Annotated in this window: 50 protein-coding genes and 4 pseudogenes (2 of these 54 only partly in view); 28 read left to right on the top strand and 26 right to left on the bottom strand. The window is 72.5% G+C overall.

Translation table 11 applies throughout. From position 1 onward, the window contains the following. A protein-coding gene (locus ACH4TL_RS16280) for a TerD family protein (RefSeq protein ID WP_398314530.1) crosses the window boundary here: on the top strand, positions 1–283 show its 3' end. 299 nt of this gene lie to the left of the window's left edge; 283 of the gene's 582 nt are visible here — the last part of the coding sequence; the start codon falls outside the window, past its left edge; the stop codon is at positions 281–283. A gap of 21 nt (positions 284–304) precedes the next feature. On the opposite strand, the gene ACH4TL_RS16275 is transcribed toward ACH4TL_RS16280, so the two are convergent. The 3 genes from ACH4TL_RS16275 to ACH4TL_RS16265 all read right to left on the bottom strand — a co-directional run bounded on the left by ACH4TL_RS16275 (position 305) and on the right by ACH4TL_RS16265 (position 2,321). After that, complete coding sequence (locus ACH4TL_RS16275) at positions 305–1,030, bottom strand: DUF899 domain-containing protein (protein WP_398314528.1); 726 nt, start codon at positions 1,028–1,030, stop codon at positions 305–307. A 157-nt stretch (positions 1,031–1,187) separates the two neighbouring features. Further along, positions 1,188–1,748: a DUF4232 domain-containing protein gene (locus tag ACH4TL_RS16270; protein ID WP_398314526.1), complete on the bottom strand. Its 561-nt coding sequence runs from the start codon at positions 1,746–1,748 to the stop codon at positions 1,188–1,190. 96 nt (positions 1,749–1,844) lie between these two features. Then, the gene (locus tag ACH4TL_RS16265; RefSeq protein WP_398314524.1) at positions 1,845–2,321 is read right to left on the bottom strand and encodes a hypothetical protein; all 477 of its coding nucleotides are present in this window, start codon (positions 2,319–2,321) and stop codon (positions 1,845–1,847) included. Between the two features lie 117 nt (positions 2,322–2,438). Between ACH4TL_RS16265 and ACH4TL_RS16260 the strand changes: the two genes are divergently transcribed. From ACH4TL_RS16260 to ACH4TL_RS16235, 6 genes and pseudogenes are all read left to right on the top strand, one after another. Next, positions 2,439–4,628 (top strand): protein kinase, encoded by a 2,190-nt coding sequence (locus tag ACH4TL_RS16260; protein ID WP_398314522.1) that lies wholly within the window; start codon positions 2,439–2,441, stop codon positions 4,626–4,628. A gap of 125 nt (positions 4,629–4,753) precedes the next feature. Continuing rightward, positions 4,754–6,181: a DUF1996 domain-containing protein gene (locus ACH4TL_RS16255; protein WP_398314520.1), complete on the top strand. Its 1,428-nt coding sequence runs from the start codon at positions 4,754–4,756 to the stop codon at positions 6,179–6,181. Positions 6,182–6,353: 172 nt separating this feature from the next. Continuing rightward, positions 6,354–6,644 carry an FAD-dependent oxidoreductase gene (locus ACH4TL_RS16250; RefSeq protein ID WP_398314518.1) on the top strand — a complete coding sequence of 97 codons (291 nt, stop codon included), beginning with the start codon at positions 6,354–6,356 and terminating at the stop codon, positions 6,642–6,644. After that, positions 6,542–6,793: pseudogene (locus tag ACH4TL_RS16245) on the top strand (GMC family oxidoreductase N-terminal domain-containing protein); the annotation flags it as partial. The gene ACH4TL_RS16250 and the pseudogene ACH4TL_RS16245, both read left to right, overlap by 103 nt. A 79-nt stretch (positions 6,794–6,872) precedes the next feature. Next, a pseudogene (locus tag ACH4TL_RS16240) lies at positions 6,873–7,004 on the top strand (GMC family oxidoreductase N-terminal domain-containing protein); the annotation flags it as partial. Positions 7,005–7,172: 168 nt separating this feature from the next. Further along, positions 7,173–7,646: a GMC family oxidoreductase gene (locus ACH4TL_RS16235; RefSeq protein ID WP_398314917.1), complete on the top strand. Its 474-nt coding sequence runs from the start codon at positions 7,173–7,175 to the stop codon at positions 7,644–7,646. Positions 7,647–7,681: 35 nt separating this feature from the next. Here the strand turns inward: ACH4TL_RS16235 and ACH4TL_RS16230 are convergent, their stop codons facing one another. Then, entirely contained in the window at positions 7,682–8,353 is a 672-nt protein-coding gene (locus tag ACH4TL_RS16230) for a toxin glutamine deamidase domain-containing protein (protein ID WP_398314516.1), read from the bottom strand. A 131-nt stretch (positions 8,354–8,484) separates the two neighbouring features. Here ACH4TL_RS16230 and ACH4TL_RS16225 point away from each other — a divergent pair, with 131 nt between their 5' ends. Together ACH4TL_RS16225 and ACH4TL_RS16220 are read left to right on the top strand one after the other, a co-directional pair. Beyond that, positions 8,485–10,578 carry a restriction endonuclease gene (locus ACH4TL_RS16225; protein WP_398314514.1) on the top strand — a complete coding sequence of 698 codons (2,094 nt, stop codon included), beginning with the start codon at positions 8,485–8,487 and terminating at the stop codon, positions 10,576–10,578. Between the two features lie 70 nt (positions 10,579–10,648). Beyond that, positions 10,649–11,272 (top strand): hypothetical protein, encoded by a 624-nt coding sequence (locus ACH4TL_RS16220; RefSeq protein WP_398314512.1) that lies wholly within the window; start codon positions 10,649–10,651, stop codon positions 11,270–11,272. Between the two features lie 17 nt (positions 11,273–11,289). Here ACH4TL_RS16220 and ACH4TL_RS16215 read toward each other — a convergent pair whose 3' ends face one another. Together ACH4TL_RS16215 and ACH4TL_RS16210 are read right to left on the bottom strand one after the other, a co-directional pair. Then, positions 11,290–11,787: a hypothetical protein gene (locus ACH4TL_RS16215; protein WP_398314510.1), complete on the bottom strand. Its 498-nt coding sequence runs from the start codon at positions 11,785–11,787 to the stop codon at positions 11,290–11,292. Then, complete coding sequence (locus tag ACH4TL_RS16210) at positions 11,787–12,005, bottom strand: hypothetical protein (protein WP_398314508.1); 219 nt, start codon at positions 12,003–12,005, stop codon at positions 11,787–11,789. The genes ACH4TL_RS16215 and ACH4TL_RS16210 overlap by 1 nt, the downstream gene beginning before the upstream one ends. 190 nt (positions 12,006–12,195) lie before the next feature. Between ACH4TL_RS16210 and ACH4TL_RS16205 the strand changes: the two genes are divergently transcribed. From ACH4TL_RS16205 to ACH4TL_RS16195, 3 genes are all read left to right on the top strand, one after another. After that, positions 12,196–12,447, top strand: a complete 252-nt coding sequence (locus ACH4TL_RS16205; protein WP_398314506.1) for a hypothetical protein — start codon at positions 12,196–12,198, stop codon at positions 12,445–12,447. A gap of 12 nt (positions 12,448–12,459) precedes the next feature. Then, a complete protein-coding gene (locus ACH4TL_RS16200) occupies positions 12,460–13,614 on the top strand; it encodes an SPFH domain-containing protein (protein ID WP_398314504.1) in 1,155 nt (384 codons plus the stop codon). 82 nt (positions 13,615–13,696) lie between these two features. Next, a complete protein-coding gene (locus ACH4TL_RS16195) occupies positions 13,697–14,128 on the top strand; it encodes an NUDIX hydrolase (RefSeq protein WP_398314502.1) in 432 nt (143 codons plus the stop codon). 4 nt (positions 14,129–14,132) lie between these two features. On the opposite strand, the gene ACH4TL_RS16190 is transcribed toward ACH4TL_RS16195, so the two are convergent. Then, positions 14,133–15,029 carry a LysR family transcriptional regulator gene (locus tag ACH4TL_RS16190; RefSeq protein ID WP_398314500.1) on the bottom strand — a complete coding sequence of 299 codons (897 nt, stop codon included), beginning with the start codon at positions 15,027–15,029 and terminating at the stop codon, positions 14,133–14,135. 84 nt (positions 15,030–15,113) lie between these two features. Here ACH4TL_RS16190 and ACH4TL_RS16185 point away from each other — a divergent pair, with 84 nt between their 5' ends. Together ACH4TL_RS16185 and ACH4TL_RS16180 are read left to right on the top strand one after the other, a co-directional pair. Then, the gene (locus ACH4TL_RS16185; RefSeq protein WP_398314498.1) at positions 15,114–15,962 is read left to right on the top strand and encodes a PhzF family phenazine biosynthesis protein; all 849 of its coding nucleotides are present in this window, start codon (positions 15,114–15,116) and stop codon (positions 15,960–15,962) included. Beyond that, entirely contained in the window at positions 15,959–16,984 is a 1,026-nt protein-coding gene (locus ACH4TL_RS16180; protein ID WP_398314496.1) for an NAD(P)-dependent alcohol dehydrogenase, read from the top strand. Before ACH4TL_RS16185 ends, ACH4TL_RS16180 begins: the two co-directional genes overlap by 4 nt. Before the next feature lie 13 nt (positions 16,985–16,997). On the opposite strand, the gene ACH4TL_RS16175 is transcribed toward ACH4TL_RS16180, so the two are convergent. The 4 genes and pseudogenes from ACH4TL_RS16175 to ACH4TL_RS16160 form a co-directional block, all read right to left on the bottom strand. Then, the gene (locus tag ACH4TL_RS16175; protein WP_398314494.1) at positions 16,998–17,753 is read right to left on the bottom strand and encodes a hypothetical protein; all 756 of its coding nucleotides are present in this window, start codon (positions 17,751–17,753) and stop codon (positions 16,998–17,000) included. 53 nt (positions 17,754–17,806) lie between these two features. After that, positions 17,807–22,006, bottom strand: a complete 4,200-nt coding sequence (locus ACH4TL_RS16170) for a molybdopterin-dependent oxidoreductase (protein WP_398314916.1) — start codon at positions 22,004–22,006, stop codon at positions 17,807–17,809. 167 nt (positions 22,007–22,173) lie between these two features. Then, positions 22,174–22,299, bottom strand: coding sequence for a hypothetical protein (locus ACH4TL_RS16165; RefSeq protein ID WP_398314957.1), 126 nt, complete (start codon positions 22,297–22,299; stop codon positions 22,174–22,176). A 226-nt stretch (positions 22,300–22,525) separates the two neighbouring features. Then, positions 22,526–22,829 (bottom strand): annotated as a pseudogene (locus tag ACH4TL_RS16160) (TerD family protein); the annotation flags it as partial. A 359-nt stretch (positions 22,830–23,188) separates the two neighbouring features. On the opposite strand from ACH4TL_RS16160, the gene ACH4TL_RS16155 reads away from it, so the two are divergent. Continuing rightward, positions 23,189–24,907, top strand: a complete 1,719-nt coding sequence (locus ACH4TL_RS16155) for a cellulose binding domain-containing protein (protein ID WP_398314492.1) — start codon at positions 23,189–23,191, stop codon at positions 24,905–24,907. A 65-nt stretch (positions 24,908–24,972) separates the two neighbouring features. Here the strand turns inward: ACH4TL_RS16155 and ACH4TL_RS16150 are convergent, their stop codons facing one another. Then, the gene (locus ACH4TL_RS16150) at positions 24,973–25,683 is read right to left on the bottom strand and encodes a hypothetical protein (RefSeq protein WP_398314490.1); all 711 of its coding nucleotides are present in this window, start codon (positions 25,681–25,683) and stop codon (positions 24,973–24,975) included. A gap of 304 nt (positions 25,684–25,987) precedes the next feature. On the opposite strand from ACH4TL_RS16150, the gene ACH4TL_RS16145 reads away from it, so the two are divergent. After that, on the top strand, positions 25,988–26,332 hold the full coding sequence (locus ACH4TL_RS16145) for a hypothetical protein (RefSeq protein WP_179935572.1): 345 nt from the start codon (positions 25,988–25,990) through the stop codon (positions 26,330–26,332). Positions 26,333–26,347: 15 nt separating this feature from the next. Here ACH4TL_RS16145 and ACH4TL_RS16140 read toward each other — a convergent pair whose 3' ends face one another. Then, complete coding sequence (locus ACH4TL_RS16140; protein ID WP_398314488.1) at positions 26,348–27,379, bottom strand: cation diffusion facilitator family transporter; 1,032 nt, start codon at positions 27,377–27,379, stop codon at positions 26,348–26,350. Positions 27,380–27,603: 224 nt separating this feature from the next. Between ACH4TL_RS16140 and ACH4TL_RS16135 the strand changes: the two genes are divergently transcribed. The 3 genes from ACH4TL_RS16135 to ACH4TL_RS16125 all read left to right on the top strand — a co-directional run bounded on the left by ACH4TL_RS16135 (position 27,604) and on the right by ACH4TL_RS16125 (position 29,464). Continuing rightward, a complete protein-coding gene (locus ACH4TL_RS16135; protein WP_398314486.1) occupies positions 27,604–28,029 on the top strand; it encodes a hypothetical protein in 426 nt (141 codons plus the stop codon). A 74-nt stretch (positions 28,030–28,103) separates the two neighbouring features. Then, positions 28,104–28,769, top strand: coding sequence for a DUF3105 domain-containing protein (locus ACH4TL_RS16130; protein WP_398314484.1), 666 nt, complete (start codon positions 28,104–28,106; stop codon positions 28,767–28,769). Continuing rightward, positions 28,766–29,464 carry a DUF305 domain-containing protein gene (locus tag ACH4TL_RS16125; RefSeq protein WP_398314482.1) on the top strand — a complete coding sequence of 233 codons (699 nt, stop codon included), beginning with the start codon at positions 28,766–28,768 and terminating at the stop codon, positions 29,462–29,464. Before ACH4TL_RS16130 ends, ACH4TL_RS16125 begins: the two co-directional genes overlap by 4 nt. Before the next feature lie 51 nt (positions 29,465–29,515). Here the strand turns inward: ACH4TL_RS16125 and ACH4TL_RS16120 are convergent, their stop codons facing one another. From ACH4TL_RS16120 to ACH4TL_RS16095, 6 genes are all read right to left on the bottom strand, one after another. Then, on the bottom strand, positions 29,516–30,136 hold the full coding sequence (locus ACH4TL_RS16120) for a TetR-like C-terminal domain-containing protein (RefSeq protein ID WP_398314480.1): 621 nt from the start codon (positions 30,134–30,136) through the stop codon (positions 29,516–29,518). 395 nt (positions 30,137–30,531) lie between these two features. After that, positions 30,532–31,803: a cytochrome P450 gene (locus tag ACH4TL_RS16115; RefSeq protein WP_398314478.1), complete on the bottom strand. Its 1,272-nt coding sequence runs from the start codon at positions 31,801–31,803 to the stop codon at positions 30,532–30,534. Then, the gene (locus ACH4TL_RS16110; RefSeq protein ID WP_398314476.1) at positions 31,800–32,420 is read right to left on the bottom strand and encodes a GTP-binding protein; all 621 of its coding nucleotides are present in this window, start codon (positions 32,418–32,420) and stop codon (positions 31,800–31,802) included. Before ACH4TL_RS16110 ends, ACH4TL_RS16115 begins: the two co-directional genes overlap by 4 nt. Then, positions 32,401–32,763: a DUF742 domain-containing protein gene (locus tag ACH4TL_RS16105; protein ID WP_009716375.1), complete on the bottom strand. Its 363-nt coding sequence runs from the start codon at positions 32,761–32,763 to the stop codon at positions 32,401–32,403. Before ACH4TL_RS16105 ends, ACH4TL_RS16110 begins: the two co-directional genes overlap by 20 nt. After that, the gene (locus ACH4TL_RS16100; RefSeq protein WP_398314474.1) at positions 32,760–33,191 is read right to left on the bottom strand and encodes a roadblock/LC7 domain-containing protein; all 432 of its coding nucleotides are present in this window, start codon (positions 33,189–33,191) and stop codon (positions 32,760–32,762) included. Before ACH4TL_RS16100 ends, ACH4TL_RS16105 begins: the two co-directional genes overlap by 4 nt. Positions 33,192–33,205: 14 nt before the next feature. After that, positions 33,206–34,867 carry a sensor histidine kinase gene (locus ACH4TL_RS16095; protein ID WP_398314472.1) on the bottom strand — a complete coding sequence of 554 codons (1,662 nt, stop codon included), beginning with the start codon at positions 34,865–34,867 and terminating at the stop codon, positions 33,206–33,208. Positions 34,868–35,153: 286 nt separating this feature from the next. On the opposite strand from ACH4TL_RS16095, the gene ACH4TL_RS16090 reads away from it, so the two are divergent. Next, entirely contained in the window at positions 35,154–35,759 is a 606-nt protein-coding gene (locus ACH4TL_RS16090; protein ID WP_398314471.1) for a TetR/AcrR family transcriptional regulator, read from the top strand. Here the strand turns inward: ACH4TL_RS16090 and ACH4TL_RS16085 are convergent. Further along, complete coding sequence (locus ACH4TL_RS16085) at positions 35,720–38,623, bottom strand: SpoIIE family protein phosphatase (RefSeq protein ID WP_398314469.1); 2,904 nt, start codon at positions 38,621–38,623, stop codon at positions 35,720–35,722. The two genes, ACH4TL_RS16090 and ACH4TL_RS16085, sit on opposite strands and share 40 nt — an antisense overlap. Positions 38,624–38,852: 229 nt before the next feature. Between ACH4TL_RS16085 and ACH4TL_RS16080 the strand changes: the two genes are divergently transcribed. From ACH4TL_RS16080 to ACH4TL_RS16070, 3 genes are all read left to right on the top strand, one after another. Next, positions 38,853–39,434 (top strand): hypothetical protein, encoded by a 582-nt coding sequence (locus ACH4TL_RS16080; RefSeq protein ID WP_398314467.1) that lies wholly within the window; start codon positions 38,853–38,855, stop codon positions 39,432–39,434. Positions 39,435–39,485: 51 nt separating this feature from the next. Further along, positions 39,486–41,024 (top strand): ATP-dependent DNA ligase, encoded by a 1,539-nt coding sequence (locus ACH4TL_RS16075; RefSeq protein ID WP_398314465.1) that lies wholly within the window; start codon positions 39,486–39,488, stop codon positions 41,022–41,024. Between the two features lie 110 nt (positions 41,025–41,134). Then, positions 41,135–42,337 carry a UDP-N-acetylglucosamine--N-acetylmuramyl-(pentapeptide) pyrophosphoryl-undecaprenol N-acetylglucosamine transferase gene (locus ACH4TL_RS16070; RefSeq protein ID WP_398314914.1) on the top strand — a complete coding sequence of 401 codons (1,203 nt, stop codon included), beginning with the start codon at positions 41,135–41,137 and terminating at the stop codon, positions 42,335–42,337. A gap of 17 nt (positions 42,338–42,354) precedes the next feature. Here the strand turns inward: ACH4TL_RS16070 and ACH4TL_RS16065 are convergent, their stop codons facing one another. Further along, entirely contained in the window at positions 42,355–42,846 is a 492-nt protein-coding gene (locus ACH4TL_RS16065; RefSeq protein WP_398314463.1) for a low molecular weight phosphotyrosine protein phosphatase, read from the bottom strand. On the opposite strand from ACH4TL_RS16065, the pseudogene ACH4TL_RS16060 reads away from it, so the two are divergent. Further along, positions 42,728–43,159: pseudogene (locus tag ACH4TL_RS16060) on the top strand (endonuclease/exonuclease/phosphatase family protein); the annotation flags it as partial. The gene ACH4TL_RS16065 and the pseudogene ACH4TL_RS16060 sit on opposite strands and share 119 nt — an antisense overlap. On the opposite strand, the gene ACH4TL_RS16055 reads toward ACH4TL_RS16060, so the two are convergent. Further along, the gene (locus ACH4TL_RS16055) at positions 43,156–44,256 is read right to left on the bottom strand and encodes a LysR family transcriptional regulator (protein WP_398314462.1); all 1,101 of its coding nucleotides are present in this window, start codon (positions 44,254–44,256) and stop codon (positions 43,156–43,158) included. The pseudogene ACH4TL_RS16060 and the gene ACH4TL_RS16055 sit on opposite strands and share 4 nt — an antisense overlap. A gap of 93 nt (positions 44,257–44,349) precedes the next feature. On the opposite strand from ACH4TL_RS16055, the gene ligD reads away from it, so the two are divergent. Beyond that, positions 44,350–45,267 carry a non-homologous end-joining DNA ligase gene (ligD, locus tag ACH4TL_RS16050; protein ID WP_398314460.1) on the top strand — a complete coding sequence of 306 codons (918 nt, stop codon included), beginning with the start codon at positions 44,350–44,352 and terminating at the stop codon, positions 45,265–45,267. 13 nt (positions 45,268–45,280) lie between these two features. Here the strand turns inward: ligD and ACH4TL_RS16045 are convergent, their stop codons facing one another. Next, positions 45,281–47,353 (bottom strand): PhoX family protein, encoded by a 2,073-nt coding sequence (locus tag ACH4TL_RS16045; RefSeq protein ID WP_398314458.1) that lies wholly within the window; start codon positions 47,351–47,353, stop codon positions 45,281–45,283. A 290-nt stretch (positions 47,354–47,643) separates the two neighbouring features. On the opposite strand from ACH4TL_RS16045, the gene ACH4TL_RS16040 reads away from it, so the two are divergent. From ACH4TL_RS16040 to ACH4TL_RS16030, 3 genes are all read left to right on the top strand, one after another. After that, a complete protein-coding gene (locus ACH4TL_RS16040; protein WP_398314457.1) occupies positions 47,644–49,464 on the top strand; it encodes a VWA domain-containing protein in 1,821 nt (606 codons plus the stop codon). Positions 49,465–49,618: 154 nt separating this feature from the next. Further along, on the top strand, positions 49,619–51,373 hold the full coding sequence (gene metG / locus ACH4TL_RS16035; protein WP_398314455.1) for a methionine--tRNA ligase: 1,755 nt from the start codon (positions 49,619–49,621) through the stop codon (positions 51,371–51,373). 98 nt (positions 51,374–51,471) lie between these two features. After that, a complete protein-coding gene (locus ACH4TL_RS16030) occupies positions 51,472–51,861 on the top strand; it encodes a DNA-binding response regulator (protein WP_398314453.1) in 390 nt (129 codons plus the stop codon). 69 nt (positions 51,862–51,930) lie between these two features. On the opposite strand, the gene ACH4TL_RS16025 is transcribed toward ACH4TL_RS16030, so the two are convergent. The 3 genes from ACH4TL_RS16025 to aspS form a co-directional block, all read right to left on the bottom strand. After that, positions 51,931–52,848: an intradiol ring-cleavage dioxygenase gene (locus tag ACH4TL_RS16025; RefSeq protein ID WP_398314451.1), complete on the bottom strand. Its 918-nt coding sequence runs from the start codon at positions 52,846–52,848 to the stop codon at positions 51,931–51,933. 116 nt (positions 52,849–52,964) lie between these two features. Further along, positions 52,965–53,810 carry a L,D-transpeptidase family protein gene (locus tag ACH4TL_RS16020; protein WP_398314449.1) on the bottom strand — a complete coding sequence of 282 codons (846 nt, stop codon included), beginning with the start codon at positions 53,808–53,810 and terminating at the stop codon, positions 52,965–52,967. A 56-nt stretch (positions 53,811–53,866) separates the two neighbouring features. Next, positions 53,867–54,810, bottom strand: the 3' portion of a protein-coding gene (aspS, locus tag ACH4TL_RS16015) for an aspartate--tRNA ligase (RefSeq protein WP_398314912.1). The gene runs 874 nt beyond the window's last position; only the last 944 of its 1,818 coding nucleotides appear in the window; its start codon lies off the right edge, out of view; its stop codon occupies positions 53,867–53,869.

Here is a 54,810-nt window from a genome sequence, read left to right as displayed (position 1 = left end):
CCTGGAGCGGGTTCCGGCCCACGTCGATCAGATCGTCTTCACCGTGAACTCCTTCACCGGCCAGACCTTCGAGCAGGTGGAGAACGCGTTCTGCCGCCTGGTCGACGAGACCAACGGCCAGGAGATGGCCCGCTACACCCTCAGCGGCGGCGGCGACTACACCGCCCAGATCATGGCCAAGGTCCACCGCGTGAACGGCGCCTGGCAGATGTCGGCCATCGGCGCCCCCGCCACCGGTCAGACCTTCCAGGACCTGATGCCCGCCATCGCCCTGCACCTCTGACCGGGGCTGACAGCGCGCCTCTCAGTCGGGCAGGTGGCGGGGGCCGCGGCGGGTCTGTTCCAGCCATTCGGGGGCCGGTTCGGCGGCGTCGTAGGCGTCGTGCCAGTTCCACCAGTCGTACGGCGGGGTCTGGGGATAGCCCTCGGGGGAGTTCTCCCAGTTCTCCTGCCGTCCGAGGGCGGTCATGTCGAGGTAGCTCCAGGTGCTGCCGAGCGCCTCGTCGCCGCGGGCGTTGATGAAGTAGGTGCGGAACACGTGGTCGCCGTCGCGGATGAAGGCGTTCGTGCCGTGCCACTCGTTCACGTCGAAGTCGGCGTCGAAGTCGTCGGTGATCGTGTACCAGGGCATCGTCCAGCCCATCCGGGCCTTCAGGGCCTCGATGCTCTGCTGCGGCGCGCGCGAGGCGAAGACCAGGGTGGTGTCGCGGGCGTGCAGATGGGCGAGGTCGCCGACGTGGTCGGCCACCATGGAGCAGCCGCGGCAGGCGTGGTCGGGCCAGCCGAAGACGCCGGGCTCGAAGAAGGCGCGGTAGACGATCAGCTGACGGCGCCCCGCGAAGAGGCCGGGCAGGCCGACCGTGCCCTCGGGGCCCTCGAACGCGTACCTCTTCTCCACCGCCACCCACGGCATACGGCGGCGCTTGGCGGCCAGTGCGTCATGGGCGTGGGTCAGCTGCTTCTCCTCGACCAGCAGCTGCTGGCGTGCGTCCTCCCACTCCTGCGGCGAAACGATCGGGGGTGTCCTCATGGCGATCGTCCCCTTCCAGTCCGGAACGCGCTCCCTGCGTCCAGGGTCGGTCGCCGGGGGCGCGGGCGCACGCCGATGAGGGGAGAGCATCGCTCACTTGTTTGATTTACAGCGAAAAGCCCCAGGCCAGTGACTGGGGCTGTGCTTCGCGCGAAGGCTACTTGCCGCTGCCGACCGGGTCGACCTTGATGGCCGAATCGGTGCCGTCGGAGGCGGGGAGGTTGATGCTGGCGGGGACGGAGTGGGAGTGGGTCTCTCCGGGCGGGGTGACGAGGAGGCTGGTGAACGTCGCGCCGGTGCCGCCGGAGGTGTTCGGCGGGTAGGAGAGGGTGAAGCGGGTCTCCTCGCCGGACTTCACGCTGACCTTCTCCGGGGTGAGGTCGCTGCGGTCGGCACTGATCGAGCCGTCCTTGCCCTTGAGGTCGACGCCGGGGAAGCCCTGGAGGGTGCAGGTGGCGGACCCGTTGTTCTTGAGGTTGACGATGAGGGTGCCCTCGCCCATGCCGTGGGAGGTGCTGAAGCCGAGCTGCGAGGTCTTGCAGGCGCCGGAGCCGCCGCCACTCGCGCCGGTGCCGCCGGAGCCGGTGTCGGACTTCGCGTCGGCGGATGCGCTGCTGTCGCCCGAGCCCTTGGAGGAGGAGTCGCCCCCCTGGCAGGCGCTGAGCGAAAGCCCGGCCGCGACGGCCAGGGCGAGGAGGGAAAGCTTCTGAACGCGCATTATTTCTCTTTCAGGGCGGGGCTGTCCCGGAGCGCGCAGGGCACGTTCCGTTCAACGAACCCCCGTTGCATGGCTGTTGCACGCGTCCGGGCATGATCACCTTATCCCGGCCCCACCACCGATGATCAGGTCCTCCCGCATCCGTCTGCGCAGCTCGGCCAGCGTGTCGTCGTATCGGCCGCGCCCGTCCAGATAGACCTGATCCGTGGCGAGTACGCCCTCCATCACCCGGTCCCGGAGATCGCGCAGACGGCGGAAGGCGTCCTCCGACGCCTCCACCACGGGGCCGGGCGCCGTGATGGTGATCTGGTAGCGCAAGCCGATGCACGGCCCGAACGCCTCCCGCGCCGTGGTCCTGCGTGTCGCGGAGTCCATGTCCGGGTCCCGGGCCACGTTGCCGCACGCGTGGCGGGCCTCGGAGAGACACGCCAGGTAGTCGCCGTACAGGGTGCGCCGCGTCTCCAACTCCCGGTCCAGCCGCTCGCGCTGCCAGCGGCGCCGGTCCAGCAGCATCGCGGAGCCCGTGGCGATTCCGGCGCCGACCACCGTACTGGCCAGAGTGATCCACTCCATGGGCCGACCGTATCCGGCGGGGCGCGCCCGGGGGCGTGGGCGTCGGGGCTCGGAGGATGGGCGGCCTAATGTAGGGGGCGGTCAAGGGGCCGTTGGGGAAGGGGAAGGGGATCCGCGATGCCGCTCAGCACCGATGATCCGTCGTCCATAGGCGGCTACGCCCTGCTCGACCGGCTCGGATCGGGTGGGATGGGGGTCGTCTACCTGGGGCGGTCGGCCTCGGGGCGGCAGGTCGCGGTCAAGCTCGTGCACGCGCAGTACGCGCAGGACGAGGAGTTCCGGACCCGCTTCCGGCAGGAGATCACGGCGGCGCGCCGGGTGAGCGGGGCCTTCACCGCTCCGGTGGTGGACGCCGATCCGGAGGCCGACCGGCCGTGGATGGCCACGCAGTACGTACCCGGGCAGACCCTCTCGGAAGTGGTGCGGGCGGGCGGGCCGCTGGGCGGGCGGGAGTTGCGGACGCTGGGGCTCGGGCTCGTCGAGGCGCTGCGGGACATCCACCGGGCCGGGGTGGTGCACCGGGACCTGAAACCGGCCAACATCCTGATGGCCGAGGACGGGCCGCGCGTCATCGACTTCGGCATCTCGCGGGCCGCCGACAACCAGACGCTCACCGTCACCGCCGGGCGGGTGCTCGGTACGCCGCGCTTCACCTCGCCGGAGCAGCTGCGCAGCCCGCGGGAGGTGACCGCGGCCTCGGACGTGTTCTCGCTGGGGGCGCTGCTGGTGTACGCGGCCAGCGGGATCGGGCCGTTCGACGCGGAGAGCCCGTATCTGTCCGGGTACCAGGTGATGTACGAGCCGCCGACGCTGGCCGGGGTCCCGGAACCGCTCATCGGGCTCGCCGAGCGGTGCCTGGCGAAGGAACCGGAGGCGCGGCCCGGCCTGGACGAGCTGCACCGTCTGCTCGGCGCGCTGCCGGATTTCGCCGCCGCGGCTCCGCAGGAAGGGCCCCCCGCCCGGCCGGAGCCCACGGCTCCGCGGCAGGAGGCGACGGCTCCGCGGCAGGAGGCCACGCAGGCGGGGCGGACCGGTCGTGGGCGGTGGCGGCGTTGGCGGCCGGCCCTCATCGGGGCCGGCGTCCTGGTCGTCGGCGGGCTGGTCGCGCAGGGGCTGTACGCCGCGTCCGTTCCCCCGCCGCCGTACGACCCCTCCGCGTCCGCCACCACGGACACGCGGCCGGTGTCCCTGCCCGAGGGCTGGCACCCGTGGCGGACGACGCTGCGGTACGACGCCCCGCAGCCGCCGCTCACGTACCAGGAAGCCGGCTGCGTGGCGGGCAACGACGCCGAAGTGTACTGCGGCGGCAACGGCTTCACCGTCGCCAAGGTCGACGCCGCCACCGGCCACGTCCGGTGGCGCAGCGGCACCCGGCCGCAGGACGCGCGGCCCATCGGGGTGCGGGACGAGACCGTCTACGCCTACTCCGAGCCGGAGAACGAGGAACGCCGGGTGATCGCCCTGGACACCGGCACCAAGAAGCTGCGCTGGGAACGGAAGATCAGCGGATCGGCGTCGGCGCGCCTGTTCCGCGGCGGGCTGCTGACGCTGTCGGCCGACAGCCGCCAGCTCGTCGCCTACGGGCCGTCGGGGCGGCCGCTGTGGCAGTCGCCCGTGAAGGAGGGGCAGTTCTGCGAACCGGCGACACCGGTCGCGTCCGGCGTGCCGTACGCGCTGTGCTCGCCCCTCACCTCGTCCGGGCTGAGCGCCGAAGGTCCGTACACCCTGCTGCGGTTCGACCCCGCCGACGGTACGCAGCGCACCCTCGCGACCCTCCCCCGCAAGGCGCTGCACCTCGGCTCCGTCGACGGGGCGCCGCTCTTCCTCGCGCCGCAGACCGCGAAGGAGGTGTACGACGCCGGGTACGAGCGCCCGTACAACGCGCTGATCCGGGTCGATCCGCGCACCGGCGACACCAAGCGGATCCCGCTGCGCCACCACGTACAGGGCTCGGCCACCCTGCTGGGCGGGGTCGTCTACGCCGTCCGGACCAACGGAACGGTCACCGCGGTGTCGGCGCACAGCGGCAAGCAGCTGTGGCAGCGGGCGACGGAGACGGAGAGCCTGTCCGCGCCCGTGGAATCCGAGCGGCACGGCAAGCTCTACTTCTCCAACCGCTTCGGCCGGCTGCTCGCGCTGGACGCCGACACCGGGACGGAGGCGTGGCGCACCTCGGCGCTGAGCGACCCCGGGGACACCGCGCAGGACCAGCCGCCGTCCGTGCTGCTCGTCAAGGACGCGATCGTGGCGATGGCCGGGGACACGGTGTTCTCCGTACGCCCGGACCGGCCCACGACGCCGAAGTGAGCGCCCGGCACCGTACCGCCGCCGCGCCTGTCTCGTAGGGATCGCTTCTCGCCACACCTTCCTCCACTACGCCCGCCGATGAGCGGAACCGCCCTGGTTTTCGTATCGCAGTACGACAACTACCAATGAGGGGCGTAGTGGTGAGAAACAAGAAGAGACACAAGCGGTCCCGGCTGCTGGTCGTGTCCGCCGTCGGCGTCACGGCTCTGGCGGTCGGCGGCGGGGCGCTGCTGATGACCGACAACAACGCCTCGGCCGGGCAGTCCGCCAACCGGACCGAGTCCGCCGCCCGGCAGTCCTCGGCGACCATCCAGTGTCCCGACGTCGCGACGAAGCTGTCGAACGTGCCGCAGAAGGCGCGGCCCGCGGTCGACAAGGAACTCGCGCAGATGGACACCCAGGTCGCCGACGCCTACAAGCAGCTCGCCGCGCAGGGCGCCAAGGCCGCCGACCAGGAGTGGGTGCGCACCCGCGTCCTGGAGCCGCTGTCGTCCCAGCGCCGCAGCGCGCTGAACCGCATCTCCACGCGGATGGGCGGCTCGCAGCAGGCGTCCGGGCTGAGCTCGATGGCGTCCTGCACGGTCAAGCAGGGCGAGGCGAACGCCGTCGCGGCCGCCCCGGCGGCGAAGGCGGGCGGGGCGCAGGGTGGGGCGCAGGCGGGTGCGCAGGCATCCGGCCCCCAGAAGTCCGACTTCGTGGACATCCGGAAGGTCCAGCCCAACGTCAAGAACCCGCGCAAGCTGGCGGGCGCCTCCAAGGGCACCTTCTCCTCGCGCTGCGGGCGCAACGAGAACAAGAAGTTCAACTCCGACAACGTCATCGTCGCCCCCGGCGTGAGCAACGGCGCCCACCACATGCACGACTACGTGGGCAACCAGAAGAACGACGCCTTCGCCACCGACCAGATCCTCGCCACCGCGACCACGTCCTGCACCAACGGCGACCGCTCCACCCACTACTGGCCGGTGCTGCGCCTGCGCGACGGCAAGAACGAGAAGGACGCGGGCGCCCCCGGCGGCGGCACCGAGGGCAACATCGGCACCATCCTCCAGCCCACCTCCGTCCAGCTCAGCTTCCGCGGCAGTGCGGTCGGCAAGGTCGTGGCGATGCCGAAGTTCCTGCGCATCATCACCGGCGACGCCAAGGCCTTCACCAACGGCACGGCCAACGCCAACGCCTCCTGGAGCTGCACCGGCTTCGAGAACCGCCAGCTCAAGGACAAGTACCCGCTCTGCCCCAAGGGCAGCAACGTGGTGCGCACGTTCAAGTTCCAGAGCTGCTGGGACGGCCGCAACTCCGACAGCGCCAACCACCGCACGCATGTGGCCTTCGCCGGTGCCAACGGCGCGTGCGGCAAGGGCTTCAAGGCCATCCCGGCCCTGACCCAGCGCATCACCTACAAGATCGCGCCGAACTCGGTCTTCGCGGTGGACAGCTTCCCCGAGCAGCTGCACAAGCCGGTCACCGACCACGGTGACTTCATCAACGTCATGTCCGACTCGCTGATGAAGCAGGCCGTGAAGTGCATCAACAGCGGCCGTAAGTGCGGCTGACGACGCACGGAAGCGCGCGCGACGCGACCGCGCCGACCGGGCCCGGCCCGGCAGGATGGCTGCCCCCATCCTGCCGGGCCGTTTCTCACAGGTCGGCGGCCGTGCCGTCGATGGCGGGGCCGCAGCCTTACGGTTTTGATGTTGTGACAGCAAGTCGAGGGGGCAGAACGCCATGAGCCGGACACCGGGCGCGGAGCACGACTTCGTCATCGTCGGGGCGGGGTCGTCCGGGAGTGTGATCGCCCGGCGGCTGCTGGACCGGGGGCATTCGGTCCATGTCGTCGAGGCGGGACCGGCCGATGACGACGAGCGGGTGCACAGCCCGCAGGGGTGGCCGCAGTTGTTCCAGTCCGAGCTGGACTGGGCGGCGGCGACGGGCCGCTGCCGGTCAGCCGGATCGCCGAACCGCACCCCACGGCGGCCGCGTTCGTCGACGCGGCGGTGGCGCTCGGGCATCCGCTGACCGAGGACTTCAACGGCGAGCGGATGGTCGGCGCCGGGTTCAACCACACCACCACCCGCGACGGGCGCCGCATGAGCGCCTGGCAGAGCTTCATGGCGCCCGTCCTGGACCATCCGCGGCTGACCGTCACCACCGGGGCCCGGGTGCACCGGGTGCTGCTGGAGGGCGGCCGCGCGACCGGCGTGGAGTACGCGGTGGACGGCGCCCTGCACCGGGCGCGCCGCCTCCGAGGTGGTGCTGAGCGGCGGCGTCATCGGCTCGGCCGCGCTGCTGCTGCTCTCCGGGATCGGCCCGGCCGCGCATCTGCGCGACGTCGGCGTCGAGGTGGCCGTGGACCTGCCGGGGGTCGGCGAGAACCTGCACGACCACCCGCTGGTCAGCAACGTGTACGAGGCGACGCGGCCGCTGCCGCCCGGCACCGCGAACCTGCTGGAGAGCCAGCTGTTCGCCAGCACCGACCCGCGCCGCCCCGGCCCCGACCTCCAGCCGCTCTTCCTGCACCTGGTCTATCCGGCCGAGTCGTACGAAATGCCGGAGCACGGCTACACCCTCGCCGCCGGTGTCGTCCGCCCGCTCTCCCGCGGCACCCTGCGGCTGGCCTCGGCCGACCCGGAGGCGGCTCCGCTGCTGGACCCGAACATCCTGGCCGAGCGGTACGACATGGAGGCCATGGTCGACGCGGTCGAGATCTGCCGCGAGATCGGCGCGCACGCCGCGTTCGACGACTGGCGCAAGGCCGAGGCCGCCCCGGGCCTTGAGGCCCGTACCCGGGAGGACCTGCGGGAGTTCGTACGGCGCGCGGTCGGCACGTACCACCACCAGGTGGGCACCTGCAAGATGGGCCAGGACTCCCTCGCCGTCGTCGACCCCGAGCTGCGGGTGCACGGCGTGCCGGGGCTGCGGGTCGCGGACGCCTCGATCATGCCGTCGGTCTCGTCGGGCAACACCAACGCCCCGTCGATCATGATCGGTGAGAAGGCGGCCGATCTGCTGACGGCCTGAGTGTTCAGCGAAGGGCCCTGGTCCGGGGCCCTTCGTCAGGAGCCGACGGGCCGGCACCGCGCGAAGGTCAGGGCGCGGACGCCCTCGGTCTCCATCCGGCCGAGTCCGCCCGACATGCCGTCGAGGAGGACGACGTCGCCGTTGTTGTTCTGCACGGAGAGCAGATGCCCCGTGGCCTCGAAGCCATTGATCTCGCGCCGCAGCCACACCACTCCCTGGGTGCCGGGCCCCGGCTCCCGCGCGGCCACGACCACCGCGTCCCAGCGGGCGCACTCCAGCACCTCGGCTTCCGGGAAGTAGCGGCGCAGCAGGATGTCCCACCACCCCGGCGCCTCGTGGAACGGGGACCAGGGGAGGGGGCTGGACGGGACCCCGTCCACGGCCGAGGCCACGGTGACCGCGCAGCCGCGGGAGTTGAGCTTGCGCGCCTGGACCTCCGCCGTCCGCGGGGACCGCGTCCTGGTGAAGTCCTCGACGTCACCCCAGGGGTCGTTCGCGGCCGGGTGGAAGGGCACGCTCCCGTCCTTCGGCACGACGACCGTCGCGGCCAGCATGGGCGTCTCGGGATAGCCCGGCTGGGGCTTGGCCCGGCAGGCGAAGTACCAGGTGCCGACGGACTCGGCGACCGGCTCCGGCGCCGCCAGTTCGACCAGCCCGCGGTAGGTGGAGTCCAGCCAGGTCCGCGCCTGCTGGTGGGGGTTGAACATGAGGTTTCGGGCTCCGGGGGTGGGAAGGCCGGTGGCGAGCTGGCGCCGTACTGGCCCACTTCACCATGTGACCACCAGGGGCGGCCACTAGAATCGGGGCGTTGTCGCTGGTTGGGGCCGGGGGAGGGGTCATGAGTCGTCGCTCCGGGCGGGCCGGCGGGCTGATCTCCCTGTGGGCCGAGGCGCAGCGGCAGCGGGAGGCGCAGGAGCGGGCGCGGGTGCGGGCGGAGCGCGAGGAGGAGCGGCGGGTGCGGGCCGCCGAGCGGGCGCGGGCGCGCGATCAGCGGGAGCGGCAGGCGGCGTACCGGCGGCAGCGGGAGGCGGACGCGCGGCGGCGTACGGAGGAACTGGAGGCACGGGTCGAGGCGTTGGGGTCGCTGCTGGTGGAGGGGTGCCGGGCGGCGGCGTTCCGGCCGGGCGGGCTGACCCGGCCCGAGCGGGTCGAGCCGTTCGACCCGGGCGCGCTGGCGCAGCCCGTACCGATGCCGGACCAGCGGCACTACCAGCCGCAGGGCGGCTGGGGTTTCGGGGCCGGGCGGCGGTCGGCCCAGGAGGCGTACGAGCGGGACTGGCGGGCCGCGCAGGCGGCGGAGGCCGAGCGGGTGCGGCGGCTGGAGGCGTACCGGTCGGAGTACGAGCGGTGGGCCGCCGACCGGCTCGCGGAGATACGGCGGCACAACGAGGGCGTGGCGGAGCTGGCCGCCGAGGTGCGGGCCGGTGATCCCGACGCGGTGGTGGAGTACTTCACGGCGGCGCTCTACCACTCCACGTACTCCTCCCCGGTGTGGCCGGAGGGCCTGCCGCGCGAGGTGTCCGCCGCGTACGCCCCGGCCGCGCGCCAGCTCGTCCTGGACTGGGAGCTGCCGCGGTACGAGATCGTCCCGGACATCAAGTCGGTGCGGTACATGCCCAGTACCGACGAGGACCGGGAGACGGCGCGTCCGGCCACGCAGCGCAGGGCGCTGTACCGGGACGTGCTCGCGCAAGTCGTGCTGCTGGCGCTGCGCGACCTGTTCGCGGCGGACGAGTCGGGGGCGCTGGAGTCCGTCGCGCTGAACGGCTTCGTGGACGACCACGATCCGGCGACCGGCCACCGGGCCCGGATCGTCCTGGCGACGGTCACGGTGTCGCGCACCGACTTCGCCGAACTGCGGCTGGAGCAGGTCAGCGCGGTGGACTGCCTGGTCGACGGCGTACGCGGCAGGCTGTCCACGCGCCCCGACCAGCGCGCCGCCGTGACGCCCGGGCGGACGCCGGACGACATCGGCTCCGGCTTCCTCACCCAGGGCGGGGGCGACGAGCCGGATCTGCACGCCATGGACCCGATCGCCTTCGAGTCGCTGGTCGCCGACCTCTTCCGGGCCATGGGGATGCGGGCGGTGACGACCCGGCGGTCGAACGACGGCGGGGTGGACGTGGAGGCGATGGACCCCGCGCCGATCCGGGGCGGCCGGATCGTGGTGCAGGTGAAGCGCTACCGCGGCACGGTGCCGCCGACGGCGGTGCGCGATCTGTACGGCACGGTGCAGGGCAGCGGCGCGAACAAGGGTGTCCTGGTCACCACGTCGCGCTTCGGGCCCGGCTCGCACACCTTCGCCCATGGGAAGCCGCTGGAGCTGGTGTCCGGGGCGGAGCTGGTCGACCTGCTGCACCGGCACGGGCTGCGGGGGCGGCTGGGGGACGGTGGCTCCGCTTCCGGGGCCGCCGGTTCGGCCGACGGGGCCGGTAACGGGCCGACGGCCGAGCACAATGTGCTGGGCATGTCCTGGTCGGGCGCGGTCGCCCTCGACGTCTGCGCCCTCGTCTGCGACGGCGACCGGGTGCTGAGCGACGACCACTTCGTCTTCTACAACAACCCCCGCACCCCCGACGGCACCGTCAGCGCCCTGCCCGCCACCGCACCCGACCGGGCGGCGGTCCGCGTCGCCTTCGACGCCCTGCCGCCCGAGGCCGACCGCCTCGTCCTCGCCGCGGCCGTCGACCCCGAGGTCGACCCGGGCGCGGACCTGTCAGGGTTCACCGACGCCCGGATACGGCTGCTGGACGCGTCGGGCGCCGAACTCGGCCAGCTGGAGGTCTCCGACGGCCGCCGCGGCGAAACCGCCCTGGTCCTCGGCTCGTTCCGGCGCCGCGCAAGCGGCGACTGGGACTTCGTGATCGGCGGCAAGGGCTACCCGGGCGGGCTGGAGGCACTGGTGCGGGAGTACGGCATCGACGTCGCGTGATCGTGACGCGCGGCGGAACACTCGGGGAGTGGGTGTCGCCGGCACAGCTTCATCCGACATACTGCCGGGCGTGGAGCAGCGCATAGGTCCGATCACCCCGCCCGTACCCGCCGCCGGGACCGATCCGGGGCACATTCCCGGCCTGACGCCCCCGCGCCCGGACGCCACCGAGGAGGTGACCGCGGAGGCGAAGACGGCCACGGAAGCCCCGAAGGAGGCTCCGGAGGCGCCGGAAGACGCCACGGAAGAGGCGCCGGAGGCCACGGAAGAGGCCGACGGCCAGCCCGTGGACGACGACGCGGAAGCGGAAGCCGACGCGGAGGAGCCGGAAGCGGCGGAGGAACAGGCCGAGGACGACGCCGAGGCGAAGGACGACGACGAGGACGAGCCCGCGGACGGGCCGGTCTTCGAGGTGTCCGACCGCCGCGGTTCGATCACCGCCGGGCGCTCCGGCGTCGCGTTCCAGCTGGACGGCGAGAACGCCGAGTTCTCCTGGGACGAGATCGGCGCGGTGGAGATCGACACCCCCCGCTTCGGCCGCCGCTTCAGCGTCACCGTCTACACGACCGCCCACCGCTGGTACGCCGCCGACGTGGAGGCCACGGCCCGCGGCGCCCTCAAGGAGTGGACGGCCCAGCTGGACGAGGTGCTGGACGCGTACTTCGAGGACACCGCGGACACCGCGGACAAGTAACGGTCCCCACGGCACGCTTACGGCACGCGCCAGCCGAACTGGTGGGCTCCCGCGCCCTCGCCCCGGAACGTGACCGCCACCGGCTGGTCGCCCTCGGGCATGAGGTGGACGGAGCACATGGTGAGGGAGGACTTCGGCTTCAGCCGGGTGTGGGCCACGGCGCTGCGGCAGCCCTCGACACCGTTGCCGGGCGCGGAGAAGTCCATGAAGGTCATCGGCTGGAGCTGCTGTCCGCCCGCGGTGCTCACCCCGACACCGTCCTGCATGGTGGGCAGCAGCACGTGCCTGCCGGTGTTCCGGTACCGCAGGGTGACGTAGTACGGGGTCATCTTCTTCTGGTCGGCGTCCAGCTGGAAGCGGCTCAGGTCGCCGATGGCGCCCTTGCGCACGCCGGTGAGGGTGGCGGTCATCGGGACGTCGCGGTTGTCGTCCTGCCACATGGCGTCGGCGGACTGGCCGACCGTCATCGGGCCGTTGGTGCCCGCGTAGCCCTCGCCGTCGCCGATGAGGTTCATCAGGGTGATCGGGCGGCCGGGGGTTCCGTCGGCGAGGGTGATCGCGAAGTTGTCTTCGCGGCCGTCTCCGTCGGCACCGACGCCATGGACGCGGTCGGCTTCTTGTCCGGCCGCTTCGCCGGGTCGGTCGTCCCGCCGCCGCTCTTGGCGAAGCCGCCGCACCCCGTGGCGAGCAGCGCCAGCGCGAGCGCACCGGCCGCGCCTATGCGTGTCCGCATGTGTCCCCCGTTGTTCGTGTCGGCCTGACAGCGTAGAGCGCCGGCGCTCACATGGGCTTACATCGCGATTCGGACCCGGAACGGTAAGGGCCGCGTAATGGCCGTGCTTCCCCGTATCCGGTGTCGGAGGGGAGGGCTAAGGTCGGTTTTCAGTGCACATCAGTGCACATGACGAGGGGGATGCCGTCACATGGCGCGGGACGAGTCCGTGATCGGTTGTACCGGGGTGCTGGTGATCGGCACCCGGGGGGCCGCCGGTCCGGGCGAGGTCCTGGTGCGCGTGCGGGGCGGCTCGGAGACCTTCCTCGCCTGGTCCTCCGACCCCCTGCCGCAGGGGGCTTCCGTGCTGGTCATCGACTCCCGGGGCACCCGGCAGGTCGACGTCATGGAGTGGGCCGACCCATTGAACGCGTCGACCGGCGCGGCCGGCGGCGCCGCTTGAGGGAGACGAGCGATGTTCGGATACCGCGTTCCCGCGCCTGACCAGGCGATGTTGATCTCCGGGGGCAGGCGTGGCCAAGGGGGCGCGCCGTTCCGGGTGGTGACCGGCCACGGCAAGTTCGTGCTGCCCGTCTTCCGCAAGGTGCGGTTCCTGACGCTGGCGATGTGCGAGGCGGAGGTCGCCGAGACGTGCGTCAGCAGGCAGGGCATCGTGCTGACCGTCCGTGCGGTGATCGCCTTCAAGGTCGGCAACGACACCGAGTCGATCGTCAACGCCGGACAGCGCTTCCTCTCCGACCAGGACCAGATGTCCGTCCTGACCGGTCGCATCTTCGCGGGTCATCTGCGGGCCATCATCGGCTCGATGACCGTCGAGGAGATCATCACCGAGCGGCAGAAGCTGGCCACCGAGGTGCTGGACACCTCCAAGGCCGAGATGGCGAAGATCGGCCTGATCGTGGACTCGCTCCAGATCCAGTCCATCGACGACGGCGACACCGGCTACATCGACGCGATGTCCGCCCCGCACAAGGCCGCCATCCAGCGGCAGGCCCAGATCGCCCAGGCGCAGGCCACCCAGGCGTCGGCCGAGGCGGAGCAGGAGGCGGCCCGCAACCAGGCCGAATACGCCCGGCAGACCGCCATCGTGCAGGCCCAGTACAACGCCGAGGTGGACCGCGCCCAGGCCCAGGCCGCCCAGGCCGGGCCGCTGGCGCAGGCCCACGCCCAGCAGGAAGTGCTGGCCGCGCGGACCGAGTTGGCGCAGCGGGCGGCCGATCTGCGGCAGCAGGAGCTGGTGGCGGAGATCGTGAAGCCCGCGGAGGCCGAGGCCGAGCGGATCAGGGTGCTGGCGACGGCCGAGGCGGAGCGGATGAAGATCCAGGCGGAGGCGGCGGCCTCGCACGGCCGGGTCGCGCTGGACCGCATGGTCATCGACCAGCTGCCGCAGATCGTCAAGGAGGCTTCGGCGGGTCTGTCCGGCGCCAACGTCAACGTCCTCAACGGCGCGGACGGGCTCGGCGAGATCGCGGCCGGGCTGGTGGGCCAGGGGCTGACCATCCTGGACTCGGTACGGCGCAACCTGGGCGACGGGGAGACGCCGTCCCGGCGCGCGGACGGCGGACGGGACGGGGCCCGGCCGGACGACGGCGTGATCGACGTCCGCTGAGGGCCGTGCGCCCTTTACCGGTACGGGACTTGGGCTACCGTAAGGGCCGCGCGCAGCCAGCAGTCGAGAGGGCCGAGGGAACGTGACCGTGGACCGCCCGCACACAGTGAACGTCGCCGGTGTCATCGTCGACGAGCGGGACCGGGCGCTGCTGATCAAGCGCCGGGACAGCAGCACCTGGGAACCGCCGGGCGGGACGCTGGGCCCGGACGAGACGATCCCCGAGGCGCTGCGGAACGAGCTGCTGGAGGAGACCGGGGTCAAGATCGAGCTTCCGGCGGCGCTCACCGGCGTCTACAAGGACATGAACGGCCTGGCCGTCTCCCTCGTCTTCCGCTGCCGGGCCCTCGACGGCACCCCCGCCACCGGCCCCCGCACCCGGGCCTGGCGCTGGGCCGGCCGGGCGGAGGTGCCGGACCTGGCGTCCGAGGCGTACGCGGCGCGCATCCTGGACGCGCTCGACACCGCCGCGCCGCCCGCCGTGCGCGCCCACGACGGCGTGCACCTCCTGTAGGGGGTCAGCCCGCCGGGATGAGGCGGGCCAGTTCGGTGGCGACCGCCTGGGCGGCGGGGCTGGTCCAGCGGCGGCGGGCGTGGGTCAGCTGGATCGGGACGGGCGGGATCTCGGGGCCGTGGACCTCGGCCAGGGTGCCGTCGGCCAGCTGGCGTTCGACCGTGACGCGCGGCAGCAGGGTGAGGCCGAGACCGGCGGCGACGCAGGAGCGGGCGGCCTCGATGCTGCCGAAGCGGGTCAGCCGGGGCGGCGGGCCGGGGAGGGTGCGGAGGGTGCGCACCAGGTGGTCGCTGTACGAGCACCCCTCCTCGTGGACGAAGAAGCTCTGCTCGGCCAGCTCGGCCCAGCCCACGCCGCGGCCCGCGAACGGATGGCCGGGGGCGGCGAGGTAGACGAGGGGTTCGCGGGCGAGGCGGCGGGCGGCGAGGTCGGCGTGGTCGACCCGCTGCTCCAGCAGGAGCGCCAGGTCGAGGCGGCCCGCGCGCAGCCCCTCGACGGCGGCGGCGCTGCCCGCCGGGTGCAGGTTGAGTTCGATGCCGGGGTGGCTGCGGGCGAGTGAGGCGATCACGCGGGGCAGCCGGGCGGCGCACAGCGACTCGCCCGCGCCGAGGACGACCTGACCCTCCGGGGTGCCATGGGCCCCGGCGACACCCGCGGCGGCCGCGCGCAGCCGGGCCTCGGCGTCGAGGACACCCTCGGCCTCGGAGAGCAGCCGCCGCCCGGCGCTGGTGGGGACGGCGCCGGTGGGCAGCCGGTCGAACAGCCGGGTGCCCAGCTCCCGTTCCAGCGTGCGGACCTGGACGGTGACCGTGGACTGGGCGAGATGCAGCTCGGCGGCGGTGGCGGTGAAGCTCCCGGTCCTGGCCAGGGCCGCGAACGTCCGCAGGAGTCTGGTGTCCACACGGAGAGGGTATCGAGTTTTTCGATGACGGTCAGCGAAAGGAATCGTTGGACGCGATGGCCGCGCGGTGGAAGCGTGGACGCCATGACCGAAGTACTGCGTTACTCCGCCTTCACCACCGACCCGTCCGGCGGCAACCCCGCCGGGGTGGTCCTCGACGCCGGGACGCTCGACGACGCCGCCATGACGGCCATCGCCGCCCAGGTCGGGTACTCCGAGACCGCGTTCGTCACCGCGTACGACGGTGCCCGCTACCGGCTGCGGTTCTTCAGCCCGCGCGCCGAGGTCGCGTTCTGCGGCCACGCCACCGTCGCGACCGCCGTCGCCCTCGCCGAGCGCGAAGGGCCGGGCGAGCTGGTCTTCGACACGGCGGCGGGCGAGGTACGGGTGGTGACGACCGTGGACGGCGGGTCGCCGCGCGCCACGCTCACCTCCGTGCCCACCCGGACGCGCCCCGCCGACGCGGACACGGAGCTGGCGCCCGCGCTGGCGGCGCTGGGCTGGTCCCCTGACGACCTCGACCCGGCGCTCCCCCCGCACGTCGCGTTCGCGGGCAACGACCACCTCGTCCTCGCCGCCGCCACCCGGGCCCGGCTCGCCGACCTCGCGTACGACTTCGGCGCGCTGGAGGAGCTGATGCGGCGGCGCGGCTGGACCACCGTCCATCTGGTGCACCGCCCGGACCCGGACCGGCCCGACTTCGACGCCCGCGATCCGTTCCCGGTCGGCGGGGTCGTCGAGGACGCGGCCACCGGCGCAGCGGCCGCCGCCTTCGGCGGGTATCTGCGCGCGAACGGCCTGGTCAGGGAGGCATCCCGGGTCCGGATCCGGCAGGGCGAGGACATGGGACGGCCCAGCGAACTGCTCGTGGACATCGACCCCGACGACACGCGTGTCCGCGTCAGCGGACACGCGGTGAGGATTCCCGCATGACGACGCGCACGACGACCCGTTGCTTCGAACTGCCCCGCTTCACCGGCGTGGACGCCCTCCGCCCCGCCGAACGCACGGTGCCCGCCCCCGGACCGCGACAGGTGCTGGTCCGGATGCGCGCCTGGTCGCTCAACTACCGCGACCTGATGATCGCTTCGGACACCTACGGACGCGCGCTCACCCCCGGCCTGGTGCCGCTGTCGGACGGCGCGGGCGAGGTGGTCGACGCGGGCGCGGACGTCACCCGGTGGGCCACCGGGGACCGGGTGGTGGGCATCTTCATGCCGCACTGGCTCTCCGGCCCGGCCACCGCCGACCGGACGGCGGGCGCGCTCGGCGGCCCTTCGGACGGCGTGCTCGCCCAGTACGTCCTCTTCGACCAGGACGCCCTCGTCGCCGTCCCCGCCCACCTGGACTTCGCCGAGGCCGCCACCCTCCCCTGCGCCGCCGTGACCGCCTGGCACGCGGTGGTGACGGCGGGCCGGACCGCCCCCGGGCAGTCCGTGCTGACGCTGGGCAGCGGCGGCGTCTCGCTCTTCGCGCTCCAGTTCGCGGCGCTGAGCGGCGCCCATGTCATCGCCACCTCCAGCAGCGACGAGAAGCTGGCCCGGCTGCGCGCGCTCGGCGCGGCCGAGGGCATCGACTACGTCACGGAGCCCGCGTGGGGGCGGACGGTGTACGACGCGACCGGCGGCGGCGTGGACCACGTGGTGGAGGTCGGCGGCGCGGGCACCCTCCCCCAGTCGCTCACCGCCGTCCGCACCGGCGGGCGGATCAGCATCATCGGCGTGCTGGCCGACGGCAGCGGGGTCGATCCCATGGCGGTGGTGCGCAAGGGCGTCACGCTCCAGGGGATGTTCGTGGGCAGCCGGGAGATGTTCGAGGAGATGAACCGGGCGATCGAGCGCCACCGGCTGCGCCCGGTGATCGACCGCGCGTTCCCCTTCGCGGAGGCACCCGCCGCGTACCGCCACTTCGCGGGGCGGGGACACTTCGGGAAGGTGGTCATCACCGACGCGTGACGGCAGATCCCCCTCAGGTCAGGCCGTGGACCTTCTGGACGAGACGGTTCAGCAGATGCGCCCGGTCGGCGCCGCTCGGGCGGCAGTCCTCCAGGCGGCGGACGACCCGGGGCGGGACCTGGTCGGGGCCGACGAGGTCGACGACCTTGTCGAGGGCGCGGATGCCCCAGTACTGGCCGAACGCGAGGGGTTCGTCGGTGACGGCGTACGCCAGGATGTCCAGCGTGGAATCGTCCGGGACGGCGTAGAGGCGGGCGTACGCCGCGAGCCGCAGACCGCCGTCCGACGACGCGAGCCAGTCGGCCAGTTCGGGGTCGGCGACGCGCTGGGTGGCGCGGACCAGGCGGGCGAAGATGCCGCTCATGCGCTGCGTACGGGCCGATCCGGCGCGCATCGAGGCGCGCACCTCCAGGTATTCGGCGGCCAGCCTGCGGACGTCCTCCCGCGCCGCCGGGTCGTCGGTCTCCCCCGCGCCCTCGCCGCCGCCGACGAGCGCGGCGTCGGCCATGCGCTCGGCGGCCTCGATGCGCTGCTCGACGTCGCGGAACTCGACCCTGAGCCCGCCGGGGAGTTCGATGCTGGTGAAGAGTTCGCGCAGCCAGGGGACGACGGCGATGACCAGCAGCGCGACGGTGACGTTGTCTATCTTCAGGTCCGGCGCGACGAGATGGGCGACGGCCACCCCGAGGGCCAGGAGGCTCACGGCCGTCGCGATGAGGTGGCGACGCCACGTCCTGTTCGGCCTGCCGCGCTCGCCGCGTTCACTCATCGGGCCATCTTGTCAGGGCAGTTGCGCACCCCGGTAGCTCAAGTCTCGGTACCTCAGTACACGTCGCGGGCGTAGCGCTTGTCGGCGGCCAGCTGCTTCACGTACACCTCGGCCGCGTCCTCGTCGAGTCCGCCGTGGGCGACGGCGATGTCGCGCAGCGCCCGGTCGACGTCCTTGGCCATCCGGGTGGCGTCCCCGCACACATAGAAGTGGGCGCCGTCCTGGAGCCAGGACCACAGCCGGGCGCCGTGTTCGCGCATCCGGTCCTGGACGTACACCTTGGCCCGCTGGTCGCGGGAGAAGGCGGTGTCGAGCCGGGTGAGGGTGCCGTGGCGGCGCAGCTGGTCGAGCTCGTCCTCGTAGTAGAAGTCGGTGGCGCGGCGCTGTTCGCCGAAGAACAGCCAGTTGGGGGCGGTCGCGCCGCGCGCCCTGCGCTCCTCCAGGAAGCCGACGAACGGGGCGACGCCGGTGCCGGGGCCGACCATCACCATCGGGGTCGTGGGGTCGGCCGGGGGCCGGAAGGCCGGTGCGCGCTGTACGAAGACGGGCACCGGGCGGTCGGTGGCGGCGTCAGCGAGATGGGTCGAGGCGACGCCCTTGCGGAGCGTTCCGCGGCGGCTCTCGAAGCGCACCACGGAGACGGTCAGCCGCACCTCGTGGGGGTGGGCGAGGGGGCTCGACGATATGGAGTACAGCCGGGGCTGGAGCCGTTTGAGGACGTCGGCCCACTCCTGGGCGGTGGCGCGCACCGGGTGTTCGGCGAGGACGTCCACGGCCTGGCGGCCCCAGGTCCACTGGGCCAGGCCGTCCTTGTTGTCGGGGCGCAGCAGCCGCTTGAGGTCGTGGTCGTGGGTGCGGTCGAGGACGAAGCGCAGCAGGTCCGGAGTGATCTTGGCGATCTCCAGATGGTGCCGGAGGGCGTCGCCGAGCGGCATCGCGGCCACGTCCGCGCCGGGCGCGGCGGCGACGGCCACTTCGGCGGCGGGGTCGAGGCCGGTGGCGGCGAGCCATTCGGCGACCAGGTCGGGGCAGTTCTCGGGCCATACGCCGAGCGCGTCCCCGGCCTCGTAGGTGAGCGCGCCGTCGCCGGTGTCGAACGCGAACTGCCGTACCTCCTTGGCGGCTCCGGGCAGGCTCAGCAGCCGGTTGCCGGTGAGGCGGGAGGTGAAGGGCCGGGCCTTGGCGGGGCGGCCGGGGGCCGCGGGGGCCTGCGGGGCCGGGGCTTTCGGAGCCGGGGCGGGCACCTCGGGGGCCGCCGTGCCCAGGGCGTCGAGGACGGCGTCCAGCCAGGCGCGGGCGGGCTCGTCGTAGTCCGGTTCGCAGTCGGTGCGGGGCGCGAGGGGTACGGCGCCCAGCTCGCCGAGGCGTTCGTCCAGGCGGCGGCCGTGGCCGCAGAAGTCGTCGTACGTGGAGTCGCCGAGGGCGAGGACGGCGTAGCGAGTGCCGTCGAGGCGGGGCGCGTCGGAGGCGGCCAGGGACTCCCAGAAGCCGTGGCCGTTGTCGGGGGCGTCGCCGTCGCCGAAGGTGCTGGTGATGACGAGGAGGTCGGCGGGGCGGGGGAGGGTGGTGGCGGCGACGCCGTCCATCTCCAGCAGCCGGGCCTGCCGTCCGGTCTCGGCGAGGCGGCGCGCGGTGGCACCGGCGACGTCCTCGGCGTTGCCGGTCTGGGAGGCCCACAGGACGACCACTTCGCGGGTGGCCGTCCCGGATCCGGGTCCGGCTCCGGCGGGGTCCGGGGCCGCCACGGGGGCGGCGGCGGGGGCCGGGGCGCGGGAGAAGGCCCCGGCCAGGACGCCGTTGACCCACAGGGCGTGGTCCGGAGAGAAGGGCGCGTCCTGGGGCAGCACGGGGACGGCGGTGGCGGCCTGAGTGCTCGGGTTCGTCAGCGCGCCGTTCGCCGTGCCGCTCGCCGCCGTGCCGTGCAGCCCGGCGAGGAAGCCGCGCAGATACTGGCGTTCGGACTCGGTGAGGACCGGCGGGGTCAGATCGCCGACGCCCAACGCCCCTACGAGCCCGTCCGAGGCCCCAGGGGCTTCGGACGGCGCGGAGGCGACCTTGGCCAGCGACACCGCGCACACCTTGAACTCCGGCTGGAAGGACACCGGGTCGACCGCGTCGTTCGTCACCGCGTTGACGCTGAGATATTCACCGAACAGGTCGTTCCAGTGGAACGGCGCGAAGCAGTTCCCCGGCCGCACCCGGTCGGTCACCACCGCGGGCAGCACCGCCCGCCCGCGCCGCGACGCCACCTCCACCGCGTCGCCCTCGGCGACGCCCAGCCGCTCCGCGTCCCGCGGATGCAGCTCGACGAACGGGCCGGGGTTGAGCTTGTTCAGCTTGGCGACCTTGCCGGTCTTGGTGAGCGTGTGCCACTGGTGCTGCAACCGGCCGGTGTTGAGGAGGTACGGGAAGTCGTCGTCCGGCAGCTCGGCGGGGTCCAGGTGCGGGCGGGCGTGGAAGACGGCGCGGCCGCTCGGCGTGGGGAAGGCCAGCCGGGGCCGGGTGCCGTCCTCCCGTACGGCGAGGGTCTGGCTGACCCCGTCGTTGACGTAGCGGACCGGGTTGCGGTCCTCGCCGCCCTCGGGCGCGGCGGGCCACTGCACCGGGGTCCCGCGCAGCCGCTCGTACGTCACCCCGCGCAGGTCGTAGCCGGTCCTCGGGTTCGAGGTGCGCTTGATCTCCTCGAAGATCTCCTCGGCGCTTCCGTAGCCGAAGGCGTCCCCGTAGCCCATCTCGCAGGCGATCCGGGCGATGATCCGCCAGTCCGGCAGCGCCTCGCCCGGCGGGTCGGCCGCCTGCCGGGCCAGGGTGAGATTGCGCTCGGAGTTGATCATCACGCCGTCGGCCTCGGCCCACATGGCGGCGGGCAGCACCACATCCGCGTACGCGTTGGTCTCCGTCTCGGCGAAGGCGTCCTGGGTGACGACGAACTCGGCCGCCTCCAGGCCCTCGATCACCGTCCGGCGGTTGGCGACCGAGGCGACGGGGTTGGTGCAGATGATCCAGCACGCCTTGATCTCGCCGTCCGCCATGCGCCGGAACATCTCGACGGTGCCCTGTCCGGCCCCGTCCGCCCGCAGCGTGCCGGGCGCGATCCCCCACAGTTCCTCGGTGAACGCCCGGTCCTCCGCGTCCAGCACCGACCGCTGCCCGGGCAGGCCAGGACCCATGTACCCCATCTCCCGGCCGCCCATCGCGTTGGGCTGGCCGGTGAGCGAGAACGGCCCGCTGCCCGGGCGGCAGATCGCGCCGGTGGCCAGGTGCAGATTGATCAGGGCGTTGGTGTTCCAGGTGCCGTGCGTGGACTGGTTGAGCCCCATCGTCCAGCAGCTCATCCACTCCCCGGCCTCCCCGATCCACCGCGCGGCCGCGCGGATGTCCTCCTCCGGGATGCCGGTGATCTCCGCGACCCGCGCGGGCGGGTAGTCCTCCAGGAAGGCGGGCATGGCGTCCCAGCCCTCGGTGTGCTCCTCGATGAACTCCCGATCGGTGTACCCGCCCTCGACCAGCAGCCGCAGCAGCCCGTTGAGCAGCGCGAGGTCGGTGCCCGGCTTGATCTGGAGAAACAGATCCGCCTTGGCGGCGGTCGCGGTGCGCCGCGGATCGACCACGATCAGCTTCGCGCCCGCCTTCACCCGGTCCATCAGCCGCAGGTACAGGATCGGATGGCAGTCGGCCATGTTGGAGCCGATGACGAGGAACGCGTCGGCCCGCTCGAAGTCCTCGTACGAACCGGGCGGCCCGTCGGCCCCCAGCGACAGCTTGTAGCCGCTGCCCGCGCTCGCCATGCACAGCCGCGAGTTCGACTCGATCTGGTTGGTGCCGACGAACCCCTTGGCCAGCTTGTTGGCCAGGTACTGCGCCTCCAGCGTCATCTGCCCGGACACGTAGAAGGCGAGCGCGTCCGGCCCGTGCTCGTCCAGGATCGCCCGCAGCCGCCGCGCGGTGGCCGTGATCGCCGCGTCCACGGAGGCCGCCGCGGGCTCCGCCCCGCGGTCGTCCCGGGACAGCGCCGTCTCCAGCCGCCCGTCCGCCGCGAGCATCTCCGCGCTGGTGGCCCCCTTGGTGCACAGCCGTCCGGCGTTGGCGGGATGCGCCTTGTCCCCGGACGCCTTCAGCACCGTCCGGCGCCCCTCGGCGTCCCGCCCGACATCGAGCACGATCCCGCACCCGACCCCGCAGTACGAGCACACCGTCCGCACCGCGGCGGAGCCGGTACGCACCGGCTCCGCCGACCGAGCCGATGCCGTCACGCCTGGCTCCTCTCCCGCTCGCGGTGGGCCTCTCCCACTGCCCCACACCGTAAAAACTCCCGGTTGCGAGCGCGTCACAGCCGCCGATCGCGGGCGATTACGTCCCCTGCACACTTCCCTCCGGCCGCATGTGAGCTTTGCCTGCCACAGGTAATGCCGCGACGGGGCTACTCGGCGGCGCGGCGGGCCGGACGGCGCTCCAGCTGGGCGACGACCCCGGCGTGGAAGCGGTCCACGGCATCGTCGACGCTGCGGATGAAGCCCGACTCGGCATTGCCGCGGGTGCTGCCCATGCTCTTGAAGAGCGACAGCCGGAAACCGGTGACCCGGTCGGCGGCGCGCTGGTCGCCCTGGCATGGTCGAGACCAAGACCAACGGCAATCCGCCGCGCCGGGCCTGTCGCCAGGAGTCGGTTTCGGCCAGCGACTTCTTGGCGACCTTGGGGAGCGTGACCTTCTTCTTCGCCGTGGGGACGCCTGGGCACCGCCGGTGCCGCCGCCTCCGCCGGGCGGGGGACCGGTCGGCGAGCGTCATCCCGAGGTCCGCGAGGTCGCCGAAGCGCGCGTCGCCGTACCGGCTGGCCGTCACGACGATGCGCTCGACGTCGGCCGGGTCAGCCGTCAGATCGAGGCTGATGCGGTCCTCGCTGCCGTCGGCGGTCGGCGCCTTGCCGAGCACCGCGCACCTTGCCGCTCGCGTTCAGCAGCAGGACGGAGACGTCCGCGTCCCCCTCTCCGGTGGCGGTGCCCCAGCCCAGGCTCAGAATCACGGAGCCGGTGTCCTCGCTCAGCGCGGCGAGTCCGACATTGCCGCCTTTGATCATCTCGTGCGTAGGCCCCCCGATGTACACAGCCGCCGCGGAACTGGCCGCGCAACTACCCGTGTTACCCTCGGTAACACACCAGCTGACGCTTCGTCATGGCGAATTCTGACGTCACGTCATACGTGGCCCGAGGTGGCCGGAACAGCACGGTCCGGGACCCTTGGACACAACTCCTCCCCGACTCCTCTATCGTCTCTTGTCAGCCGACTCACAGACGTGAAAGGCTCGGCCCACCCGTGAAGGGGAATCCCCAACTCCGAGTCAGATCTGTGCTGTTGGCTGCCCACCCCGCGGCCCCATGTGAGAGGCTTGCCCCCCTGGCGGGGGCGCCACTGTTCGTGAGTGAGGAATGTGCCTCCATGCCCGACCACTCGGCATCCCGGGACGGCGCGTTCGCGCCACCCGGTCAACCGTCCGTCTCCGCAGCGGACACCGACGCCGTCTCCCCGACGGATCTGCTCAACCTCTACTGGGACGCCGTAGCCGACTACGCGGACCTGTGCACCACCACCCCTGAAGACGGCATGCGGCTGGCCACCGAGGCGTTCCGGCGCGGCATCCGCGCCGCCCGCAACCGCCGGGCCCGCTCGTGGGGGCCGCGGTTGCCGTGGCTTCCGCTGCTGCTGACGTCCGTACGCAAGACCGCCGCCGACTGGCACACCCACCGGGACGGCGACCGGCTCGACCCGGAGCTGCGGGTCTGGCTCTCCTCCACCGGCGTCGCCCGCTACGCCGTACCGCCCCGCGAACAGCCGCTCGCCCTGCGCGGACTGCGCGACCTGGGGGAACACGACGGGGCGCTGCTGTGGGCCGTCGAGGTGGAGTCGCAGCCGGTCGAGGCGGTGGCCTGGCAACTGGGCGGCGACATCGAGTACGCCGCCGAGGAGATCGCCCGGGTCCGGCACGCCTTCCGGCAGCGCTGCCAGCGCAACCATCTGGACACCCTCGCGCATGAGGAGTGCCGCAGCTACGCCAAGCTGCTGGACGCCGCCACGCGTTCGCCCGACGCCCACTCACCGGCGGACCTGTGGCAGCACCTCGCCCGCTGCCGCAACTGCCGCGAGGCCGCCGCCTGCCTGTATCTGCACGGCGGCGGGCTGCCCAACGCGCTGGCCGGAGGGGTGCTGGGGTGGGGCGGCTCCGGCTATGTGGCGCGGCGGCGAAGAGCCGCCGAGCGGGCCCCGGGCGCCTCCTCCGCGTCGAACGCGCCGGCCACGCACGCCGTGCACATCCCGTTAAGGGACCGGGTCCTCGACAAGGTCGGCGGACCGCTGATGATGGCGCCGCGCCTGCTGCGCCAGAGACTCGGCCCGACCGGGCGCAGAAGAGCCACGCACGGCGTGAGCAGAGCCCGTACGGCGACCGTCGCCCTGGCGGTGGTGGCCGTCGTGGCGCTGGCCATGATGGTGGCGTTGACGCGAACCGCCGCGGTGTCCGGCGACGGGGACGGGGAGCAGGCCCACGTCACCCGCGACACCACCGCCCCCGGCGCGCCGTCGGACACCACGCCGGCGGGCACCGGGACACCCGGCAGCCCGAGCGATTCCGCCGGACCCTCCTCCTCCCGCAGCGGCGACGGCGTGGGCGGCAAGGCCGGGAAGGACGACCCGGAGGACGCGGGCCGCACGGGGGACGCGGAGGACAAGGGAGGCAAGGGGGAGAAGGACGGGAAGCGCACGGCCGCGCCCGCCTCGCCGTCCGGTGCGAAGGACTCGGGCGAGGGCCACAGCCCCTCCGACGGCTCCTCCCGGAAGCCCCCGCGCAAGCCCAGCTGCACGGCCCGCTACAACCTGGTCACCGAATGGCCTGACGGCTTCAAGGCCGAGGTCACGCTGACCTCCCGCAGCGCGCTCGACTCCTGGCGGGTCAGCTGGGACTTCCCCGGCTCCCAGCGCGTCACGCAGATGTGGAACGGCGAATTCACCCAGCGCGGCGCCACGGTGACCACCACGCCCGCCGACTACAACCAGCGGGTCGACGCCGACAAGCCCTTCTCCGTGGGCTTCCTCGGCACCTGGGACGGCAGCAACTCCCCGCCCCGCGCCTTCACCCTCAACGGCGAGCGCTGCTCGGCCTGATACGGCGCAACAAGACGCGGCCCGGGTGTCCGGGCCGCGTCCCGTACGTCATCACTCCGGGGCGGTCAGCCGCCGTTGGAGACGAGCTTCTTCACGCCGCGCCGGTCCGCGGCCGTGTACTTCCCGCCGCTCGCGTTCAGATAGCCGCCGTTGGGCGACGTCATCACCGGCTTGTTCTCCTTCGGATCGAAGGACGACGGGTCCGGGTGGTCGAGCCCCATCATGTGGCCGAGCTCATGGGTGACCGCGTTGCGGGTCATCGCCGTGTTCTTGGCCTTGTCGGAGCTGAACCAGCCGTTCTCCTTGCCCGCGCTGTTCCAGTACTCGTCGTCCATCAGGACGTATCCGCCCCAGGCGCTGTTGTCGGTGGTGTTGTAGCAGGGCTTGGCCTGTGACATGCCCTTCTGCCCGTTCAGCGGCCGGTGGGCCAGCGTGAACATGATGTGGTTCCGCGATCCCGCGCAGTACTTCTTGTTCTTGAGGTTCGTGCCGCCCTCGATCGTGGTGGACAGCTTGAAGGTGATGCCCGCGGCCTTGACCTCCGGCATGGCGTTCAGCTGGGCGACCGGGATCTTCAGATACGGCGTGAGCCGGTCCCGGGCGGCCTTCGTCACGAACGACACGGTGTAGGTGGAGTGGTGGCGCAGCGATTCGATGTAGTACGGGCTGCCGCTCTCCAGCTTCCAGCCCACCCCGCTGTTCGCGGCATGGGCGACGCCGCCCGTGGCCAGCAGCGCCGTGGCGGCGGCCACGGCGACGATGCCGATCTTCTTCATCTGTGTTCTCCCGTTGGCGGTCGCTCCCCGTCCGCGCGGCCGCGGCCGTCCTGACATGACGGCTCTCCGTCCGGCCACCGGTCCGTGAGCTTCCGCAGCCGATTCTGCTGGTGCGGGCGGTACGGGACACCCCGGGGAGCGCAATCATGACCGGATCATGACCGGATCGGGACCGACGGCACCCAGGGCCGCTTCCCCACCCGGATGGCCGTACGGGACCCCCGACCGTGTGACGCCCCGGGCGCGGGTGGCATCTAATGGCGCAAGGCACCCCTTCGGAGTGACCTGGTGAGGTGAGCGCGGCATGAGCAGCGTCCTGAGCGGCATCGTGTCCCTGCCCCCGGACACCCCCACGGTCCGGGCGGCCCGGGTGGTGGTGGAGGTGCGCAACGTGTCCCGCGCCGACGTGGCCACCTCCGTCGTGGGGGCTCAGGTGCAGACCGATGTGCCGCTGAGCCCGGCCGGACACATCCCGTTCAGCGTCACGGTCCCCGGCGAGCTGGACCCCGACGACGCCTATGGGCTGCGCGTCCACGTCGATCTGAGCGGTACGGGGTTCCTGGAGCGCGGCGACCTGGTGAGCGCCCGCGTGGGCCCCGTACCCCCGGCCTCCACCGCCGGGCTGATCGCCCCGGTCAGCGCCGTCTGAGCCGGCAGGGCCCCCTCACGCCATGTGGTGGGCCAGCGGTGCGTGCGGGTCGGGGGCCCGGTCGGACGGGGCCGGGTCGGCGTGGATCAGGGCTGCGGTCAGCCGGGGGACGGCGTGCAGCAGGGCGTGTTCGGCGTCCACCGCGACCGCGTGGGCCTCCCGTACGGTCAGCTCGCCGCCGACCACGACCGCGACCTCCGCGCGCAGCCGGTGGCCGATCCAGCGCAGCCGCAGCTCGCCGACGTCCCGTACGCCCGGTACGGCCCGCACGGCCCGCTCGGCCGCGTCGGTGAGGGCCGGGTCGACGGCGTCCATCACCCGGCGGAACACCTCACGGGCGGCGTCGCGCAGCACCAGCAGGATCGCGGCGGTGATGGCGAGGCCGACGAGCGGGTCGGCGAGCCGCCAGCCGAGGGCGGCACCGGCGGCGCTCAGCAGGACGGCGAGCGAGGTGAAACCGTCGGTACGGGCGTGCAGACCGTCGGCGACGAGGGCGGCCGAGCCGATCTCGCGGCCGACGCGGATGCGGTAGCGGGCGACCCATTCGTTGCCGATGAACCCCACCACGGCGGCCGCCGCCACGGCGGGCAGCTGCTCGACGTCGCGCGGGTGCAGCAGCCGGTCCGTGGCGGTCCAGGCGGCGAACCCGGCGGAGGCCGCGATGGTGAGCACGATCGCGATCCCGGCCAGGTCCTCGGCCCGCCCGTAGCCGTAGGTGAAACGGCGGGTGGCGGCGCGGCGGCCGAGCAGGAAGGCGAGCCCGAGCGGCAGGGCGGTCAGGGCGTCGGCGGCGTTGTGGACGGTGTCGCCGAGCAGCGCGACCGACCCGGAGACGACCACGACGACGGCTTGCGCGACGGCGGTCGCGCCGAGGACGGCGAGGGAGGTCCACAGGGCGCGCAAGCCCCGCGCGGAGGACTCCAGGGCCCGGTCCACCTTGTCGGCGGTGTCATGGGAGTGGGGGCGCGCCAGATGGCCCGCCCGATGGCGCCACCGGGCGGCGCGGCCGTGGGTGTTCGAGTGGTCGTGCCCGTGCCGTTCGTCCATGGCGGCCACCTTCCGCGCTCACTCCGTTCCCGCCATCCATTATGTGCACATGAGCGCACGCAAATACCTGTCAGATGCGTACGATGCGCATCCGCGCACCCGGCACGACTGGCACGACTGACGCGATTGCCGCGCTACCCGTTCAGCCCCGGCAGGCCCACTGGTTACGATCTGGCGCGATGGGCAGAGGGCGGAGCGGAGACGACGGCATACGGAAGCGCGTGGTGCGAGCCACCACGCGCTCCGCGCTCAGACGTGTCCTGCCGCTCCTCGCCGCGCTGCTGTGGGTGGCGCCCTCGTGCGTCCACTCCGGTGGCGACCATCCGCCGATATCGGTGGGCTGCCAGCACCGTCTCGTCGCCGAGCCGCGGGCCGAACACCCTCTGCCCGCACGGGCCCTGGCCGCGCACGACGCCCTGGCCACCGGGCACGCCGGGGACCACGCGAAGGCCCCGGGCGGCGGCAGCGACGACTGCGTGGCCGGGCCCCGCGACGGCAACCCCGCCCTGGTGCCCGCGCCCGTCCCGCCGCCCGCCCCCGCCGCGTTCCGGCCGCCGGAGGCCCTGCGGGGCACGGACTCCGTACGGGCGCCGCCCGACACAAAGGTCCACGCCCTCGGCCTCCATCAGCTCCAAGTACTCCGCACCTAGGCCGATCGCCGACGTCCGCCACCACATCACTCATTCAGTGCGACAGTGCGAGAACTGCGAGGACTGGGACAGCCATGGCTACCAAGGGATCGAAGACGAAGGGCGCGGCCGAGCGCCGCGCCAAGATAGAGGAGCTGCGCCGCGCGGAGAAGGCCCGCGAGCGCAGGTACCGCATCATCACCATCACCTCCTGCACCGTGATCGTCGCCGGGCTGGCCGTCGGCGGCTTCTTCCTGGTCGACAAGAGCAACAAGAAGGAGGAGAAGGCCACGAAGGTCAGCTCCTCGGTCGTGAAGTCCGGTGAGTTCAAGGGCATGAAGACCTGGAAGAACCTGGGCCGCACCCATGTGGGCGGCAGCGTGAAGTACGCGATGTCGCCGCCGGTCGGCGGTAACCACAACCAGGTCTGGCAGAACTGCCAGGGCGACGTCTACACCAAGCCGCTGACCAAGGAGAACGCCGTGCACTCGCTGGAGCACGGCGCGGTGTGGGTGACCTACAGCGACAAGGCGTCCAAGGAGGACGTCGCCACCCTCGCGGAGCGCGTGAAGAAGACCCCGTACTCGCTGATGAGCCCCTACGAGGACCAGGACGCGCCGATCGTCCTCAACGCGTGGGGCAACCAGCTGGACGTGCAGAAGGCGTCGGACCCGCGAGTGGCCGCGTTCTTCAAGAAGTTCGTGCAGGGCAAGCAGACGCCGGAGCCGAACGCCTACTGCACCAACGGGAAGTCGTCGTGACGGACGGGACCACCGCCCTCGGCCGCGCGTCGCGGCAGCCGCTGGTGGCGGGGATCACCGCCGCCCTCGCGCTGCTGACGCTGGTGGCGGTCGGGGTGGTGTGGCTGATGAGCGACCGCTCGGAGGGCACGACCGGCACCGGCACCCCGAAGGACACCTCCGCCGAGGCCGGTTTCGCCCGCGACATGTCCACCCACCATCAGCAGGCGGTGGAGATGTCGCTCATCGTGCGCGACCGCACCGACGACGAGGACGTGCGGCGGCTGGCGTTCGACATCCTCAGCGCGCAGGCCACCGAGCGCGGCATCCTTCAGGGCTGGCTCGACCGGTGGGGGCTCGACCGGACGTCCGAGGACGCGCCCATGACGTGGATGAAGCACGGCATGGACGGTATGAAGGGCATGAAGGGCATGAAGGGCATGGACCATGACTACAAGCCGCACGACGGCTCGCTCATGCCGGGCATGGCCACCAACACCGAGCTGGACGAGCTGCGCAAGGCCAAGGGCAAGGCGGCCGAGGTGCTCTACCTGAAGCTGATGACCGCCCACCACAAGGGCGGCGTCGAGATGGCGGAGGGCGCGGCCCGGCTGGTCAAGGACCCGACCGAGAAGCGGCTCGCCACGACGATGGTGCGGGCCCAGCAGTCGGAGATCGAGCTGATGGCCGACATGCTGAAGGAGCGCGGCGCCTGACCCGACGCCCCTGATGACGCCCCCGGCCCCTCCCACGACGGGCCGGGGGCGTCACTCGTCCTCCGCCTCGGCGCGGAACACCCCCGCCCGCGCCGCCGCGTACACCGCCTCGGCGCTCGTGCGCACCAGCCGGGCGTCGATGGGCCTGCGCAGGATGAGCACCCGGTAGTAGAAGGGCGCGCCCAGCGCGGCGATGACGTCCTTGGCGTCAGTGTCCGCCGCCAGTTCGCCCCGGTCGATCGCGTGCCGCACGATCTGGGTCACCTCCTCGATCCGGCCGACGAAGGCGTCGCGGACGATCTCCTCGACCCGTGCGTCCTGGGCGGCGGCGGCCAACAGCCCCTGGATGACGTTGCGGTTGCGCAGCGCGTTGTTGAAGTCGCCGATGGCCTGCGCGAGTTCATGCAGATCCCGCTGGAAGTCGCCCGAATCGGGGGTGGGCAGCGTGGAGCTGCGCTCGGCCAGCAGATCGAGGACGACCCCCTCCACCGTCCGCCAGCGCCGCCGGATGGTCGACACGTGCACCCCGGACCGCTCGGCGAGCTTGTCGAGGGTGAGGGCACTGAACGACTCGGCGTCGAGGGCCTCGTAGGCGGCGGCCAGCACGGCGGCGCGGGTCCGTGCCGTGCGCCCGCCGGGGCGCGCCGAGCCGTGGGGTGGTCGCGCGTTCATGGATGGTGAGCCGCCATCTCTCCTGCCATGGAAGGGGTCGGTAACGGGCCGACCCTATGTCCCGCCAAACCCGGGCGCACGAGATCTTCACCAGTTCAAGCCGCTACCTGCCGGTACTCCATTGCGTGACGTGCCCACGTCTGGATACGGTGACGCTCCCAGCTTAACGCGCGCCCATGAGCATTAAGGGCGAGCTTCCCAGTAGGCGTGCTGGACCTTCCGCACGCGGGGAGGGAAGGTCCAGCGCGCTTACAGCCCCGCGATTCCGCACCCACTTCCGCGACGCCGGGCGCTCCACGACTGCGATTCACCTCACTTCAGCGGGACAGCGAACGGCCCCGGCGGGGCGGTGCGTTGGCACCGGCGCCGGGGCCGGAAGCGGCCGAAAAAGCGGGTCAGTGGGCGAAGGCCGGGGTGAACTCGACCGGGATGGACGACACTCCGCGCATCATCAGCGAGGAGCGCCACTCGAGTTCGTCCGGGGCGACCGCGAGGTTCACGTCCGGGAGGCGGTCGATCAGGACCTCGATGGCGGCCATGGCGATGTTCTCGGCCAGCTCCCGGGAGGCCTGGGGGCAGCCGTGGGTGCCGTGGCTGAAGGCCATGTGGGCCTGGTTGCCCGCCGCCCCGGCCCGGAAGTCGGGGCGTACGTCGGGGTCGGCGTTGGCCGCGGCGAGGCCCAGCATCAGGCAGTCGCCCTTACGGATGTGGCGCCCGGCGAACATGGTGTCCTCGGAGGCCCAGCGGCCGACCCAGTTGGGGACCGGGGTGGCCTCCCACAGCACCTCGTTGAGCGCCTGGCCCACACTGCGCCGGCCGCCGGACATGGTCACCGCGAAGCGCTCGTCGGTGAGCATGAGCCGCAGCGCGTTGCCGATCAGGTCGGTGGTGGGCTGGTGGGCCGCGTAGACGTTGCCCAGGAGGTCGTTGATGATCTCCTCGTCGGTGAGGCCCGCCGGGTGGAACGCCAGCACCGAGGCGATGTTGTTCGCGCCGGGGTTGGCCCGGGTGTGCTCCAGCAGCGCCACCATCCGCTGGGTCAGCCGGTCGAAGGCGGCCGGTCCCGCCTTCCCGCTGACCAGGTCGACCGTCTCCTGGATGAGGGTGGGGTCGTCGTTCAGGCCGTACATGCGGTTCAGCACCCGCAGCGGGATCTGGCTGGCGTACTCGGCCATCAGATCGGCGCGGCCGCTGCCCGCGAAGACGTCGATCAGCGAGTCCGCGACCCGCTCGCACTGCGCCCGCAGTTCGAACGGCTCCACGGACTCCATGCTGTCGATGATCGCCTCGGACCGGCGCTCGTGGTCGGCGCCCTCGGTGAACAGCATCGTCGGCCGGTAGGCGACGAACGTCATCAGCTCCCAGTCGGGCGGGACCCGGTCCCAGGAGTGCCAGCGGCGCGAGTCACGGGCGAACAGGTTGGGGTCCGTGGTGACCCGCAGCAGCTCGCGGTAGCCGAGCACCATCCAGACGGGGATGTCCGGTTCGAGCAGCACGGGCACGACGGGGCCGTGCTCGCGGCGGAGCTTCCGGTACAGCTCGTCCGGATCGCTGCGGAGCAGATCGAAGTCCAGCCGCACCGCGTCCGGCTGCTCCGGCCAGCCCTGGAGCGGTGCGGGGGGAGCGAACGGGTCCACGGGCGGGGACGTGGGGTCCGGGGTGGTCACGCGGTGGTCTCCCGGGCGGCGGAGGAGGTGGACAGGGAGTAGAGGTGGCGGGCGAGCGCGACCAGTACGGCCTTGCTGGAGTCCCGCTCACGCGCGTCGCAGTCGATCACGGGGACGTCCGGGGGCAGATCGAGCGCGTCCCGGACCTCCTCCAGGGTGTGCTGCGGTTCGGTGAAGTTGTTGCGGGCCACGATGAACGGCGTCCCGTGGTACTCGAGGCGGTCGATGGCGTACCAGGAGTCGGCGAGCCGGTTGGTGTCGACCAGGACGACCGCGCCCAGGGTCCCGGCGAAGAGCCGGTCCCACAGGAACCAGAAACGTTCCTGCCCTGGCGCGCCGAAGAGATAGAGCACCATCTCCTCGTCCAGGCTGATGCGGCCGAAGTCGAAGGCGACCGTGGTGGTCGTCTTCGACTGGACGAACGAGGCGTCGTCGATCCCGACGCCCGCCTGGGTCATCGTCTCCTCGGTGCTGAGCGGGCGGATCTCGCTCACCGACTGGACCATCGTCGTCTTGCCCACGCCGAAGCCGCCGACGATCACGATCTTGAGGCCGTCGCTCGCGCTCGCCCGCAGCGGTGCCCGGACGTCGGCGCGGTCAGAGGTTCTGGAGTGCAACGAGCACCTTCTTCAGCGTTTCGGGCTCCGGCAGCCCTCCGTTGTCGGGTCGGGCCGCATGCGGATGGCGCGCGGTGATCTTGCCGGTGTCCAGCAGGTCGCACAGCAGGATCTTGACCACGCTGACGGGCATTCCCAGATACGAGGAGATCTCCACGACCGCCATCGGCCGCCGGCACATCCGCAGGATCTTGACGTGCTCGGACTGCATGCCGAGTGACGGTTCGGATTCGCTGACGATGAGCGTGACCATGTCGAACACGCTCTCGTCGGCGCGGCTGCGGCCACCGGTGACGGTGTACAGCCGGTCAGGGTCCTCGCTGTCGAGCGGCCCTCGGATCATGCGTTCGCCCCGCCGCCACTGCCGCCGTTCGCGAAGGTACGGGGCGCCGCCCGCAGATGGTCGCCGATCTGCTCGACCATCTCGTTCATGTTGTGGCCGATGATGCCGACATCGGCCTCGTCGTGCGCCACGACGGCCAGATGGGCGCCCTCACCGGCCTCGACGATGAACAGAATTCCGCCGTGGAACTCCGTCATGGACTGCCGTACGCCGCCGCTGCCGTCCCCGAACTCGATCGACGCACCGTGGGAGAGGCTCTGGATGCCCGAGGCGATGGCCGCCAGCTGGTCGGCCTGGTCCACGGAGAGTCCGGACGTGAGGCAGAGCTTGAGACCGTCCCGGGACAGCACCAGCGCGTGCCGGGCGCCCGGCGTCTTCTCCAGCAGGTTCTCCAGCAGCCAGTCCAAGCTGCGGTCTGTGGTGTTCATCGGCGTTCCTATCATCACGGCTGGTCGTTCTCGGCGGACTCAGCAGACTCGGCGGACTCGGCGGACGGCGCGGACCCGGTGGACGACACGGGTCCGGTGGCTTCTGCGGGCGTCGCCGACGTGGTGTTACGCCCGGGGGCATCGCCGGTGGGGCAGCCGCGCGTGGCGTCGCGGAAGGCACCGAAGCGGGCCCCGGCGTCGGTACGCGGAGGCTTCGGCTTGGCGTCGGGCGCGGGGCGGGGCGTGGCCCGGGTGGCGGCGGCGAGGGTCTCGCCGCGGCGCCGCCGGGGCAGCCCGTTGATGCGCGGCTCCGCCGGGGCGTCGCTGCCGGACGAGCCGGAGGCGGCCCCGGAGGGCGCGGCAGGCTCCGCGGCGGGCGACGGCTCGGCGGGAGCGGACGGGGCCGCCGGAGCCTCGGGAGCCGAGGGGGCCTCCGGGGCGGACACCTCGGCGCTCGCGGCGACCCGGTAACCGGCGGGCTCCACCGCGCGCCCCTCAGGGGCGGCGGCGCGCGGCCGGGCGGACTCGGCGCGCTTCCGCGCGGACGCCCCGGGCACCGCTTCCTGGTTGATGTGCGTGATCAGCTGCTGCGGGATCAGAACCACGACGCCGGTGCCTCCCCGGGCGGACGGCCGGAAGGAGACCGTCAGCCCGTGCTTGCGGGCCAGACAGCCGACGACCGCGAGGCCGAGCCGGGTGCCGGACAGGGTGGTCAGGTCGAGTGTCTGCGAGGAGACCGCCTTCTGGGCGCGGGCCAGCGCGGACGGGCCCATGACCAGGCCGCCGTCCTCGATGGTGACCACGACGCCGGTGTGGGTCTCCTCGACGTACACGTGCACCTCCTCGGTGGGAGGCGAGAAGCTGGTGGCGTTGTCCATCAGCTCGGCGAGGGCGTGCATGACGCCCTCGGCGGCGTACCCGGCCACCGCGGCGTTGCTGGCCGCGTGGACCCGTACCCGCTGATAGGCGCTGATCCGGCCGACCGCGCCGCGCAGGATGGACTCCATCACGATGGGCTTGGTCCAGCGGCGGCCGGAGCGGGCGCCGGTGAGGACCGCGATGCTGTCCGCGATGCGGCCGGTCTGGGCCGTGGTGTGGTCCAGCTTCAGCAGGTCGCCGAGTACGGCCTCGTCGTGCCGGTTCTCCATCTCGCGCAGGTCGGCGAGCATGCTGGTGGCCAGGGCCTGGACCCGGCCCGCAGCGTTGGCGCACGCCGCCATCGCGGAGGCGCGCATCCGCTCACCGGTGCCGATCTCCTGCACCACGCGGCGCAGCACCCGGCCGTGCGCCTGGTCGCCGGGCTTCGTCACCTGCATCAGCACGGTGTCCGCCGAGTTGCCTTCCCGCAGGCCCCTTACCGCGGCGGGAATCGTTTCGTCAGCGAGCCGGGCGGCCTCCGCGGAGTGCTGCGCGGCCGCGGCCTCCAGGCTCGCGATGCGGGACTGGAGCCTGCCGATGGTCCGCGACCGGTGGGCGGCGACCGCGAGGGCGACGCCCAGAGCCACGGCGGCCAGCGCGCAGAAGACGGCGACGAGGACGCGCTGGGCTTCGGGCACCTCTGCCGTCACCCAGGCCCCCGCCCCGCCGGCGACGACCGCCGCCAGCAGGGGCACGGCCAGGGCCTGCCGGGTTACGGCAGGCCCCTTGTAGGGATGGCTGGATATATGTGCTGACATCTATCAGGTCCTCATGGGCGCGTTCGAGGGTTGAAGGTGGACCACGCGGACATCAAGCCGTGGGCGGCACATGGTAGTACTGCTCGGCCAATTTTTAACGACCCCGCTCAGCACACGGACCATGACGGCCCGTCAGCATGACGTCCAAGGAACGGACGTTGTCCGATCGGGCCAAAGTTGAACGGTTCTGAGCTGGGGTCACGTATCCCATCCTGCGCACAGCGGGCCCCGGCAGGGAACCCGATTGCCGTGGTCCGAGTATCTAGCACTGCTAGGGTCCGGTGTCATGTCCTCCTCCGAACGCCGTGACCACGAGCGCGCCCTGCGCCATCAGCTGATCATCACCGCCGCCCGGGAACTGGCGGAGGCGGAGGGCTGGGAAGCGGTGACGACCCGTCGGCTGGCCGAGCGCGTCGAATACGGCCAGCCGGTGCTCTACAGCCACTTCAAGGGCAAGGACGCCATCGTGCGCGCGGTGGCCGTCGAGGGCTTCGACGACCTCGCCGCCGCGCTGCGGCGGGCCCGGAGCGCCGCGGACCCGCCCCGGGGGGCGCTGCGCGCGGTGGGTCGCGCCTATCTGGACTTCGCGGCCGCCCGCCCCGCGCTCTACGCGGCGATGTTCGTCATGGAGACCGGCCTTCCGTTCGCGCGGGAGGACACGCCCCCCGCGCTGCGCGCCGCCTTCGAGGAGCTGCTGGCCGCGGCCGGTGGCACCCGGGACAGGGCGCGCGACGAGCTGCACGCGGAGGTCGTCTGGAGCGCGCTGCACGGGCTCGCCGTGCTGGCCGGCGCCGGGCGGATTCCGCCGGAGCGGCAGCGGGAGCGGCTGGACGTCCTGGTCGGGCGGTTCGGTCAGGACGGGCCGGGCAGCACCGGCGGCCGGGACGCCTGAGCCGACGGCGACACCCCGTACGACTCCGGCGGCCCCGAGGGCCCCGGCAGCTCCGGGGAGCCCGGCGGTACCGATGTCACCGGTGGCTCCGGCGCTTCCGGCGCTTCCGGCGTTTCCGGCAGGGCGAGTTCGGCCCAGATGACCTTGCCGCCCGAGGTGTAGCGCGTCCCCCAGCGCTCGGCGAACTGGGCGACCAGGAACAGCCCGCGGCCGCCCTCGTCGGTCGTCGTCGCGTACCGCAGATGCGGCGAGGTGCTGCTGGTGTCGGACACCTCGCAGATCAGCCCGCGGTCGTGGATCAGCTGGAGCCGGATCGGTCCGGTGGCGTACCGGATGGCGTTGGTGATCAGCTCGCTGAGGACGAGTTCGGCGGTGAACGCCACCTCCTCCATGCCCCACTCCGCCAGCTGCCGCAGCACCTCGGCGCGCACCCCGGCCACCGCGGCCGGGTCGGACGGCACGTCCGAGGACACCACCCGGCCCGGGCCCAGCACCCGGGTCCGGGCGGCGATCAGCGCGATGTCGTCGCCCGGCTCGGCGGGCAGCATCGCGTCCAGCACCTCGGTGCAGATCTCCTCGGGCGACCGCCCCGGGTGTGCCAGGGCGGCGCGCAGCATCTCCAGGCCGATGTCGATCTCCCGGCGGCGGTCCTCGATGAGCCCGTCGGTGTAGAGGACGAGATGGCTGTGCTCGGGCAGCTCCAGTTCAGCCGTGTCGAACGGCAGCCCGCCCAGGCCCAGCGGGGGCCCCGCGGGCAGGTCGGGGAACTCCACCGAGCCGTCCGGGCTCACCACCGCGGGCGGCGGATGGCCTGCCCGGGCCATGGTGCAGCGCCGGGTCACCGGGTCGTAGATCGCGTACAGGCAGGTGGCGCCGGTCGCGCCGGTCAGCGGCTCGCCGCCGCCGGGGACGTCCTGGCCGAGGGGGCTCTCGTCCTGGTCGATGCGGGCCACCAGGTCGTCGAGATGGGTCAGGATCTCGTCGGGCGGCAGATCGAGGGTGGAGAAGTTGTGCACGGCGGTGCGCAGCCGCCCCATCGTCGCGGCCGCGTGCAGCCCGTGCCCGACCACGTCGCCCACCACGAGCGCCACCCGCGCACCGGGCAGCGGGATGACGTCGAACCAGTCGCCGCCGACGCCCGATTCGGCGGGCAGATAGCGGAACGCCACGTCCAGCGCGCTCTGCGCGGGCACGGCGCGGGGAAGCAGGCTGTGCTGGAGGGTGACCGCCATGGTGTGCTCGCGGGTGTAGCGGCGGGCGTTGTCGATGCACACCGCCGCGTGGGAGGCCAGCTCCTCGGCGAGCGTCACCTCTTCCTCCTCGAACGGGTCGCGCTCCGCCATCCGCCAGAAGTTGACCACGCCGAGCAGCACGCCACGGGCCCGCAGCGGCACGGTGACCAGCGACCGTACGCCGTACTCGATGACCTTGGCGGTCTGGACGGGGTCCTGGGCCTGCCAGCCGGGGGCCAGGCTCAGATCGTCCTCGACGACCGCCTGTCCGCTGCCCAGACCCCACGCCTGGGGCGTGGACTCGGCGAACGAGAACCGCTCGCCCACGGGATAGAAGGGGTGGTCGGGCCGGATGCCGTGGGCGGCCGCCCGGCACATCTCGGCGCCGCCGACCGCGGGCGGCTCCTCCCCGCGCGATACGGGATCGGCCAGGTCGACCGTGACGAAGTCGGCGAACCGCGGCACCGCCACCCGCGCCAGCTCCTCGGCGGTGCGCCCCACATCCAGCGTGGTGCCGACCTCCACGCTGGCGTCGTACAGCAGCTTGAGCCGCTTCTGGGCCACGTCGGCGCGGCCCGAGAGGGCGCGCAGCTCGGTGGAGTCGCGCAGGGTGGTGACGCTGCCGGGCGGGCCGCCGTCGCGGTCGGTGGGCCGGTTGTTCACCGCCAGCAGCCGTTCCCCGGCCACCAGCACCTCGTCGGTGACGACGCGCCGGGAGGTCAGCAGCCCGGCCACCCCCGGGTCCAGGCCCAGCTGGTGGACCGGGCGCCCCTCGGGCCGCGGCGGCAGGCCGAGCAGCCGGGACGCCTCGTCGTTGGCGAGCACCAGCAGGCCGTCGCCGTCGACGATCAGCACGCCCTCGCGCACGGCGTGCAGCACCGCGTCGTGGTGCTCGTACATCTGCGTCATCTCGCCGGGTTCCAGCCCCCGGGTCTGGCGCCGCAGCCGCCTGCTGACCATGGCGGTGCCGCCGGTGGCCAGGGCGAGCGAGGCGGTGACGGCGCCGATGAGCAGCGGCATCTGGCGGTCCGCGAGCCCGCTCACCTTCTTGATCGTCATCCCCGCGCCGACCGCCCCGACGACCTTGTGGTGGCTGTCGAAGATGGGCGCCACCGCGTCCATCGCCTCGCCCATGGTGCCGGGGCCGGTACCGGTGGTGGTGCGCCCGTGCAGCGCGGGCGCGATGGTGCCGATGTAGTGGTGTCCGATCCGCGCGGGATTGGGGTGGGTGAGCCGGATGCCGTCGGTCTTCATGACGACGACGAAGTCGAGCCCGGTCTGCTTCCGGACGGTCTCCGCCCTCGGCTGGAGCACGGCGGTCGGATCGGGGCTGTGCAACGCCCGGACCATCCCCGGCGAGCCGGCGAAGGACTCGGCGACGGCGACCGACCGGCTGCGCGCCTCATCGGTGGCGTCGTGCCGCACCTGGAGCACCAGGGCAGCGGTCGCCGCGGCACCGAGCAGCAGCACGATGATCAGCTGGAGGACGAAGACCTGGCCGGCGACGCTGCGGACACTGAGCCATGCCCGCCGGCGCCGCCCCGCCTCCTGAGGCCGCTCACGTCGCCGACTCCGTGGGCGCCGACCGGGGAACACGCGGGCAACCCACGATCGACCCATGAACCGGGCCATAGAGATACATCTACACCGGGATTTCCCGGAAAGCGAACCCCTTATGCCCGCCATACACGCGAAAAACACCTTCTGCTGACAAAAGGTGACTTTATGTGCGGAGGCCCGCCCGGAACGCGGGGTGCCGACCTCAGCGGACTGTGCAAACCTGGCAACAGGGCAATTCACCCGAATTGCCGCGAAACGGCGGTCACCGTGCCGTCGCTCGCGTCTGACGAAGGAGCCCGACATGGCCACTCACGCGGGTGGAGTCCACCCGGGAACCGCCCCCCGCACCTATGGCGGGGTCAGCGGACGTCTCGTCTTCGGCGCCGTCATGATGCTCTTCGGCGGTCTCATGACCCTGGCCCAGGGCGTCGCGGCCGTACGCACCGACAGGGTGTTCGTGTCCACCCCGAACTACATCTTCAGCTACGACCTCACCGGTTGGGGCTGGATCCACATGATCCTCGGCATCGTCCTGGTGATCACCGGTCTGGCGACGTTCACCGGAGCGATGTGGGCCCGGGTCGTGGGCGTGGTGATCGCGGGGCTCGCCCTGATCGCCAACTTCCTGTGGCTGCCGTACACCCCGCTGTGGGCGACGGTGCTGATGCTCATCGACGCGTTCGTCATCTGGGCCCTGTGCACCGGCGGGGGCCAGGTCACGGAGGTGGGGGGCGGGGCGGCCCGGTCGGCCGGGTCCACCGGCGGCGGCAACATGGGCGGCGGCACTGGGGGCGGCGGCACGATGGGCGGTGGCGCTGGGGGCGGCGGGCAGGGTCCCGGTCCCGAGCCCCGGCCCGGCGGAACGGGTCCCGGAGTCGAATGACGACCGGGGCGCGCGCGTGCGGCACGGCGGCGGCAGAGGCAGGCTGGAGCCATGCTGCTGGCCGATGTCGCACGCACCTCCCGGCGGGTCGCGGCCACCTCCGCCCGCTCGGAGAAGATCGCCGCGCTGGCCGGGCTGTTCCGCCGTACCGAACCCGGCGAGGCGCCCGTGGTGATCACCTACCTCGCCGGGAAGCTGCCGCAGCGCCGCACCGGCGTCGGCTGGTCCACCCTGCGGCAGCCGCACCGGCCCGCCGACGCCCCGCGGCTCGCCGTCCTCGACGTGGACCGCGCGCTGAACCGGATCGCCGCCGTCTCCGGCACCGGCGCCGGGGCGGAGCGCAAACGCCTCGTCGGCGCCCTGATGGCCGAGGCCACCGAGGACGAACAGCGCTTCCTGCTCGGGCTCATCGGCGGTGAGCTGCGCCAGGGCGCGCTGGAGGCGCTGGCCGTGGAGGGCCTGGCCCAGGCGGTCGGGGCCCCGCCCGCCGAGGTGCGCCGGGCGGTGATGCTCGGCGGCTCGCTGGGCGCGGTCGCCGAGGCCCTGCTCGCGCGCGGCCCCGCCGCGCTGGCCGACTTCCGGCTGGAGGTGGGGCGGCCGGTCCTGCCGATGCTCGCGCAGAGCGCGGCCGACCTGGACGAGGCCATGGACCGGCTGGGCCCGTGCGTGATCGAGGAGAAGCTGGACGGCATCCGGGTCCAGGTGCACCGGGACGGGGACGACGTACGGATCTACACCCGCACCCTGGACGAGATCACCGACCGGCTCCCCGAGGTGGTGACCGCGGCCCGTGAACTCGCCGTGCGGCGGGCCGTCCTCGACGGCGAGGTGATCTCGCTGGACGAGACCGGGCGGCCGCGCCCCTTCCAGGAGACCTCGGCCCGGGTCGGCTCCCGGCTCGACGTCGCCGGGGCGTCCGCCGCGCTGCCGCTGTCCCCCGTCTTCTTCGACCTGCTCGCCGTGGACGACCGCGATCTGCTCGCCCTGCCGACCCGTGAGCGCCACACCGAACTGGCCCGGATCGCCCCCGCGCCCCGCCGGGTGCGACAGCTGGTCGCCGAGCACCCGGCGGACCCGGAAATCCGGCGGGCGGCCCGCGCGTTCGCCGCCGACGTGCTGGAACGGGGCCACGAGGGCGTGCTCGCCAAGGGTCTGGAGGCCCCGTACGGCGCGGGACGGCGCGGCGCGTCCTGGCTGAAGGTCAAGCCGGTGCACACCCTCGACCTGGTGGTGCTGGCCGCCGAATGGGGCCACGGCCGCCGCACCGGCAAGCTGTCCAACCTCCACCTCGGCGCCCGGCGCCCGGACGGCACGTTCCTGATGCTCGGCAAGACCTTCAAGGGCCTGACCGACGCGCTGCTGGAGTGGCAGACCGAAGCGCTGCTGGGGATCGCGGTCAGCGACGACGGCTGGGTGGTGCGGGTGCGGCCCGAGCTGGTGGTGGAGGTGGCCTTCGACGGCCTCCAGCGCTCCTCCCGCTACCCGGCCGGGGTCACCCTGCGCTTCGCCCGGGTGCTGCGCTACCGGGAGGACAAGCCCGCCGAGCAGGCGGACACGGTGGAGACGGTGCTGGCCCTGCGGCGGCCGTGAGCCGGTCACGGTTTGCCATGCTCCGACGTCGCTCCCTGATGGGCGAAGAGAGATGACGCATCGTCGATGACAAGCCGACGAGGGTGCGGGGAAATACCGACGTGCTGCCCATGGTCGGCAGTAGGGTGCGCGGGGTGAATGAACCTTCCCGTCTGCCGAACGCCTTTCGCCTCATCGTCACGGGCGGAGGTACCGGTGGCCACACCTACCCCGCTCTGACTGCGGTCCGGGCGTTGCAGACCCGGCTGACGGCCGACCGCCGCACGCTCGACGTCCTCTGGATCGGCACGCCCGACGGGCTGGAGGCCCGCGTCGCCCCGGCCGAGGGCATCACCTTCAAGACCGTCGCGACGGGCAAGATCCGCAGGTCTGCGAACCCGCTCAAGATGGTCTCCCCGGCGAACGTCAAGGACATGGCGCGGGTGCCGCTCGGTGTCGCTCAGGCCCGCAAGATCGTGTCGGACTTCCGGCCGGACGTCGTCCTCGCGACCGGCGGGTACGTCGCCGTCCCGGCCGGGCTCGCCGCGCGCATGTGCAAGCGCCCGCTGGTGCTGCATGAACAGACCGTGCGGCTCGGGCTGGCGAACCGGAAGCTGGCCGGGTCGGCGACGCGTATCGCCGTGTCGTCGGAGTCGACGCTCCCGCTCCTCCCGGAGGCCGTGCGGTCCGCGGCCGTCGTCACAGGCAACCCGGTACGGCCGGAGGTCCTGATCGGCCACGCTGAGAAGGCGGTCGCCGCCCTCGGGCTGGTCGGCTTCGACCGACGGCTCCCGACGCTCTACGTCACCGGCGGCGCGCAGGGCGCGCAGCAGATCAACACCGTCGTGCGGGACGCCCTCCCGTGGCTGCTGGAGCGCGCGAACATCATCCACCAGTGCGGTTCGGCGAACGTCGAGGCCCTGCACGCGAGCGCGTCGGCGCTCCCGCCGCACCTCGCCGGGCGGTACTACCTCACCGGATTCGTCGGCCCTGAGCTCCCCGACGTCCTGGCGCTCGCCGACGTCGTGGTTTCCCGCAGCGGCGCCGGCACTCTCGCGGAGCTCACCGCCCTCGGCAAGCCGGCCGTGTTCGTGCCGCTCGCCTCCTCGGCAGGGAACGAGCAGGCGCACAACGCCCGGCATTTGGAAGAAGCGGGCGCGGCCGTCGCGCTGGAGGGAGAGGTCACCTCGGACCGGCTGCAGAATGCCCTCGGGCCCCTGCTCACCGACCCGGCGCGGCGCACGGGGATGGCGGAGGCGGCCCGGGCGCACGGACGGCCGGACGCGGCGGACAGGCTCGTGGACGTGCTCCTGTCCGCCGCATCCGGCGGTTGACTGGGCCGGGGCCGGTTCTACGGGAGGTGCCGAGGGGCGCCGTCCTCGATGAGGCGGACGACAGCGGCGAAGGCCTTCGGCTCCTTGCCCCAGGGGTCAGGTACGTCCCGGTCCTCCAGATAGAGGCCGATCTTCGGCACGGTCTCCTCGTCGGCGAGGGCGCGGAGCGCGGCGAGGTTGCCGGTGTCCATGGCGAGGACAGTGTCCGCCCAGTCCAGCAGGCCGGGAGTGAGGTGTACGCCGCGGTGCGCGGTGAGGTCGTAGCCGGCTGCTGCCGCTGCGGTCACCATCCCCGTGTGCGCGGGGTGCCCGACCCATTTGTCCCGGGTGCCGGCCGACCGGACCTCGACGGCTGGGCCGCCGAGCTCCGCGAGGACGCGTGCTGCGAGAGGTGAGCGGCGCGAGCTGTCGATGCCGGGAGCGGTCGCGCGGATCGGGGGCGAGAGGCTACGGCTCCAGGTCGCGCACCCGATGCCGCCGATGCCCGGACAGCTGGACGTGTGGCGCACCGAACTGGGGCGGCTGCGCGCGTACGCTGCCGGGCGCGGCGACCACCCCACGCTGATCGCGGGCGACTTCAACGCGACGCAGGACCACGCCGCGTTCCGCGCCCTGCTGGACACCGGGATGCGGGACAGCGCACGGGCCGCCGGGGTGTCCCGGACGCCGAGCTGGCCGAGCACCACGGCTCCGGCGCTGGGCGCGCAGATCGACCACGTCCTGGTCAGCGACGCGCTGCGGCCGCGCACCGCCCGCTTCCTGGACCTGGGGAACACCGACCACCGGGCGCTGCTGGTCGACCTCGACCTGCACGCGGACTAACCCAGGTCCTCGCCCGGGTCCTGCGCGGTGGCCAGCTCGAACGGGTCCTGGTCCGGACCCTCCCCTGGCCCGTGCCGCTCGCGGCGCCACCGCTCCTTCTCCCGCTCCAGCGCGTCCCACAGCAGGTTGAGCGGATGACCGGCGTCGTATCCCGCGCGCTCACCGCGCCGGGTGAACGCGCCGAGCAGCACCTCCAGCCGCGGCCCGGTGTCATGGACCAGTCCGACGGGGCGCAGCCCGCGCGCGTACGCCGCCTGCGGATCGCCCGCCGCGTCCGCGACGTCGTCGGTGACCAGCATGCAGCCGCGCACCACCCCCGAACGCAGCAGCTCCAGACCGTAGTTGACGTTGTCGATCTCGGCGGCGAGGCGCAGGGTGTCGCGGTAACCGGCGCCGAACCAGGTGTGCAGCACCCCGGCCATCACCCCGCTCGCCGACACCACCAGCGGAAGCGTGGCCAGTTCGCCGCGTTCGACGGCCGGTCCCGGCAGTTCGTCCTCGGGCAGATTGGTCACCAGCGAGACCGCGCTGCGCCGCCACTCCATGACGTCGAAGGCGTCGAGTGCGCCGGAGGTTTCCCGACCGGATTCGGTCACCACGCTTCCGCACACCAGATCGATTTCCTTGGCGCGCAGTTTGGCCAGGACGTCCCGGGTCCGCACATGGCCGACCTTGAGGTCGATCCCGCGTTCCCGGAATTCCTCGGCGACCCGCTCCCTGGCGCTCGCGAGATAACCGAGGGTAAAACGCGTCGTCCCCACGATCAGGCTCCGGCCGAGGCGGCGACGGGAGCTGTGGATGCCGTCCAGCCAGTCGCCGAGCGTTCCCCGGGCCAATTCGACGAGGGCCGTCCCCGTGCCGGTGAACAGCACATCCTTGCCGCGCCCCTGCTTGAGCACCAGAGGCTCACCGCACAGCTCGGAGAAGTTGCGGTTCATCGTGTCGAGCTGCTTTTGCACGCTGGCCTGTTCCCGCCCGAGCGCACGGGCGGCGCCCAGCGCCGTACCGGTCTCATGGACCACCACCAGCGTGCGGAGCTGGTCCATGGTGGTGTCCATGAGCGCGAGCGGACTGTCCAGCAGTCCGGACCTCGTCATGATTGTTTTCCCTCCCCGTTTCTCCCCGTCTCCCCCGATCCCCGCCAAGGGGTCCCGAGTTTACGCAGCCGCCCCCTGGTAACCCGGGCGGATATGCGCGAGACAGCCACCGATGCACGGAAGGTCAGGGCCGGGCGGCACACCGTCGAGATCAACCGCCCGGAAAAGGCGCTCTTCCCGGACGACGGAATCACCAAATCGGATCTCGTCGATCACTATCGCGCGGTCGCCCGGCTCATCGTCCCGCAGTTGCGCGATCGCCCGCTGATGATGGAACGCCACCCGGACGGAATCGGCGGCACGCCGCTCATGCAGAAGAATGCCCCCGACTACTTTCCGGAATGGGTGCGGCGGGCCGTTCTCCCCAAGGAGGGCGGCGAGGTCACCCACCCGGTGTGCGACGACACCGCCACCCTGGTCTATCTCGCGGGCCAGGCATGCGTCACCCCGCACCGCTGGCTCTCCCGCGCCGACCGGCCGGCCCACCCCGACCGGCTGGTCTTCGACCTCGACCCACCCGGTGATGAAGGCTTCGACGAGGTGCGGTGGGCGGCCCGGCAGGTGTGCGGACTGCTCGGCGAACTGGGGCTGCCCGGGCTGCTGATGACCACCGGTTCGCGCGGGCTGCACGTCGTCGTACCCCTCGACCGGCGGGCGGATTTCGACACCGTACGGGCCTTCGCCCGCGACGCCGCCGACGCGCTCGCCGCCCGCCACCCCGACCGGCTCACCACGGAGATGCGCAAGGACCGGCGCGGCGGGCGGCTCTACCTCGACATCCAGCGCAACGCCTACGCGCAGACCGCGGTCACCCCGTACGCCGTGCGCGCCCGCCCCGGCGCCCCCGTCGCCGCGCCGGTCGACGCCGCGGAGCTGGACGACCCCGCGCTGGCCCCGGACCGCTGGACGCTGCGCACCTACGAGGAGCGGCTGAAGGACGACCCCTGGGCCCATGCGGACACCAGGGGTCGTTCGCTGCGCACCGCCCGGCGGCGGCTGGCGCGGCTGTAGAAGCGTTGCGCGGTTACGCGCCGATGTCGCCGCCGTCGCGCCGCCACACGCTGATCACCGACGGGCGGACCAGCGTGCCCGGGCCCTCCGGCCAGGTGGACGCGGGCTTCTCCACGCTCGCCCCGTCCAGCTCGCCCGGATGCTGCACCGCCACCAGAACCCGCCGGTCCTGCACGATCGGCCCGCAGGTCTCGGCGCCGTTCGGGACGGTCAGGAACTGCCGCACCTCACCGCGGCGGCCGCCCGCCGTCGCCACCCCGAACAGCCCGTCGTGGCTGCCCAGGGCGTTGCCGTCGGTGGAGATCCAGAGGTGGCCGAACGCGTCGAACGTGAGGTTGTCCGGGCACGAGATCGGGCTGACCTGGTCCTTCGGGAAGCCGCCGAAGTAGGTGCTCGGGTCCTCCGGGTCGCCGCACACCAGGAACAGCCGCCAGTTGAAGCGGGTCGAGCCCGGGTTGTTCCGGCGCTCGGTCAGCTCCAGGATCTGCCCGTGCTTGTTGGCGTTGCGCGGGTTGACCTCGTCGGCCGGGGCCTTGCCGTCCTTGCCGCGGTCGGTGTTGTTGGTCAGCGCGACATAGACCCGGCCGGTGCGCGGGCTCGGCTCGACGTCCTCGGGGCGGTCCATCTTCGTCGCGCCCACCTTGTCGGCGGCGAGCCGTGTGAAGACGTACACCTCCTCGGCCGTCATCCCGTCCACGTGCGAGGTGTCGCCGGTCGCCAGCGGGATCCACTCGCCCGAGCCGTCGAACTCGCCGTCGTCGGGCAGCTTCCCGGAGCCGTCGATCTCCTTCGCCGGGCTGTCGCCGGTGAACTTGGCGACGTACAGCGTGCCCTCGTCCAGCAGCGTGCGGTTGTGCTCGCGGGCGGTGCGGCTGCTGCCCTTCATCATGCGCTTGGACGACACGAACTTGTAGAAGTAGTCGAACTTCTCGTCGTCGCCCATGTAGAGGACCGGGCGGCCGTCCGTCGTCAGCCGCGGCTCGGCGGCCTCGTGCTTGAAGCGGCCCAGCGCGGTCAGCTTCCGCGGGGTGGAGTCGGGGTCGAACGGGTCGATCTCGATCACCCAGCCGAAGCGGTGCGGCTCGTGGGGCTCCTTGGCGAGGTCGAAGCGGTCGTCGAAACGCTCCCACTTGCGCTCGGAGGCGCCGTCCTCGAAGCCGTAGCGCTTCAGGCCCGCCTTCACGGCCGGGTCGGTGACCTTGTCCGGGTTCGCGAAGTACTGGTTGAAGTTCTCCTCGCCGGAGAGGACCGTGCCCCACGGGGTGATGCCGCCGCCGCAGTTGTTCAGCGTGCCGAGGACGCGCTTGCCGGACGGGTCGGCGGAGGTGCGCAGCAGCTTGCCGCCCGCGGCCGGGCCGGTCACCTCGAACGGCGTCGTCGCCGTGATCCGGCGGTTGAGGCGGTGCCGCGGTACGGCGGTGAGCTTGCCGACCTTGCGGTCCTCCTGCGCCGCCACCACGGACAGCCCGTGGGCCGCCCAGCCGATCTCGGCCTGCTCACGGGTGGGGTCGTCCGCGTCGTACCCCGCGAACATCAGCACCTCGTCGGTGTACTCGTGGTTGACCACGAGCAGCTGCCGGTCGCTCTCGTTCGGGACGTCCAGCACGGCCATGTAGTCGTTGTTGTAGCCGAACTGACCCGACTGCGCCTTCGCCGACTGGTTGTCCGGGTCGAAGGCGGGCGCGCCGCGGAGGATGGGGTCGCCCCAGCGGATGACGAGATTCTGGTCATGCCCCTCGGGGACGACCACCGCGTCCTTGGTGTTCGGCGCGACCGGCGCGAAGCGCAGCCCGCGGGCGGGCTTGTCCGCCTTGCCCGTTGTGGCCGCTGTGGCGGCGTCGGCCGCGGCGGCCGGGGACGCCTGCCCCACGGAGGCCGCCGCCCCGGTCGCGGCCGCGGCGGTCACCACGGCGCTCGCCCGCAGCAGGGAACGGCGCGACACGGCACGCGCGATGACGTCCCCCACGTAAGGGTTGTCACTCGTGTTCGGTGTCTCGTGGAAACAGGCGTCACCACAGCGGTACCGGCAGGTCAGCGCGGAACGACCGCCCGGATGCGAGCTGATGAGCGGCAGGAGCTTGGGCACGACTTCCCCTCCGTAGGGCGTCATATCGGGGCGGCCCCCGCCGACATGACGTCGGAAACCTTTGGCGGCGAAGCTAGGCGTGTAGAACCGCATGACGACGACCGCACCGTGAACCGGGGGTGAACGACCGGCGACCGGAATCGGCGACCGGAACCAGCCGGTGGGCCCGCTAGCCTTTCGGCACCACGGTCATGCGACGTCATGTACCGCACTCGAACACGTGAGAGGTATCTCCCATGGGCATACGGGACCTACTGCGCAAAGTATTCGGACGCTCCCGAACGACCCGGGTGGACGATTCCGCTGCGCCGGAGGCGGCAGTTGTCCCGGCCCCCGACCCCACCCCGGCCGAGTCGGCCCCCGAGGCCGACCGGACCCCCGACCCGGCTCCGGCCCCGGCCGCTGAAGAGACCCGCCACGACCCGGCGCTGGGCGAGCCCCTGAAGACCCTGGACGAGATCCTGGGCTCCCCCGCCGAGCCGTCGGCCGACGCCCAGGCCAAGGCAGTTGCCGAGACCGCCCCGGAGACCGATGCCAAGGCCGAGCCGGAGGTGGCCACGCCCGTAGGCGACGCGACCGCCACCCCGGCCGACGTCACGACAGACGTCGCCCCGGAGCCCGCACCCGAGCCGGCGGCAACCGCGGCCACCGAGGAGGAGCCCGCCCCGACGGCAGAGGGCACCGCCAAGGACGAGCCCGCCGCGGAAGACGCCCAGCCCGCAAAGGCCGAGCCAACGGCCACCCCCACGGCGGACGCCGAGCCGGAGACGGCCGCGACCGCCGACGACAGGCCCGCCACCCCGGCCGACGTCACGACAGACGTCGGGCCGGAGCCGACCGACGCCCCGACGGGCGACGAGGCGGCCACCCTGGCGGCCGAGACAGCCGCCGAGGCCGCACCCGAGCCGGAGACGGCCGGGGCCGCCACGCAGGAGCCCGCCCCCGCGGCGAAGGCCGAGCCCAGCGACGAACCCGCCGCGGACGACGCCCAGCCCGCACAGGCCGAGACGCCCGCCCCTGCGGACGAGCCGACCGTCGAGCCCGCCCCCACGGCGGACGCCGAGCCGGTGGCGGCCGCGAACGTCAAGGACGAGACCGCCACCCCGGCGGACGTCACGACGGACGTCGCGCCGGAGCCGACCGCCGAGGACGCACCTGCGCCGGAGACGGCCGGGGCCGCCACGGAGGAGCCCGCCCCCGCGGCGAAGGCCGAGCCCAGCGACGAGCCCGCCGCGGACGACGCCCAGCCCGAGCAGGCCGAGGCAACGCCCGCCGCCGCGGACGAGCCGACCCCCACGGCGGACGCCGAGCCGGTGGCGGCCGCAGCCGCCAAGGACGAGCCCGCGCAGGCCGAGGCAACGGCCGTCGCCAAGGACGAGGCCCCTGCGACGGCGGAGCCGGTAGCCGCTGCCGCGGGGCTCGGTGGGCTTACCGGGATGGGGACGGCCGCGGCAAGCGCGCTCGCGGGGTACGGGCTCGGCGGGACGCGTGCCGCCGTCTACCTCGTCCTCGACCGCTCCGGCTCGATGCGGAACTACTACAAGGACGGCACCGTCCAGCACTTCGCCGAGCAGACGCTCGCCCTCTCCGCGAGCGTCAACGACAGCGGCACCCTGCCCATCGTGTTCTTCTCGACCGACATCGACGGCACCGCCGAGATCGGCCTGAGCGACTACGAGGGGCGGGTCGAGGAGCTGCACGCCTCGCTCGGGCACATGGGGCGGACGAACTACCACCGGGCGATCGAAGCGGTGATCGAGCACTACAAGGCGTCCGGCACCACCGACCCCGCACTGGTCGTGTTCCAGACGGACGGCGCCCCCACCGGGAAGGTGGCGGCGGAGAAGGCGCTGTGCGAGGCGGCGGGGCTGCCGCTGTTCTGGCAGTTCGTCGGGTTCGGCGATCCGGAGGCGAAGGGGTTCGACTTCCTCCGCAAGCTCGGCACCTCCCCGGCGCTGGCCGTGCCGGAGAAGCGGGCGCTCGACAACGCGGCGTTCTTCCACGCCGGTCTCGACCCCCGGTCGCTCTCCGACGCGGAGGTGTACGAGGAGCTGCTGAAGGCGTTCCCGGCGTGGCTCGAGGGCGCTCGGGGCGCGGGAGTCCTCTCCTAAGGGCACAAGAGGGCACAAACGCACAGCGAGGGCCATCCGCGACGCGAAACGCCGCGCGGGTGGCCCTCGCCGCTCGGATACGATATGGGCGGCCCCAACCGCCCGAGCGGCGGGCCGGAAGTCACCCACCGTATCGACTTGGGAGCAGCCTGCAATGGCTCGACACCTCATCACCAGCGCCCTTCCGTACATCAACGGGATCAAGCACCTGGGCAACATGGTGGGGTCCATGCTCCCGGCCGACGTCTATGCGCGCTACATGCGCCAGCGCGGGCACGACGTGCTGTACATCTGCGCCACGGACGAGCACGGCACCCCGGCCGAGCTGGCCGCCAAGGAGGCAGGGCTGCCGGTGGACGCGTTCTGCGCGCAGCAGCACGACGCGCAGAAGGCGATCTACGACGGCTTCGGCCTGGCCTTCGACTACTTCGGCCGCAGCTCCTCCCCGCAGAACGTCGAGATCACCCAGACGATCGCGCGCGAGCTGAAGCGGCACGGCTTCATCGAGGAGCGCTCGATCCGGCAGGTGTACTCCAACACCGACGGCCGTTTCCTCCCCGACCGCTACATCGAGGGCACCTGCCCGCACTGCGGTTACGACCGGGCCCGCGGCGACCAGTGCGAGAACTGCACCCGGGTGCTGGACCCGACCGATCTGATCGACGCCCGCTCCGCGATCAGCGGCAGCAGCGATCTGGAGGTCCGGGAGACCAAGCACCTGTTCCTGCTCCAGTCGAAGCTGGCCGATGAGGTCGGCGCCTGGGTCGAGGAGCACGGCAAGCAGTGGCCGACGCTCGCGTCGTCGATCGCCCGCAAGTGGCTGACCGAGGGGCTCCAGGACCGCGCGATCACCCGCGACCTGGACTGGGGCGTTCCGGTCCCGGCGGACACCTGGCCGGAGCTGGCGGCCGAGGGCAAGGTCTTCTACGTGTGGTTCGACGCCCCGATCGAGTACATCGGCGCGACGAAGGAGTGGGCGGACCGGGACCCGGAGAACCGCGACTGGAAGTCGTGGTGGTACGACGTGGACACCACCGTCCGCTACACCGAGTTCATGGCGAAGGACAACGTCCCGTTCCACACGGTGATGTTCCCGGCCACCCTGCTCGGCACCCGGGACGTCTGGAAGAAGGTCGACTTCGTCAAGGCGTTCAACTGGCTGACGTACTACGGCGGCAAGTTCTCCACGTCGCAGAAGCGCGGGGTGTTCACGGACGCCGCGCTGGAGGTGCTGCCCGCCGACTACTGGCGCTACTTCCTGATGGCGAACGCGCCGGAGTCCGACGACACCTCCTTCACCTGGGAGCACTTCACCGCGACGGTCAACAAGGACCTGGCGGACACCCTCGGCAACTTCGTCAACCGGGTGCTGTCGTTCTCCCGCAAGCGGTTCGGCGACGAGGTCCCGGCGGGCAAGGCCGCGGGGGAGGCCGAGGAGCGCCTCGGCGAGGAGATCGCGCGGCTGCTGGCGGAGTACGAGGAGCACATGGACGCGCTCCAGTTCCGCAAGGCCGCGGCGGCGCTGCGCGCCCTGTGGAGCGCGGGCAACTCCTACCTGGAGGAGAAGGCCCCCTGGCTGGAGATCAAGGCCGACCAGGAGGCGGCGGCGCTCACGCTCCGCACGGCGATGAACCTGATCCACCTCTACTCGATCGTCTCGGAGCCGTTCATCCCGGCGTCGGCGGCGGCCATGCGGTCGGCGTTCGCGCTGGAGGGGGACACCGCGCAGTGGGTCGGCCAGGAAGAGGCCAGGGCGCTGGCCTCGGTCCCGGCGGGCACGGGCTTCACGGTGCCGCCGGTGCTCTTCGCGAAGATCACCGAGGATGACCTGGAGTCCTACCGGGAGCGCTTCGGCGGTACGGAGGAGCCGGTGGCGCCCCAAGAGCCCACCGAGCCCAAGGCCAAGTAACCGGAAGCGACAGCGGCCGCGTCGAGCGTTCGGCAACCGTACGTTTAGCCCGCTCGATGACCCTGTGAGCACCATCCACGGGGAAGTCGAGGAAGCCAGTGCCGGACCCACGTGTCACGGTGTCGGTCCACGGCCCCGATCCGCTCGCGCGGGCCGGGGTCGTCCGTCATCTGGATCAGCAGCCCAGCGTCGAGCTGACGCGCCGGACCGGCACGGTGGCCGTCATGCTCGCCGAACGCCTCGACGCCCGCGCCGGGGCCGAGCTGCGCCGGCTGGTGCGGGGCGGGCGGCAGCGGGTGGTCCTGGTCGCGGGCGAACTGCGCGAGGCGGAGCTGCTGACGGTGATGGAGTACGGCGTACGGGCGGTGCTGTGGCAGCACCGGACCACGCCCCGGCGGCTGCTGCGCGCGGTGCACCGGGCCGCCCGCGCGGAGCGGGGCGAGCCGTGCGGCGTGGACCGGCGGCTGACCGATCTGTTCCCGCGCTGAGCAGGGGGTCATCAGCGCGGGAACGCGGAGCCCCCGGAGAGCCCCCCACGAGCTCCCCGGGGGCCGCTGTCACATCCCGGTGCCGTCGTTCGTCGCGTCGGGGTCGACCCCGAGGGTCAGCGAGCCGACGACCCCCTTGGCGATCTTCCCCTTGCGGTACTGGAGCCGCAGCAGACCGCCCTCGGCCCCGTTGCCCGGGTAGATGCCGTCCTCGTCCAGGGTGGTGCGCGGGGTGGTGCTGGTGCTGTACGGCGCGACCTCGGCGGAGGCGAGGACGGCCTCCTCGGCGAAGAAGAGCTGGCCGGTGTGGCAGGCGTGGCCGCCCTCGTAACCGGAGTCGGTCATCTTGCCGCCCACGTGCACCTTGGTGTGGATGTGCACGCACCGGCCCCGGTACCAGCCGGGGAAGACGGTGGTGAACTCCACGAAGCCGTGCCGGTCGGTGAGCTGGGTGCCGCGCAGGTACCGCTTGTCGTCGGTCGGGTCCTGGTGGCCGCCCCCGCCACCGGGCGGCCCTCCGGTGGGCGTACCCGTGGGCGTTCCGGTCGGCGGGGCACCGGTGGGCGGGGTGCCGCCGCCGCTGCTGGAGTCCTCATAGCCGGAGTACAGCCCGAGCGCGTCGCAGTGCCAGATGTCGACGGCGGCCTTCGCCAGCGGCTTGCAGGTCTCGGAGTCGATGAGTTTGAGCCGGAGGGTCATCGGGATGCCCTCCTTGCCCTCCGTGATGTTCTTTCTGATCTTGTCGGCGTCGATGTAGTACGGACCCTCGGTGGTCTCCGAGGTGAGCCGGTAGCAGACCTCCTGGGACGGGGAGGAGGCCGACGCCGAGGGGGACGCGGCGGAGGAGCCGTCGGCGGAGGCCGAGGCGGAGGTGGCGGCGACGGTGCCCAAACCGGCTGCCGCGACCGCGGCGCCGCCCGCCACGACGACCCGACGCCTCGTCATGTCCCGTGCGGGGACGGGGGTGTTCTTCTGGGGTTCGGTCATGGCAGGGGACGCTAGGACCGCAACCTGGCAAGCACATGGGTGCTCGCTGTGAATGCCTGTGCGAACGGCGTCTATGCGCCAGTCTCAACGGGCGCCAATCAACGGGCCGGGGAGTGTCAGCGGGCCAGGGAGTCCTGGGGCCCCATCACCACGACCGGGTGGCGGGCCGGGTCGAGGGTCCGCAGCAGCTTGCGCATATGCGCCTTGGAAAGGCTGACGCAGCCCTGGGTGGGCCCGTCGTGGTCGACGTGGAACCAGATGCCGCCGCCCCGGTTCTCACCCAGCGGCCGGGTCCAGTCGCGCGGGGAGGTCCCGGCCTTCCGGTTGTAGTTGATCGCCACGACGTAGTCGAACGCCCCGGCCAGCGGCTCGCCCTCGGCACCGGTGCCGGAGATGGTGAAGCCCTGGACGGCGTGGTCGTAGGTGAGCCGGGTGCCCGGATCGGGCAGCTTGCCGCCCCCGTCGGACAGGCCGAAGACGCCGATCGGGGAGCGCAGATCGCCCTGGATGTGGTGGTCGGTCCAGCCGCGGGCGGCGTTGTGCGCCTTCCAGGAGGGACCGGCCCGCCAGGCGGTGTCGCCGTCGCCGTCGCCCTCCCGGTCACCGGCCCCGCCGGACTTCCCGCCCGCCGCCGACCGCTCGTACAGCACGACGCTGGACCGGGACGCGTCACGGCCGCTGCCGGTGACGACCACGACCTGCTCGGCGTCCCTCGGCACCTCGGCGCGGGTGCGCGGCCCGAGCCCTGGCAGGTCGCCCGGCCGCTCGGCGGGGGCGGGCCGCCCGGCGGGGCTCTGCGTGCCCGTGGGCGCGCCCGCGCCGGAACGGCCAGCGGAGCCCTTGGCGTCCGCGGTGCCCTTGCTGTCCGTGGCCTGCTTGCGGGACCCGTCCCCGGGTCCCGCGCAGCCCGCGAGCACCGCGATGAGCAGTGCCGCGGCCGCGGCCGGAATCCGTACCCTCACTGTGTCCTCCGCCCCTCGGATCGCACCGGGCACGGACTCCTCTCTCTGCCGCGCCGCTACTCGGCGTTGTTCCCCTCAACCGGCTTCTCAGCCTTCTCAGCCTTCTCGGCCTGCTTGATCTGCGGCTTGCGCACCGACAGGTGCAGCTCGCGCAGCCGGGCCTCGTCGACCTCGCTGGGCGCGCCCATCAGCAGGTCCTGGGCGTTGCCGTTGAGCGGGAAGGCGATGGTCTCGCGGATGTTCGGCTCGTCGGCGAGCAGCATCACGATGCGGTCGACGCCGGGGGCGATGCCACCGTGCGGCGGCGCCCCGAAGTGGAACGCCCGCAGCATGCCGCCGAATTCCCGCTCGACGTCCTCGCGGGAGTACCCGGCGATCTCGAACGCCTTGAACATCACGTCAGGCTCGTGGTTCCGGATGGCGCCGGAGGACAGCTCGGTGCCGTTGCAGACGATGTCGTACTGCCACGCCAGAATGGACAGCGGGTCCTGGTTCTCCAGCGCGTCCAGGCCGCCCTGCGGCATGGAGAACGGGTTGTGGGAGAACTCGATCTCGCCGGTGTCCTCGTTCCGCTCGAACATGGGGAAGTCCACGATCCAGCAGAAGCGGAAGACGTTCTCCTCGAAGTGGCCGGTCCGCTTGGCGGCCTCGACCCGCACCGCGCCCATGATCTTGGAGACCTCGTCGAAGTCGCCCGCGCCGAAGAAGACCGACGTGCCGGGCTTGCCCTCGACCTCGGCGACCAGCTTCTCGACGTCCTCCTGGTTAAGGAACTTGGCGATCGGCCCGGTGAGCTTCCCGTCCTCGCCGATCCGGACCCAGGCCAGCCCCTTGGCGCCCTGCTCGACCGCGAACTCGCCCAGCTGGTCGAAGAACTTCCGCGGCTGCTCGGCGGTGTCCGGCACGGCCAGCGCGCGCACGTGCTTGTCGGCGAACGCCTTGAAGCCGGAGCCCGCGAAAACATGGCTGACGTCGACCAGTTCGAGCTGGGCCCGCAGGT

The sequence above is a fragment of the Streptomyces sp. NPDC021115 genome, from assembly GCF_044333065.1.
Taxonomy (GTDB): Bacteria; Actinomycetota; Actinomycetes; order Streptomycetales; family Streptomycetaceae; genus Streptomyces.
The sequence above is the reverse complement of the archived record's forward strand: the minus strand, read 5'-3'. Positions and strand labels throughout refer to the sequence as shown.

What these genes read in the sequence shown, in the direction of transcription:
- ACH4TL_RS16255 (WP_398314520.1), top strand. Translation starts at nt 4,754, where the DNA reads ATGAGGGGCGTAGTGGTGAGAAACAAGAAGAGACACAAGCGGTCCCGG.
- ACH4TL_RS16055 (WP_398314462.1), bottom strand. Translation starts at nt 44,256, where the DNA reads ATGACGAGGTCCGGACTGCTGGACAGTCCGCTCGCGCTCATGGACACC.
- ACH4TL_RS16140 (WP_398314488.1), bottom strand. Translation starts at nt 27,379, where the DNA reads ATGGACGAACGGCACGGGCACGACCACTCGAACACCCACGGCCGCGCC.
- ACH4TL_RS16265 (WP_398314524.1), bottom strand. Translation starts at nt 2,321, where the DNA reads ATGGAGTGGATCACTCTGGCCAGTACGGTGGTCGGCGCCGGAATCGCC.
- ACH4TL_RS16205 (WP_398314506.1), top strand. Translation starts at nt 12,196, where the DNA reads ATGGCGCGGGACGAGTCCGTGATCGGTTGTACCGGGGTGCTGGTGATC.
- metG (WP_398314455.1), top strand. Translation starts at nt 49,619, where the DNA reads ATGGCTCGACACCTCATCACCAGCGCCCTTCCGTACATCAACGGGATC.
- ACH4TL_RS16120 (WP_398314480.1), bottom strand. Translation starts at nt 30,136, where the DNA reads ATGAACGCGCGACCACCCCACGGCTCGGCGCGCCCCGGCGGGCGCACG.
- ACH4TL_RS16260 (WP_398314522.1), top strand. Translation starts at nt 2,439, where the DNA reads ATGCCGCTCAGCACCGATGATCCGTCGTCCATAGGCGGCTACGCCCTG.
- ACH4TL_RS16155 (WP_398314492.1), top strand. Translation starts at nt 23,189, where the DNA reads ATGCCCGACCACTCGGCATCCCGGGACGGCGCGTTCGCGCCACCCGGT.
- ACH4TL_RS16105 (WP_009716375.1), bottom strand. Translation starts at nt 32,763, where the DNA reads ATGATCCGAGGGCCGCTCGACAGCGAGGACCCTGACCGGCTGTACACC.
- ACH4TL_RS16025 (WP_398314451.1), bottom strand. Translation starts at nt 52,848, where the DNA reads ATGACCGAACCCCAGAAGAACACCCCCGTCCCCGCACGGGACATGACG.
- ACH4TL_RS16270 (WP_398314526.1), bottom strand. Translation starts at nt 1,748, where the DNA reads ATGCGCGTTCAGAAGCTTTCCCTCCTCGCCCTGGCCGTCGCGGCCGGG.
- ligD (WP_398314460.1), top strand. Translation starts at nt 44,350, where the DNA reads ATGCGCGAGACAGCCACCGATGCACGGAAGGTCAGGGCCGGGCGGCAC.
- ACH4TL_RS16210 (WP_398314508.1), bottom strand. Translation starts at nt 12,005, where the DNA reads ATGCGGACACGCATAGGCGCGGCCGGTGCGCTCGCGCTGGCGCTGCTC.
- ACH4TL_RS16230 (WP_398314516.1), bottom strand. Translation starts at nt 8,353, where the DNA reads ATGTTCAACCCCCACCAGCAGGCGCGGACCTGGCTGGACTCCACCTAC.
- ACH4TL_RS16235 (WP_398314917.1), top strand. Translation starts at nt 7,173, where the DNA reads ATGCCGGAGCACGGCTACACCCTCGCCGCCGGTGTCGTCCGCCCGCTC.
- ACH4TL_RS16185 (WP_398314498.1), top strand. Translation starts at nt 15,114, where the DNA reads ATGACCGAAGTACTGCGTTACTCCGCCTTCACCACCGACCCGTCCGGC.
- ACH4TL_RS16165 (WP_398314957.1), bottom strand. Translation starts at nt 22,299, where the DNA reads ATGGGCAGCACCCGCGGCAATGCCGAGTCGGGCTTCATCCGCAGCGTC.
- ACH4TL_RS16175 (WP_398314494.1), bottom strand. Translation starts at nt 17,753, where the DNA reads ATGAGTGAACGCGGCGAGCGCGGCAGGCCGAACAGGACGTGGCGTCGC.
- ACH4TL_RS16200 (WP_398314504.1), top strand. Translation starts at nt 12,460, where the DNA reads ATGTTCGGATACCGCGTTCCCGCGCCTGACCAGGCGATGTTGATCTCC.
- ACH4TL_RS16100 (WP_398314474.1), bottom strand. Translation starts at nt 33,191, where the DNA reads ATGAACACCACAGACCGCAGCTTGGACTGGCTGCTGGAGAACCTGCTG.
- ACH4TL_RS16095 (WP_398314472.1), bottom strand. Translation starts at nt 34,867, where the DNA reads ATGTCAGCACATATATCCAGCCATCCCTACAAGGGGCCTGCCGTAACC.
- ACH4TL_RS16215 (WP_398314510.1), bottom strand. Translation starts at nt 11,787, where the DNA reads ATGAACCTCATCGGCGACGGCGAGGGCTACGCGGGCACCAACGGCCCG.
- ACH4TL_RS16250 (WP_398314518.1), top strand. Translation starts at nt 6,354, where the DNA reads ATGAGCCGGACACCGGGCGCGGAGCACGACTTCGTCATCGTCGGGGCG.
- ACH4TL_RS16075 (WP_398314465.1), top strand. Translation starts at nt 39,486, where the DNA reads ATGCTGCTGGCCGATGTCGCACGCACCTCCCGGCGGGTCGCGGCCACC.
- ACH4TL_RS16275 (WP_398314528.1), bottom strand. Translation starts at nt 1,030, where the DNA reads ATGAGGACACCCCCGATCGTTTCGCCGCAGGAGTGGGAGGACGCACGC.
- ACH4TL_RS16070 (WP_398314914.1), top strand. Translation starts at nt 41,135, where the DNA reads ATGGTCGGCAGTAGGGTGCGCGGGGTGAATGAACCTTCCCGTCTGCCG.
- ACH4TL_RS16145 (WP_179935572.1), top strand. Translation starts at nt 25,988, where the DNA reads ATGAGCAGCGTCCTGAGCGGCATCGTGTCCCTGCCCCCGGACACCCCC.
- ACH4TL_RS16090 (WP_398314471.1), top strand. Translation starts at nt 35,154, where the DNA reads ATGTCCTCCTCCGAACGCCGTGACCACGAGCGCGCCCTGCGCCATCAG.
- ACH4TL_RS16225 (WP_398314514.1), top strand. Translation starts at nt 8,485, where the DNA reads ATGAGTCGTCGCTCCGGGCGGGCCGGCGGGCTGATCTCCCTGTGGGCC.
- ACH4TL_RS16085 (WP_398314469.1), bottom strand. Translation starts at nt 38,623, where the DNA reads ATGGCCCGGTTCATGGGTCGATCGTGGGTTGCCCGCGTGTTCCCCGGT.
- ACH4TL_RS16150 (WP_398314490.1), bottom strand. Translation starts at nt 25,683, where the DNA reads ATGAAGAAGATCGGCATCGTCGCCGTGGCCGCCGCCACGGCGCTGCTG.
- ACH4TL_RS16130 (WP_398314484.1), top strand. Translation starts at nt 28,104, where the DNA reads ATGGCTACCAAGGGATCGAAGACGAAGGGCGCGGCCGAGCGCCGCGCC.
- ACH4TL_RS16180 (WP_398314496.1), top strand. Translation starts at nt 15,959, where the DNA reads ATGACGACGCGCACGACGACCCGTTGCTTCGAACTGCCCCGCTTCACC.
- ACH4TL_RS16080 (WP_398314467.1), top strand. Translation starts at nt 38,853, where the DNA reads ATGGCCACTCACGCGGGTGGAGTCCACCCGGGAACCGCCCCCCGCACC.